The organism is Achromobacter veterisilvae, assembly GCF_900496975.1.
Lineage (GTDB): Bacteria > Pseudomonadota > Gammaproteobacteria > Burkholderiales > Burkholderiaceae_B > Achromobacter > Achromobacter veterisilvae.
The window spans coordinates 1-57,299 of the sequence record NZ_UFQC01000027.1 but is presented as its reverse complement, the minus strand read 5'-3'; the positions used below and the strand labels follow the sequence as shown (position 1 = coordinate 57,299).

50 protein-coding genes (1 of these 50 running past the window's edge) are annotated in these 57,299 nt (G+C 67.5%); 37 read left to right on the top strand and 13 right to left on the bottom strand.

Going from position 1 to position 57,299, the window contains the following annotated elements:
* The 5 genes from AVE30378_RS22285 to AVE30378_RS22265 all read left to right on the top strand — a co-directional run.
* A protein-coding gene (locus AVE30378_RS22285; RefSeq protein WP_244235118.1) for a TonB-dependent siderophore receptor crosses the window boundary here: on the top strand, positions 1 to 1,779 show its 3' portion. Its footprint begins 558 nt before the window's first position; only the last 1,779 of its 2,337 coding nucleotides appear in the window; its start codon lies beyond the left edge, outside the window; it ends in the stop codon at positions 1,777 to 1,779.
* 129 nt (positions 1,780 to 1,908) lie between these two features.
* On the top strand, positions 1,909 to 3,072 hold the full coding sequence (locus AVE30378_RS22280) for a PepSY-associated TM helix domain-containing protein (RefSeq protein ID WP_129243402.1): 1,164 nt from the start codon (positions 1,909 to 1,911) through the stop codon (positions 3,070 to 3,072).
* A 20-nt stretch (positions 3,073 to 3,092) separates the two neighbouring features.
* Positions 3,093 to 3,620: a thiamine pyrophosphate-binding protein gene (locus tag AVE30378_RS22275; protein ID WP_129243398.1), complete on the top strand. Its 528-nt coding sequence runs from the start codon at positions 3,093 to 3,095 to the stop codon at positions 3,618 to 3,620.
* On the top strand, positions 3,617 to 4,000 hold the full coding sequence (locus tag AVE30378_RS22270) for a hypothetical protein (protein ID WP_208742424.1): 384 nt from the start codon (positions 3,617 to 3,619) through the stop codon (positions 3,998 to 4,000). The genes AVE30378_RS22275 and AVE30378_RS22270 overlap by 4 nt, the downstream gene beginning before the upstream one ends.
* 321 nt (positions 4,001 to 4,321) lie before the next feature.
* Entirely contained in the window at positions 4,322 to 5,080 is a 759-nt protein-coding gene (locus tag AVE30378_RS22265) for an SDR family NAD(P)-dependent oxidoreductase (protein WP_129243395.1), read from the top strand.
* A gap of 112 nt (positions 5,081 to 5,192) precedes the next feature.
* Here AVE30378_RS22265 and AVE30378_RS22260 read toward each other — a convergent pair whose 3' ends face one another.
* Positions 5,193 to 6,191, bottom strand: a complete 999-nt coding sequence (locus tag AVE30378_RS22260) for a GlxA family transcriptional regulator (protein ID WP_129243392.1) — start codon at positions 6,189 to 6,191, stop codon at positions 5,193 to 5,195.
* A gap of 556 nt (positions 6,192 to 6,747) precedes the next feature.
* On the opposite strand from AVE30378_RS22260, the gene AVE30378_RS22255 reads away from it, so the two are divergent.
* The 4 genes from AVE30378_RS22255 to AVE30378_RS22240 all read left to right on the top strand — a co-directional run bounded on the left by AVE30378_RS22255 (position 6,748) and on the right by AVE30378_RS22240 (position 13,628).
* Positions 6,748 to 7,986, top strand: a complete 1,239-nt coding sequence (locus tag AVE30378_RS22255; RefSeq protein WP_129243389.1) for an efflux RND transporter periplasmic adaptor subunit — start codon at positions 6,748 to 6,750, stop codon at positions 7,984 to 7,986.
* Positions 7,987 to 8,022: 36 nt separating this feature from the next.
* On the top strand, positions 8,023 to 11,190 hold the full coding sequence (locus AVE30378_RS22250) for an efflux RND transporter permease subunit (protein ID WP_129243386.1): 3,168 nt from the start codon (positions 8,023 to 8,025) through the stop codon (positions 11,188 to 11,190).
* A complete protein-coding gene (locus AVE30378_RS22245; protein ID WP_208742423.1) occupies positions 11,187 to 12,623 on the top strand; it encodes an efflux transporter outer membrane subunit in 1,437 nt (478 codons plus the stop codon). The genes AVE30378_RS22250 and AVE30378_RS22245 overlap by 4 nt, the downstream gene beginning before the upstream one ends.
* A 90-nt stretch (positions 12,624 to 12,713) precedes the next feature.
* Complete coding sequence (locus AVE30378_RS22240; protein WP_244235120.1) at positions 12,714 to 13,628, top strand: LysR family transcriptional regulator; 915 nt, start codon at positions 12,714 to 12,716, stop codon at positions 13,626 to 13,628.
* A gap of 5 nt (positions 13,629 to 13,633) precedes the next feature.
* Here the strand turns inward: AVE30378_RS22240 and cyoE are convergent, their stop codons facing one another.
* Both cyoE and AVE30378_RS22230 read right to left on the bottom strand, forming a co-directional pair.
* Complete coding sequence (gene cyoE, locus AVE30378_RS22235) at positions 13,634 to 14,488, bottom strand: heme o synthase (protein ID WP_129243380.1); 855 nt, start codon at positions 14,486 to 14,488, stop codon at positions 13,634 to 13,636.
* Between the two features lie 146 nt (positions 14,489 to 14,634).
* A complete protein-coding gene (locus AVE30378_RS22230; protein WP_129243377.1) occupies positions 14,635 to 15,861 on the bottom strand; it encodes an MFS transporter in 1,227 nt (408 codons plus the stop codon).
* Positions 15,862 to 16,362: 501 nt separating this feature from the next.
* On the opposite strand from AVE30378_RS22230, the gene groES reads away from it, so the two are divergent.
* From groES to AVE30378_RS22215, 3 genes are all read left to right on the top strand, one after another.
* Positions 16,363 to 16,650: a co-chaperone GroES gene (gene groES / locus AVE30378_RS22225; protein WP_057283173.1), complete on the top strand. Its 288-nt coding sequence runs from the start codon at positions 16,363 to 16,365 to the stop codon at positions 16,648 to 16,650.
* 37 nt (positions 16,651 to 16,687) lie between these two features.
* Entirely contained in the window at positions 16,688 to 18,328 is a 1,641-nt protein-coding gene (groL, locus tag AVE30378_RS22220; protein WP_129243374.1) for a chaperonin GroEL, read from the top strand.
* A gap of 215 nt (positions 18,329 to 18,543) precedes the next feature.
* Positions 18,544 to 19,455 (top strand): YihY/virulence factor BrkB family protein, encoded by a 912-nt coding sequence (locus tag AVE30378_RS22215; RefSeq protein ID WP_129243371.1) that lies wholly within the window; start codon positions 18,544 to 18,546, stop codon positions 19,453 to 19,455.
* 14 nt (positions 19,456 to 19,469) lie between these two features.
* Here AVE30378_RS22215 and AVE30378_RS22210 read toward each other — a convergent pair whose 3' ends face one another.
* On the bottom strand, positions 19,470 to 19,955 hold the full coding sequence (locus tag AVE30378_RS22210) for a MarR family winged helix-turn-helix transcriptional regulator (RefSeq protein ID WP_129243368.1): 486 nt from the start codon (positions 19,953 to 19,955) through the stop codon (positions 19,470 to 19,472).
* Between the two features lie 122 nt (positions 19,956 to 20,077).
* Between AVE30378_RS22210 and AVE30378_RS22205 the strand changes: the two genes are divergently transcribed.
* The 13 genes from AVE30378_RS22205 to AVE30378_RS22145 all read left to right on the top strand — a co-directional run bounded on the left by AVE30378_RS22205 (position 20,078) and on the right by AVE30378_RS22145 (position 33,593).
* Positions 20,078 to 20,608: a sigma-70 family RNA polymerase sigma factor gene (locus AVE30378_RS22205; RefSeq protein ID WP_129243365.1), complete on the top strand. Its 531-nt coding sequence runs from the start codon at positions 20,078 to 20,080 to the stop codon at positions 20,606 to 20,608.
* On the top strand, positions 20,601 to 21,593 hold the full coding sequence (locus AVE30378_RS22200; protein ID WP_129243362.1) for a FecR family protein: 993 nt from the start codon (positions 20,601 to 20,603) through the stop codon (positions 21,591 to 21,593). Before AVE30378_RS22205 ends, AVE30378_RS22200 begins: the two co-directional genes overlap by 8 nt.
* 79 nt (positions 21,594 to 21,672) lie before the next feature.
* Complete coding sequence (locus AVE30378_RS22195) at positions 21,673 to 24,066, top strand: TonB-dependent siderophore receptor (protein WP_165360267.1); 2,394 nt, start codon at positions 21,673 to 21,675, stop codon at positions 24,064 to 24,066.
* Positions 24,067 to 24,210: 144 nt separating this feature from the next.
* On the top strand, positions 24,211 to 25,668 hold the full coding sequence (locus tag AVE30378_RS22190; protein ID WP_129243356.1) for a 2-hydroxymuconic semialdehyde dehydrogenase: 1,458 nt from the start codon (positions 24,211 to 24,213) through the stop codon (positions 25,666 to 25,668).
* Positions 25,669 to 25,695: 27 nt separating this feature from the next.
* Positions 25,696 to 26,127 (top strand): RidA family protein, encoded by a 432-nt coding sequence (locus AVE30378_RS22185; protein WP_129243353.1) that lies wholly within the window; start codon positions 25,696 to 25,698, stop codon positions 26,125 to 26,127.
* A 16-nt stretch (positions 26,128 to 26,143) separates the two neighbouring features.
* Positions 26,144 to 27,121 (top strand): LysR substrate-binding domain-containing protein, encoded by a 978-nt coding sequence (locus tag AVE30378_RS22180; RefSeq protein ID WP_129243350.1) that lies wholly within the window; start codon positions 26,144 to 26,146, stop codon positions 27,119 to 27,121.
* 131 nt (positions 27,122 to 27,252) lie between these two features.
* Positions 27,253 to 27,804: a 3-hydroxyanthranilate 3,4-dioxygenase gene (locus AVE30378_RS22175; RefSeq protein ID WP_129243347.1), complete on the top strand. Its 552-nt coding sequence runs from the start codon at positions 27,253 to 27,255 to the stop codon at positions 27,802 to 27,804.
* Positions 27,805 to 27,846: 42 nt separating this feature from the next.
* Positions 27,847 to 28,848: an amidohydrolase family protein gene (locus tag AVE30378_RS22170; protein ID WP_129243344.1), complete on the top strand. Its 1,002-nt coding sequence runs from the start codon at positions 27,847 to 27,849 to the stop codon at positions 28,846 to 28,848.
* 56 nt (positions 28,849 to 28,904) lie between these two features.
* Positions 28,905 to 30,080: an ABC transporter substrate-binding protein gene (locus tag AVE30378_RS22165; protein ID WP_129243341.1), complete on the top strand. Its 1,176-nt coding sequence runs from the start codon at positions 28,905 to 28,907 to the stop codon at positions 30,078 to 30,080.
* Between the two features lie 32 nt (positions 30,081 to 30,112).
* Positions 30,113 to 31,060, top strand: a complete 948-nt coding sequence (locus tag AVE30378_RS22160; RefSeq protein ID WP_129243338.1) for a branched-chain amino acid ABC transporter permease — start codon at positions 30,113 to 30,115, stop codon at positions 31,058 to 31,060.
* A gap of 9 nt (positions 31,061 to 31,069) precedes the next feature.
* Entirely contained in the window at positions 31,070 to 32,053 is a 984-nt protein-coding gene (locus AVE30378_RS22155; RefSeq protein WP_129243335.1) for a branched-chain amino acid ABC transporter permease, read from the top strand.
* The gene (locus tag AVE30378_RS22150) at positions 32,050 to 32,826 is read left to right on the top strand and encodes an ABC transporter ATP-binding protein (protein WP_129243332.1); all 777 of its coding nucleotides are present in this window, start codon (positions 32,050 to 32,052) and stop codon (positions 32,824 to 32,826) included. The genes AVE30378_RS22155 and AVE30378_RS22150 overlap by 4 nt, the downstream gene beginning before the upstream one ends.
* 56 nt (positions 32,827 to 32,882) lie before the next feature.
* Positions 32,883 to 33,593, top strand: a complete 711-nt coding sequence (locus AVE30378_RS22145; protein ID WP_129243477.1) for an ABC transporter ATP-binding protein — start codon at positions 32,883 to 32,885, stop codon at positions 33,591 to 33,593.
* Between the two features lie 8 nt (positions 33,594 to 33,601).
* Here AVE30378_RS22145 and AVE30378_RS22140 read toward each other — a convergent pair whose 3' ends face one another.
* Positions 33,602 to 35,131 (bottom strand): mannitol dehydrogenase family protein, encoded by a 1,530-nt coding sequence (locus AVE30378_RS22140; protein WP_129243329.1) that lies wholly within the window; start codon positions 35,129 to 35,131, stop codon positions 33,602 to 33,604.
* A gap of 221 nt (positions 35,132 to 35,352) precedes the next feature.
* On the opposite strand from AVE30378_RS22140, the gene AVE30378_RS22135 reads away from it, so the two are divergent.
* From AVE30378_RS22135 to AVE30378_RS22115, 5 genes are all read left to right on the top strand, one after another.
* Positions 35,353 to 35,751 (top strand): diacylglycerol kinase, encoded by a 399-nt coding sequence (locus tag AVE30378_RS22135; protein ID WP_129243324.1) that lies wholly within the window; start codon positions 35,353 to 35,355, stop codon positions 35,749 to 35,751.
* A 49-nt stretch (positions 35,752 to 35,800) separates the two neighbouring features.
* Entirely contained in the window at positions 35,801 to 37,120 is a 1,320-nt protein-coding gene (locus AVE30378_RS22130; RefSeq protein ID WP_129243321.1) for an NAD(P)/FAD-dependent oxidoreductase, read from the top strand.
* Between the two features lie 5 nt (positions 37,121 to 37,125).
* Positions 37,126 to 37,944, top strand: coding sequence for an orotidine-5'-phosphate decarboxylase (pyrF, locus tag AVE30378_RS22125; RefSeq protein ID WP_129243319.1), 819 nt, complete (start codon positions 37,126 to 37,128; stop codon positions 37,942 to 37,944).
* Positions 37,945 to 38,082: 138 nt separating this feature from the next.
* Complete coding sequence (locus AVE30378_RS22120; protein WP_129243316.1) at positions 38,083 to 38,562, top strand: RrF2 family transcriptional regulator; 480 nt, start codon at positions 38,083 to 38,085, stop codon at positions 38,560 to 38,562.
* 49 nt (positions 38,563 to 38,611) lie between these two features.
* Positions 38,612 to 39,853, top strand: a complete 1,242-nt coding sequence (locus AVE30378_RS22115; RefSeq protein WP_129243313.1) for an MFS transporter — start codon at positions 38,612 to 38,614, stop codon at positions 39,851 to 39,853.
* On the opposite strand, the gene AVE30378_RS22110 is transcribed toward AVE30378_RS22115, so the two are convergent.
* The 6 genes from AVE30378_RS22110 to ribBA form a co-directional block, all read right to left on the bottom strand.
* Positions 39,850 to 40,416 (bottom strand): CinA family protein, encoded by a 567-nt coding sequence (locus AVE30378_RS22110; RefSeq protein ID WP_129243310.1) that lies wholly within the window; start codon positions 40,414 to 40,416, stop codon positions 39,850 to 39,852. The two genes, AVE30378_RS22115 and AVE30378_RS22110, sit on opposite strands and share 4 nt — an antisense overlap.
* Positions 40,413 to 40,919: a phosphatidylglycerophosphatase A family protein gene (locus tag AVE30378_RS22105; RefSeq protein ID WP_129243307.1), complete on the bottom strand. Its 507-nt coding sequence runs from the start codon at positions 40,917 to 40,919 to the stop codon at positions 40,413 to 40,415. The genes AVE30378_RS22110 and AVE30378_RS22105 overlap by 4 nt, the downstream gene beginning before the upstream one ends.
* A gap of 61 nt (positions 40,920 to 40,980) precedes the next feature.
* Complete coding sequence (thiL, locus tag AVE30378_RS22100; RefSeq protein ID WP_129243305.1) at positions 40,981 to 41,946, bottom strand: thiamine-phosphate kinase; 966 nt, start codon at positions 41,944 to 41,946, stop codon at positions 40,981 to 40,983.
* Positions 41,947 to 42,167: 221 nt separating this feature from the next.
* On the bottom strand, positions 42,168 to 42,665 hold the full coding sequence (gene nusB, locus AVE30378_RS22095) for a transcription antitermination factor NusB (RefSeq protein ID WP_129243302.1): 498 nt from the start codon (positions 42,663 to 42,665) through the stop codon (positions 42,168 to 42,170).
* Positions 42,634 to 43,167 (bottom strand): 6,7-dimethyl-8-ribityllumazine synthase, encoded by a 534-nt coding sequence (gene ribH / locus AVE30378_RS22090; protein ID WP_129243300.1) that lies wholly within the window; start codon positions 43,165 to 43,167, stop codon positions 42,634 to 42,636. The genes nusB and ribH overlap by 32 nt, the downstream gene beginning before the upstream one ends.
* A 10-nt stretch (positions 43,168 to 43,177) precedes the next feature.
* Positions 43,178 to 44,353: a bifunctional 3,4-dihydroxy-2-butanone-4-phosphate synthase/GTP cyclohydrolase II gene (ribBA, locus tag AVE30378_RS22085; RefSeq protein WP_129243298.1), complete on the bottom strand. Its 1,176-nt coding sequence runs from the start codon at positions 44,351 to 44,353 to the stop codon at positions 43,178 to 43,180.
* 158 nt (positions 44,354 to 44,511) lie between these two features.
* On the opposite strand from ribBA, the gene AVE30378_RS22080 reads away from it, so the two are divergent.
* From AVE30378_RS22080 to phnE (AVE30378_RS22055), 6 genes are all read left to right on the top strand, one after another.
* On the top strand, positions 44,512 to 45,327 hold the full coding sequence (locus AVE30378_RS22080) for an HAD-IIB family hydrolase (protein WP_129243296.1): 816 nt from the start codon (positions 44,512 to 44,514) through the stop codon (positions 45,325 to 45,327).
* A gap of 12 nt (positions 45,328 to 45,339) precedes the next feature.
* A complete protein-coding gene (locus AVE30378_RS22075) occupies positions 45,340 to 46,158 on the top strand; it encodes an IclR family transcriptional regulator (protein ID WP_129243294.1) in 819 nt (272 codons plus the stop codon).
* A gap of 139 nt (positions 46,159 to 46,297) precedes the next feature.
* Entirely contained in the window at positions 46,298 to 47,296 is a 999-nt protein-coding gene (gene phnD, locus AVE30378_RS22070) for a phosphate/phosphite/phosphonate ABC transporter substrate-binding protein (RefSeq protein WP_129243292.1), read from the top strand.
* Between the two features lie 7 nt (positions 47,297 to 47,303).
* Positions 47,304 to 48,074, top strand: a complete 771-nt coding sequence (gene phnC, locus AVE30378_RS22065) for a phosphonate ABC transporter ATP-binding protein (protein WP_129243290.1) — start codon at positions 47,304 to 47,306, stop codon at positions 48,072 to 48,074.
* Positions 48,071 to 48,955: a phosphonate ABC transporter, permease protein PhnE gene (phnE, locus tag AVE30378_RS22060; protein ID WP_129243474.1), complete on the top strand. Its 885-nt coding sequence runs from the start codon at positions 48,071 to 48,073 to the stop codon at positions 48,953 to 48,955. The genes phnC and phnE (AVE30378_RS22060) overlap by 4 nt, the downstream gene beginning before the upstream one ends.
* Complete coding sequence (phnE, locus tag AVE30378_RS22055; protein WP_129243288.1) at positions 48,952 to 49,776, top strand: phosphonate ABC transporter, permease protein PhnE; 825 nt, start codon at positions 48,952 to 48,954, stop codon at positions 49,774 to 49,776. Before phnE (AVE30378_RS22060) ends, phnE (AVE30378_RS22055) begins: the two co-directional genes overlap by 4 nt.
* 54 nt (positions 49,777 to 49,830) lie before the next feature.
* Here the strand turns inward: phnE (AVE30378_RS22055) and AVE30378_RS22050 are convergent, their stop codons facing one another.
* Positions 49,831 to 54,087 (bottom strand): autotransporter domain-containing protein, encoded by a 4,257-nt coding sequence (locus tag AVE30378_RS22050; RefSeq protein WP_129243283.1) that lies wholly within the window; start codon positions 54,085 to 54,087, stop codon positions 49,831 to 49,833.
* Between the two features lie 308 nt (positions 54,088 to 54,395).
* On the opposite strand from AVE30378_RS22050, the gene AVE30378_RS22045 reads away from it, so the two are divergent.
* Positions 54,396 to 56,054, top strand: a complete 1,659-nt coding sequence (locus AVE30378_RS22045) for a CYTH and CHAD domain-containing protein (RefSeq protein WP_129243281.1) — start codon at positions 54,396 to 54,398, stop codon at positions 56,052 to 56,054.
* Between the two features lie 223 nt (positions 56,055 to 56,277).
* On the opposite strand, the gene ftsY is transcribed toward AVE30378_RS22045, so the two are convergent.
* Positions 56,278 to 57,299 (bottom strand): signal recognition particle-docking protein FtsY (gene ftsY, locus AVE30378_RS22040; RefSeq protein WP_129243280.1); only part of this gene is annotated, 1,022 nt, incomplete at its 5' end.

Below are 57,299 nucleotides of genomic sequence, written 5' to 3'. Positions count from 1 at the left end.
GTCGACACCTATTCGTACGATGGCGTGCCGATCGCCACGCAGAACGATTTTTTCGGCACCTCGAACTTCGATCCGATCCTGTACGACCGCGTGGAGGTCGTGCGCGGCGCGACCGGCCTGATGACCGGCACCGGCAACCCGGGGGCATCGGTGAACGTGGTGCGCAAGCGCGCCAGCAGCAAGGAACTGACGGGCGCGGCGACCCTGGGCCTGGGTTCCTGGGACCATCACCGCGCCACGGTGGACCTCTCCACGCCGGTGAACAGCGAGGGCACGGTGCGCGCGCGCGTGGCGGGCATGATGGAAGAACGCGACTCCTACCTCGACCGCTACCACTCGCGCAACCAGGCCTTCCTGGCCACGGTCGAGGCCGACATTACGCCCGACACCACGGTGCGCGTAGGCTTCGAGCACCAGGCCAAGCGTCCCACCGACGTGACCTGGGGCGGCCTGCCGATGCTGTACAGCGACGGCTCGGCGGCAAGCTGGCGGCGCAGTTTCAGCATCGGCGCCGACTGGACCCTCTGGGACACCACCAACAACACGGTCTACGCCTCGGTGGAGCATCAGTTCGACAACGGCTGGAACGTCACTGCCAATGTCAGCCGGCTCGACAGCAAATACGATTCGAGGCTGCTCTATCTGATGGGCCAGCCGGACCGCGACACCGGGCTGGGATTGAATGTCTGGCTCAATCGCTCGCACCAGGAGTTCGATCAGAACAGCGGATCGATCCAGGCATCGGGCCCGTTCGAGCTGTTCGGCCGCCAGCATGAGGCCGTGTTCGGCTTCGTCGGCAGCAAATCGACCCTGCGCTACGGCAACCACCCCGCGCTCAATACCAGCCCGGTGGGCAATATCTACGATTGGGATGGCTCCTATCCCGATCCGGGCTGGGGCGAGTACAGCGAGCTGGGCAAGCAGAAAACGCACCAGACCGCGGTGTACGGCGCCCTGCGCTTCGCGGTCACGGATTCGCTCAAGCTGATTCTCGGCGGGCGCCAGAACCGCTGGGTGCGCGACAGTGGCGACGACACGATGCGCAGCAACGAGTTCACGCCCTATGCCGGCCTGGTCTACGACTTCAACCAGACCTACAGCGGCTACGTCAGCTACACCGATATTTTCCAGCCCCAGTCATACCGGGACGCCAGTGGCAAGTATCTCGATCCCGTGCAGGGCAAGAGCTACGAAACGGGCCTGAAGGCAGACTATCTGTACGGCAGGCTCACCACCTCGGTGTCGGTGTTCCGCATCGAGCAGGACAACGTGGCCGAGCGCGATGGTTCCCGCTTCGTCGAAGGGACCTCGGAGTTCGCCTATCGCGGCGCGAAAGGGCTGACCAGCGAAGGATTCGAACTGCAGGCCTCGGGCGAAGTGAACCCGGGCTGGCAGATCTCGGCCGGCTTTTCGCGCGCGCTGGTGCGCAATGCCGACGGCAAGCGTTTCGATAGCTATCGCCCGCAGAATCTGGCCCATCTTTTCACTACCTGGCGGGTGCCGGGCACCGAAGGCAAACTGACGGTCGGCGGCGGTGTCCAGTGGCGCAGCGGCGTCTACATCGACCAGACCACGTCGGCGGGCGTCAAGGCCAGGCGCGACCAGGGTTCCGTACTGCTGACGAGCGTGATGGCGAACTACCGGTTCACGCCAAGCCTGTCGGCCCAGCTTAATATCAACAATCTGTTCGACAAGAAGTATTTCGACCTGACCGGCGACGGCCAGGGCTTCTATGGTTCACCGCAGAAGTTCATGCTGACCATGAAGTACGCATTCTAAGCGGTATGATCTGCGCGACATGAGGCGTTGCGAGCCCTGGATTGGGCTCGCAACGCTTTGTGCCCCTGGCCGTTTCCCGCGTGGGGCGGGAGCCGGCCACATAACAAAACAATTCTACGGAGACGACGGATGGCCAAGCCTTCCCGGTCAAAACTCTGGTTTCTGGTGCACAGTTGGCTCGCGATGCCGATCTGGGTGCTGGTGTTCTTTGTCTGTGCCACCGGCACGATCGCCGTCATCAGCCAGGAGATCGTCTGGCTGATCAACCCGGCCGTGCGGGCCGAGGCGCCCGGGCCCGACAGCATGCGCCTGGGCTATCAGGCGCTGGTGGATGCGATCGGCGCGCAGGATCCGCGCGCCGTGGTGCAGGGCCTGTCGTGGCCGGAGGAATCGCATTTCGCGCTCACGGCCAGCGTGTCGTATCCCGGCGCCACGACCACGCAACTCTATGTCAATCCCTACACCGGCGCGATCCAGGGGCCGGCGCTCGACTTCGATCTGCGCCAGTTCATGCGCGCGCTGCACGGCTGGCTGCTGATACCGTTCGGCCATGGATTCAGTTGGGGCTGGTATCTGGTCTCGGCGCTGGCCATTCCGATGCTGGCTTCGCTCATCACCGGGCTGGTCGTCTACAAGCGCTTCTGGCGCGCCTATTTCCAGAAGCCGCGCCTGCGCACCGGGCAGGGGCCGCGTATTTTCTGGGGCGATTTCCACCGGCTTTCCGGCCTGTGGTCGATCTGGTTCGTGCTATTGATCTCGGTGAGCGCGCTGTGGTTCCTGGTCCAGGCGATCCTGGCCGATACGCACACCACCGTCTCCACCGAAGGCGTGCCCACCATCATCGCGCGCGCCGATGTGCCGGCGGCGGTGAATGGCGTGGTGCCGCGCGTGCCGCTCAACCGGATCGTCGACAGCGCGCAGCAGGCGTTGCCAGGGCTGGATGCGCAGCACATCTTCCTTGGCGGCAATGCCTTCGATCCCGTCACCGTGATGGGCCGCGGCGCCTACCCGCTGATGTTCGAGTTCGCGCAGGTCAGCCCCTATGACGGCGCGGTGCTGCGCACCCGCACACTGGGCGATCGCAGCGCATTGGAGTTCTTCACCGAATCGATGCGGCCCTTGCACACCGGCGACTTCGGCGGGTTCTGGCTCAAGATGGTGTGGTTCGTCTTCGGCCTGCTCCTGACCATGATGTCGCTGTCCGGCATGCTGATCTGGTCCAGGCGCACCGCCCAGGAAACCGCCAAGGCCATCAAGCTGGCCATGGCCAAGAAGCCGGCCCCGGCGCAATGACCCCACCGGAGATCGACACCATGACGACATCGACTGCCGCCAAGCTGCCGCCCACCCGGCGCTGGAAGTTTCACCTGAGCGCGCTCGTGCTGCTCCTGCCGCTGTTCTACCTCCCGAGTTACTTCAAGGATATCGCCATGAACCGCGGCCTGAGCGGCCTCGGCCAGCGCGAGATCGGTCCGGTACAGGTGGGGTCCTGGACGCTGAAATTCGCCGAATGGGAAGACGAGGGCCCCGAGGCCGATCCGGCCGGGATGTTCAAGCTCTTCACGATGGCCCTGTGCGAGGGCTGCGAACGTGAGATCCGCGCCGTGTTCATCCGCACCGGCCAGCCGCGCAGCCTGCGCGCTGCCGGCGCGCTGTTCTCCGGCAGCCCGCACCGATCCTTCGCCGAAGTGCTGATTCCGCCCGGCACGCGGCCGGAAGACCGGTTCTGGATCACCGTGGAAGCCTGGGACGGCACCACCCATGAGGCGACGCTGCCCATCGCGCAAGCCTCGCCCGCCACCGCGCAGTGGCTCGCCAAGACCAACGGGAAGACGCAATGAACGCCATCAATACGCTACGCGCGGGCCTGTCCGGCCTGCTTCTCAGCCAATGCAGCCTGGTCTTGGCGCACCACCCCGTGGCGCAATGCAAGGCGCTGGCCGATGACCGGATTCAATGCACCGGCGGTTTCTCCGATGGCGGCAAGGCGCCGGGGGTGACGATGGATGTGATCGCCTATGGCGGACAGGTACTGGTGCCCGGCAAACTCGACGCCAACTCGACGCTGGTGTTCACGCGGCCGAAGGAAGACTTCTACGTGTTGCTGGAGGTGGGGCCGGGGCATACGGTGGAGATCGACCACACCGCGATCAAGGGTATCGGCGCGGCGCCCCGCGACTCAGTTCCGTATCGTGATACGGCGGCTGTCGAAGTCCATTGAATATGGAAACTGGACGCCATTTAGATCAAAAGCTTAGCAAGATTTGGTTCATTCACTTTGGTCGGCGTGGCTCATTGAACTTGGGCGGCGCATTATTTCCCACTGCACACGGGTCCTCAGTCTCAGCTCGTCGCTTACCTCCGGATGGCAATGCGCCAGCACGCGCTGGCGAGATTTGAGGGATCAACGTCTTTTACGCAGAGCTCCTGTAGGGCGAAACTTCAGCATTGCCTATGCAAACGCTGGCGCCTATATCAAAAGGGGAGGCGGAATAAACGCTTGTCGAGTTCAATCTTCATCTCTCATTCCGGGATAACGCACATGGCGTCCTGGCATTCTCAGCAAATTGCGCGGCCCACTCTCCTGCTAACCGGCGCGAGCCGTGGTATAGGGCATGCGACAGTGAAGTTGTTTCACCAAAGCGGGTGGCGTGTCTTGACGGTATCGCGGGCGAGCTTTTCAAGTGAATGCCCGTGGGCGGGCGGCGTGGACGATCACATTACCGCCGATCTGGCGGACCCGAACTCGTATGAGCGGATCGCGGCCGAAGTCCGCCGGCGCCTGGGCGGCGCGAAACTGGCTGCGATTATCAACAATGCCGCGATTTCACCGAAGCTGGCGAACGGCGGGCGCAAGGGCGTCAGCATGACGGCATATGAAGATTGGCTTTCGCTTTTCAACGTCAATCTTTTCTCCGCGGCGACGATCGTCCGTCTGCTTCTGCCGGAACTCCGCTTGGCTGGAGGCACGATCGTCAACGTGACGTCGATCGCGGGTGCTCGCGTTCATCCCTTCGCCGGGGCGGCTTATGCCTGCTCCAAGGCGGCCCTCGCAGCGCTCACGCGCGAACAAGCTTTCGAGTTCGGTCCGATGGGAATTCGGGCCAATGCGATCGCGCCTGGCGAGATCGACACCTCCATCTTGTCTCCAGGCACCGAGGCCCTGGTCAAGGCGAGCGTGCCGATGAGCCGGCTTGGCGACCCTACGGAAATCGCAGGAGTCATGTTCTTCCTGTGTTCGAACCGAGCCTCGTATGTCAACGGCGCGGAAATCGACGTGAATGGAGGCCAGCACGTTTAATCGGCTGGATGACCGGCCGCCCGCGGCAGCAATCACTGGAAGCCTGCGGGGAATGCCCGTCCAGAAGGCCGCCGAATGAAAAGACTGGCCCATGGCCGAGCCGGAACCAGAATCAGGCAAGCAATGACGTTTCCCGCGATGCCATGCGCCGGATGCTTTGCGGCGGGTGACCAAGCACGCGAATGAATGCCCGGCGCATTCTTTCGGGATCGGTGAAGCCGATTTTGTGGGCGATGATTTCGATTGGCTCCGCCCCGCGCTCGACGCGTTGCCTTGCCACCTCGACTCTCAGGCGCTCGACGGCCTTGGCCGGCGTCTCCCCCGTTTCGGCAAGGAATGCCCGTCCGAACTGCCGGGGACTCAAGCAGGCGACGGAAGCCAGAAGCTCGGTCGACAATGATTCGTGCAAGTGTTCGCGTATATAAGTCAGCACATTGCGAATTCTGTCCGACTCGGGCTCCATATCGGCGATGGCCGAAAATTGGGATTGCCCGCCGGGCCGGCGATGGTAGACGACCAGCATCTGGGCGACCGCGTGAGACAAGTCGGCGCCGTGATCCTCTTCGATCATTGCCAACGCCATGTCGATGCCGGTTGTGACGCCGGCCGACGTCCAGATGCCGCCTTCTCGGGTGAAGATCCGATCGCCATCCACCTTCACCCGGGGGTACTCCCGTTGCAAACGGGCGGCGTATTTCCAATGCGTCGTCGCGCACCGGCCGTCCAAAAGGCCGCTCGCAGCCAGGATGAAAGCGCCGGTGCACACGCTTGCAATGCGGCGAGCGCCTTTGCCGACGACGTGGTTCAGGTAGTCGCAGGTTTCCGACAATGCGTCATCGGGGTAGGCGCCGAGACCGGCGCCCGCCACGATCACGGTGTCGTAGGCGGAAAATCCGGCTTTCTGCGTGGTGATTTCCAGACCAGCCGAACTTTGAACGGGCCCTCCGGCCAGCGATATGACCTGGCATCGGTAAGAGTCGTCGCCCAGGAGCCTGCCGGCCACCTCGAACGCCGCCAAGGGCCCCGTCAAGTCCTGGATCTGGAAGTCGCGGAATACGAGGAAAGCCACGTCCCGCGGAGCGCGACTCGCGCTTGATGATGTTGGGTTCATAACACTCTTGCACAACACTCGAAAGCAGGCCCCACGCATCCTGGCCCTCGGCCGGCGCGTGGCCTGGAGCTGATGTTACACAGCCTGCACTGTGGCCACCAAGACATATATACCTCAAAAACGGACAACCGATTTGGCAGCGCATGGCTTGGCCGAGGCAAGGCCGGATTAGGAGCTCCTCCCTGAGCACAGGGCAGGATTCCCGCCCTTGCGGCCTGCCTTGAATGGCCCGAATCCTTCGGCTTCGCATCGACACTGCCCAGTTTCTTTACCGATATGGAATGGCGGCAAAGGAGGGAACTAAGTCCTTTTGCCGTCGGCTTGCAAGCCGGAGAATCTCCGCACGTTGAAGGCCCGGGAAAACCGGGTGCCCACGCCCGGCGCGGCACCACCCCCGCTCGCCGAGCGGACAGTCCCGGGCCTACGACAAGGCCTATGCCAGTGCCGGCCGCGTGACGGCGGCCGGCGCAAGCACGCATGGCGCATTCGAGTCCTCTTACAAAGCGATATCCAACATGAACCATAGAGAGTCCAACCCTGCGCGGAGAGCGGCCGCATGACCCATCCACGCCCTCCCTCCCGCCCGGGAACAAAACCGGTCTTCCTGCGCGCGGCTCTGCTGGCCGCGGGGCTCGCCACGGCAACGGCATGCGCCTTGTTTCTGCTGCCCGGCAAGAAGTCGTTGGCGGTCAGCGCCGCGGCGCTTCCCATGGTATCCGTCGCATTGCCGGTGCAGCGCACCGTCATCGAGTGGGACGACTATGTCGGCCGTTTCGAGGCGAGCCGCCGGGTCGAAGTCCGGCCCAGGGTGTCCGGCCAAATCGTAGGAGTGCATTTCAAGGACGGCGAAATCGTCCAGCAGGGCCAACTGCTTTTCTCCATCGACCCGCGCCCCTACCAGGCCGCCTACGCGGAGGCGCAGGCCGGCCTCGCGAGCGCGACCAGCGAACTCGCGCTGGCACGCGCCGACCTCGCGCGAGCGCAACGGCTGGTGGGCGACAGCGCGATTTCAAAGAGCGACATCGATCAACTGCAGGCGCGTGTGCGGACGGGAACGGCAAACGTCGCCGGCGCGCAAGCCCGCGTCGCGCTGAAGTCGCTTGAGCTGGAATTCACGGAGGTACGCTCGCCCATCACGGGCAGGGTCTCCGACCGGCGCGTCGACCCGGGGAACCTGGTCATGAGCGGAGAGGCCGGCAACGGCACCCGCCTGACCACCATCAATGCGCTGGATCCGATCTACTTCACATTCGACGCATCCGAAGCCTTGTACCTGAAAGCCATCCGCGCCCAGGAGCCGAACGCGGCGCAAACCCAGGTCGAAGTACGGCTTCAGGATGAGCCTGACTACTCCTGGCGCGGAAAGCTCGACTTCACGGATAACGGGATCGATCCCCGTTCGGGGACCATACGGATGCGTGCCGTGATCGAGAACCCGAAACTGTTCCTGACACCGGGATTGTTCGGAAACATGCGGCTGGCGAGCGGAGCCGGGGCGCCGGCCTTGCTGATCCCCGATTCCGCGGTCCAGATCGACCAGACGCGCAAGACGGTTCTCACCGTTTCCGCCGAAGGCACCGTACTCGTCAGGGCCATCGAACTCGGCCCGCTGGTCGATGGGCTCCGGATCGTGCGTGCCGGGCTGGCCGCCGACGACCGAGTGATCGTCGGCGGCCAACAACACGCCATTGCGGGCACGAAAGTGCAAACGAAGCCGGAACCTGCGGCCTCCCAAAGCGGGATGGGGAACTCGAACCCTCTAATTTCCGGCGGCAAGCCCGCGTTCGCGTCGTAGCGATGCGCCGGCGGCTGCCCTAAAGGAAAAAATCTCATGCGCCTGTCGCGCTTCTTCATTACGCGCCCGATATTCGCCGCGGTGCTGGCGATCGCCATCACGATTGTGGGTGCGATCTCCTACTTCGCACTTCCCGTTGCCCAATACCCGGACATCATTCCTCCCACCGTCGTGGTTTCCGCGACCTACCCCGGCGCGTCGGCGGAAACCGTCGCGGAAACCGTGGCCGCTCCCATCGAGCAGGAAATCAATGGCGTGGAGAACATGCTTTACCAGTCCAGCCAGTCCACGGCGGACGGAAAGGTGTCCATATCGATTACGTTCAAGGTCGGGACCGATCTCGATGCGGCCCAGATGCTGGTACAGAACCGGGTGGCGGCGGCCGTGCCTCGCCTGCCGCAAGAGGTGCAGCGGCTGGGCGTCACCACCCGCAAGACGTCGCCCAGCGCCCTGATGGCGATCAACCTGGTTTCTCCGGATGGCTCGCTGGATCAGGCCTATCTTTCGAACTATGCCCTCACCCAGGTGCGCGACAAGCTGAGCCGTATCGACGGTGTCGGGGAGGCCCGGATTTTCGGCAGCCGCGAAGTGGCCATGCGCATCTGGATCGATCCCCGGCGCGCCGCCGCGCTTGAGCTGACGGCCGGGGAGATCGTCGCCGCCATGCGCGCCCAGAACGTGCAGGTTGCCTCCGGGGCGCTGGGCCAGCCGCCCAACCCGAGCGCCGACGCCTTCCAACTGAATGTCCGGACGCAGGGGCGGTTGAGCGAGCCGGAGCAGTTCGCCGACATCGTCATCCGCACGGATTCCGACGGCCGCCAGACTCGCGTTCGCGACGTCGCTCGCGTCGAGCTGGGCGCCGACGACTACGGAACGAATGCCTATCTGTCGGGCAAGCCCTCGATCATGATCGCCATTTTCCAGCGGCCCGGCACCAACGCGCTCGAAACGGGCATCACCCTCGAACGCGAGATGCAGGCGGCGGCAAAGGCGTTTCCGCCCGGGCTTGAATACCGGATCATGTGGAACTCGACGCGCTTCATCGCGCAGTCCACCGAAGCGGTCCGGGATACGCTTTTCGAAGCCGCGGCGCTCGTCGTGCTCGTCATCTTCATCTTCCTGCAGAATTGGCGCGCCGCCGTCATCCCCGTCGTGGCGATTCCCATCTCGCTGGTGGGCACCTTCGCCTTGCTGGCCATGTTTGGCTACAGCCTGAACAGCCTGTCGCTGTTCGGACTGGTCCTCGCCATCGGCATCGTGGTGGACGACGCCATCGTCGTGGTTGAAAACGTGGAAAGAAACCTCGCGCGGGGCCTGGGCCCGCTGGAAGCGGCTCGCGTCTCGATGGACGAGGTTTCGGCGGCCCTGGTGGCCATCGTGCTCGTGCTTTGCGCGGTGTTCATTCCCACGTTCTTTCTGACCGGCCTTTCCGGGGCGTTCTACAAGCAGTTTGCGCTCACCATTTCCGGCGCCACTGTCATTTCGCTCGTCTTGTCGTTGACGCTCTCGCCGGCCTTGGCCGCGGTGCTGCTGCGGACGCACACGAAGGAGAAGAGCCGGCATCGGATCATCCGGCGCATGCAGCTTGCCGGCGACGGGTTCAACGAACGATTCGACCGGTTCAGCGCCCGCTATGGCCGATTGACGCAGTGGCTCGTGGCGCGCCCGAAGCGTGTCTTGATCAGCTACGGCGGGCTTGTGCTGGCGACCATAGGCATTTTCTGGGTCACGCCCACCGGCTTCATTCCCTCGCAAGACCAGAGCTATCTGATATCGATCACTCAACTTCCGCCTGGGGCCTCGCTGGCGCGTACCGATGCAGTGGTGCAAGAGGTGTCCAAGCGCTTGCTGAAGATCGATGGGGTCCGTGGCACGATCATGCTGCCCGGCTACGACGCCGCGTCGAACACGAATTCGCCGAACACCGCCACCGCCTTCATCCCGCTCAAGCCATTTGAAGAGCGGTCCCGCCCCGCCAGCGACATCCTCGATGAAGCACGCAAAGCCGTCGCGGACATCGATCAAGCGCGGGTTCTCATCATTCCCCCTCCGCTGATCGACGGCATCGGCTCGGCGGGCGGCTACCGGATGATGGTGCAGGACCGCGGCGGCCACGGGTACAAGCCGCTGGGGACGATTTCCGATCAGCTCATGGCCAAGGCGAACGGCACCGATGGGTTATCGCAGGTCTACTCCTTCTTCAACACCTCCACCCCTCGCATCTTCGCCGACATCGACCGGCGCAAAGCCGAAATGCTGGGGGTTCCGCCGGATCGCGTCTTCGAAGCGCTGCAGGTCTATCTGGGCTCGGCCTATGTGAACGACTTCAATCTTCTGGGACGCACGTTCCGGGTGATCGCGCAGGCCGAACAAGGCCAGCGCAACAGCGAATCCGACATCGCCAATCTGAAGACGCGGTCCGACAGCGGCGCGATGGTTCCCATCGGCTCGGTCGCCACGTTCAAGAACGAAACCGGCCCGTTCCGGGTCGTGCGCTACAACCTGTTCCCTGCGGTCGAGGTGGATGGAGACACGGCGCCGGGCTCTTCCACGGGCAGGTCCCTGGCCACGATGGAGAGGCTCGCCGACCAGATGTTGCCCTCGGGATACGGCTACGAATGGACCGGCATCGCGTTCCAGCAAAAGATCGCGGGCAACACTGCCGGCCTCGTCTTCGCGCTTGCTGTGGTGTTCGTTTTCCTGGTGTTGGCGGCGCAATATGAAAGCCTCACCTTGCCCCTGGCAATCATCCTCATCGTCCCCATGTGCCTGCTCGCGGCAATGGTCGGCGTCAATCTCCGCGGGATGGACAACAACGTCCTGACACAGATCGGGCTCGTGGTGCTGATCGCCCTTGCCGCCAAGAACGCGATCCTGGTGGTCGAGTTCGCGAAACAGGCGGAAGAGGAAGACGGCCTGAGCCCGGCCGCCGCGGCGGTGCGCGCCGCCCAGACCCGCCTGCGCCCGATCCTGATGACGAGTTTCGCCTTCATTCTTGGCGCCGTGCCGATGCTTCTGGCCTCGGGCGCGGGCGCCGAGCTGAGGCAGGCCTTGGGCACCTCCGTTTTCTTCGGCATGGTCGGCGTCACCGTCTTCGGCCTGCTCTATACCCCCACGTTCTACGTCGTTTGCCGCAAGCTCGGAGATCGGCTGTCCGCCCGCTCGCTGCAACCGCGGCACGAACAACCAGGAAGCATCAAGTGATTCGATTTCAGACCCTATCGATGTGGGTTGCGCCTCTGCTCTTGAGCGCCTGCGCGGTCGGCCCGGACTACAAGGCGCCGCCGGTCCCGGTTTCCGCGGCAGGGCCGTTCCTGTCCCGAAGCGATGCGACCGCGCCCGACGCCGTTCCCATTTCCGCCGACTGGTGGAAGCTCTACCAGGACCCGGTGCTGGACAGGCTGGTCCAAGAGGCGCTCGCTTCGAACACCGACGTGCGCGTGGCGATCTCCCGGCTCGCCCGCGCGCGCGCCCAACTTCGTCTAACGTCCGCCGATTGGCTGCCCGGTACCGAGATCGGCGCAAGCGTGAACCGCCAGCGGCAATCCTCCATCCAGTCCTCGCCCGGCGTCGATCGCGAGAATACCGTTGTCGATGCGGGCCTGTCCGTGGCGTACGAGGTCGACCTCTTCGGCCGCGTGCGGCGGAACATCGAAGCCTCGCGGGGCGACTACCAGGCGGCGCAGGCCGAGCTGGACGCCGTGCGGGTATCGACCGTGGCGGCGACGACCCGCGCCTATCTGGGCGCCGCCAGCGCCGCGCATCGGCTGGCCGTGGCGCGACAGATCGTCGATTTGCTGAATCGCTCAGTCAGCGTGACGCGCAGCAGGCAGGACGCGGGCCTGACGACTTCCCTGGACACTGCGCGTATCGCGGCACTCCGGGATCAGCGGCAATCGGACATTCCCAGGATCGTCGCCGAACGCCAGGCCGAGCTGTTCCGACTCTCCCTGCTCACCGGCCGTGCGCCCAAAGACCTTCCGCCCGAAGCCGGCGCCCTCACGACGCCGCCCAGGATCCTGCAGCCCATCCCTGTCGGAGACGGGATGGCCCTCCTCGCCCGACGTCCGGATGTGCGCGCCGCGCAGCAAAGGCTGGCGGCGGAAACGGCCCGGATTGGCGTGGCGACAGCGGAACTGTATCCGCGTGTCTCGATTGGCGCGTCGGTCGGCTCTACCGGGTTCGGCCTTGACGACTTCTTCGGCAGCGGACCGCTACGCTGGCTGGCCGGGTCGCTCCTCTCCTGGTCGTTCCCGAATCAGGAATCGATCCGCGCCCGTATCGATGGCGCTACGGCCGACGCCCAGGCCGCTTTGGCAGCGTTTGACGGGACGGTGATACAGGCCCTGAGCGAAACCGAAACCGCGCTCTCAAACTACGCCCAGAGCCTGGACCGGCGCGGGGCCCTGGCCGCGGCCAGGACCCAGGCCGAGAACGTGGCGCGCATCGTCCGGGCGCAAGCGCGAGAGGGGCGCGCCGACAGTCTGGCCTTGCTCGACGCCGAGCGCACCTATGCCGACGCGCAGGCGCAGCTTGCCGAGAGCGAAGCGGGGGTCGTGAATGCTCAGGTGGACCTGTTCAAGGCGCTCGGCGGAGGCTGGGAGTCGGCCCACGCCGACCGCGTGGTTGCCAAGTAGTTCCCCGTCTTCCGGATGGGTTCGAGGCGGATCATTTCTGGATGGAGGGCGTGACGCATGAAGGCAGATATCCCGGCGGCAGTTCCCGGCATGGCTCGCCCGTCATCCAGCGCGCCCCGCGCGAACATACAGCTCAACGACATTGCCATGTTTGTCGAGGTCGCGAGGCGGGGCAACTTCGGCCTGTCCGCTGCCGCGCTGGGTGTTCCTCCGTCGACGCTCTCGCGGCGGGTGCGCGGACTGGAACGCGACCTGGGAATGCAGTTGCTCAAGCGCAGCACTCGGAAAATCGGCTTGACCGAGGCAGGCGCGCTCTACTTCGAGCGCTGCCGGGACCTCATCGATGAGGCGCGCGTCGCGCACGAGCAGTTGCAGACGAGCATCGCCTGCGCCGGAGGGCGGTTGAGCGTATCGCTGCCCGCCTCGCTGGCCCAAGTCTTCGTGCCTACGGTGATCGACGCCTTCCACCGCCAGTATCCGGACATTCATTGCCATTTCGAACTAAGCAATCAGCGGGTCGACCCGATCAGCAACACCTGCGACGTCGCCCTGCGCTTCGGCCAGCAACCCAGCTCCAGCCTGATTGCCCACGTCATCAGCGCGATGACGCCGCGCCTGTACGCATCCGCGGACTATCTCAATAAGCACGGAGTGCCCTGTTCACCGGCCGACTTGGCCAGGCATCAATGCCTGATCGGCACGCCCAGAGGAGAGTTCGAATGGGTGTTGCGGTCCGGGGCTCGGGTGGAACGGATCCGGGTATCGGGCAAAGTGGCGGCCAATGATTCCGGCATGATTCGGTCCTTGGTCCGCGCGGGAATCGGAATCGGGCCACTCATGAAGTTCGAGGCCGCGAAAGCCGGCGGCGGCGACAAGATCGCCCAGGTCCTGGGGCAATGGTCATTGCCGCCGGTTCCCCTGGTCGCCCTGCTACCCACGCGCAAGGTGCCGGCGAGAGTCAGGGCGTTCCTGGATTTCATTCATCCCAATCTGCAGGACTGCTGAAATCCTCAAGCCGCATCTATGGCCATCGCAACGCTGATCAGCACCACCGCGGCGATGGAAACCGCGAACACCCGCCGCGCCCAGCGCGCATCGTCGCCAGCCGAAAACCCGTCCACGGCTGTTTTCAGCCAGTAGATTCCGCTTAACAAAACCATTGAGATGTAGAGATTTCCCACATATCCCAGCGCCGCGAGGGAAAGCGCGGCCACGAAAAATGCGGCAATGTACAAAACGATGCGCTTCTTCGCTTGATGCCGCCCCTTCACCAGGGGCAGGACGGGGATACACGCCGCTTCATAGTCCTTCCATCTGAACATGGCGATGGCGTACGAGTGAGGCATTTGCCATATCCCGAAGATCACGAAGAGCGCGACAGCGGCCGTGTCGATGGTTCCGCGCACCGAGCAATAGCCCACGACAGGCGGGATCGCGCCCGATATGCTGCCGACCAACGTGGCGTGGACCGATCTGCGTTTCAGGAAAAGCGAGTACACCCCTACATAGACAACGTATCCGATGAACATCAGGACCAGCGGCTCAATTCGACGCGTCGCGGCATACAAAAGCAAGAATCCGGCGAAAGCCAGAATACAGGCAAAGGTCAGAGCCGACGTTATCGAAATGCTCCCGGCCGCCATCGGACGCGCGGAGGTGCGTTCCATGAGCCGGTCGATGTCACGGTCAATCACGTTGTTGGCGGCGCATCCGGATCCGATCACGAGCGCGGCGCCAGATATCACCAGTGCGCTATGACCTACATCCACGACGCCTCGCGATGCGAGCAGGTAGCCGCCGGCGAGAGATATGAGATTACCGGCCACAATGCCTGGCTTGACCAACTCGAGATAGGTTCGATACATAAAATATCGCCGGGTCGAACTGACCGCGGACAAGAAACAGCCGAACAGGCTTGATGACAGGAATAACCGTGATCGCGTCGTTGGTGGGCCAACGCCTGGGCCTGCCGGATCTACCGGCGGCCGCTGCGATCGTGCGGCGCGCAGGGTCAACCCGGCCCGGCCACAGCGCCCCTCTGGACCGGCCCACGCACCCACAACCATGTCATCAGGCCGGCCGCCAGCACCACCGGCAGCATGGCCGCGTTCAGCGCTTCCCATCCGAAGGCGTCCAGCGCCGGTCCGGCCGCCAGCGTGGCCAGCGCAGTAGCGGCATAACGCAGCATCTCGGCCGCGCCTTGCGCGCGGGCGCGCTCCGACGGGCGGTAGGACTGCGCCAGCAGCGTGGTGCCGCCGACGAACATGAAATTCCATCCCACCCCCAAGCAGAACAGCGCCGCATAGAACGCGGGCAGTGACGGCGAGGCCATCGCGATCAGCGAGCAGGCGACGTTCAGCAGCATGCCGGCGCCCAGCACCCGCGGCAGGCCGAAGCGCTGGATCAGCGTGCCGGCAAAGAAAGCCGGCGCGTACATGCCGACCAGGTGCCATTGCATGATGTTGGCGCCGTCCCCGATGCTGTGGCTGCATGCCACCGCGGCCAGCGGCGCCGCGGTCATGATGAACATCATCGAAACCGACCCGACCACGTTGTTGGCAAGCGCGGCGACGAACACCGGCTGGCGCGCCACCTCCCGCAGCGGCCGCGCGGGCAGGCCGGGCTGGATCTCGCCGGCCGCGGCGGGCGCTTCGGCGTCGCGGTAGCCGCCCCACAGCAGCGCGGCCGACAGCAGTGCCAGCAAGGTCACCATCAGATAGGCGCCGGCGAAAGTGACCGGCGCGAACAGATCCCGACTCCAGGCGGCCAGTGCGGGGCCGGCAATCGCGGCGATGACGCCGCCGGCCATCACCACCGAGATCGCGCGGCTCTTGGCGGCGGGCTCGACTGCGTCCGCCGCCGCTAGCCGGTAATACTGGGCAAAGGCCTGGAACACGCCGACCAGCGCGGTGCCGGCGCAGAACGCCCAGAAATCGGCATGAAACACGGCCCATACCGATAGGCCGCCGCCCGCCGCGCCGGCCAGTGCGCCCAGTGCGAATCCCCTGCGCCGGCCGATGCGCTGCATCAGCAACGAGGCGAACCAGGTGACCAGTGCGCCCGCTACCGTTATCAACGCGAATGGCAGGGTCGACAACGCCCTGTTGGGCGCGAGCATGTGGCCGGTCAGCGCCGTCAGCGTCAGGTCGATGGAAATGGCTGCGACGAATAGGCCCTGACAGACGGCCAGGATACGGGCGTTGCGACGGCCGTTAGTGGAGGAGACGGAGAGGGGCATAGCGGGATCGATGGGAATGAACCGAATGGGGAGGGCGGTGCGGTAAGCGCGGCCGGGTGGGGCTGACGGGTTTGACAGGCCTCACTTTATCGGCGCACGCCTTGGCGTAAATGACATAATTCCCTCAAAAAAAGCCATTCCCCACGCCGTCATATCCATGCGGGTGCCGGGCTTCCAATTGCTGGACATTTCCGGCCCCTGCTGCGGTGTTCCAGACCGCCGGCAAGCAGGCTCGGACCGCCGCCGGTCCGGCTATGCGGTTCACGTCGTGTCCGAGCACCCAGCCGGCTTCGATAGTCGATTTCCGTCAAAACTGGGGGCAGTTCCAAACTCCGCGAGCTTCGACGCCCGCGACACCCCCAATATGTAACAACCCTCCTTCCCCCCTTGAAGCCTAGAACATCATCCCTATAATTAGCACTCGACACCGGTGAGTGCTAACAACGTTCCCGGGCTCAACTGATCATCCTTTCTTCTTCTTTTTTGTAACAGGAGTTCCTCATGGCCTTGCGTCCCCTGGGCGATCGCGTGATCGTCAAACGCCTCGAAAACGAGCGCAAGACTGCCTCGGGCATCGTCATTCCCGACAGCGCCGCCGAAAAGCCTGACCAAGGTGAAGTCGTGGCCGTCGGCCCCGGCAAGAAGACCGAAGACGGCAAGATCCTGCCCGTCGACCTGAAGGCTGGCGACAAGGTTCTGTTCGGCAAGTACGCCGGCCAGTCCGTGAAGGTCGATGGCGAAGAACTGCTCGTCATCCGCGAGGACGAAATCCTCGCCGTGGTCCTGTAATCCCTGCCTCAAACGAATTTTCGAAGGAAGCTAAGAAATGGCTGCCAAGCAAGTATTGTTCGGTGACGACGCCCGCGTGCGCATCGTCCGCGGCGTGAATGTCCTCGCCAACGCTGTCAAAACCACCCTCGGCCCCAAGGGTCGCAACGTCGTGCTGGAGCGCTCGTTCGGCGCCCCGACCGTGACCAAGGACGGCGTGTCCGTCGCCAAGGAAATCGAACTGAAGGACAAGTTCGAGAACATCGGCGCCCAGTTGGTCAAGGACGTCGCCTCGAAGACCTCCGACAACGCCGGTGACGGCACCACCACCGCCACCGTGCTGGCTCAGGCCATCGTCATGGAAGGCCTGAAGTACGTTGCCGCCGGTTTCAACCCGATCGACCTGAAGCGCGGCATCGACAAGGCCGTCGCCGCCGCCGTCGCCGAACTGAAGAAGCAATCCAAGCCGGTCACGACCAGCAAGGAAATCGCCCAGGTCGGCTCGATCTCGGCCAACAGCGACAGCTCCATCGGCCAGATCATCGCTGACGCGATGGACAAGGTCGGCAAGGAAGGCGTCATCACCGTCGAAGACGGCAAGTCGCTGGAAAACGAGCTGGACGTCGTCGAAGGCATGCAATTCGACCGCGGCTACCTGTCGCCCTACTTCATCAACAACCCGGACAAGCAAGTCGCCGCCCTGGAAGATCCGTATGTCCTGATTTTCGACAAGAAGATCAGCAACATCCGCGACCTGCTGCCCGTGCTGGAACAAGTCGCCAAGTCGAGCCGTCCGCTGCTGATCATCGCTGAAGACGTCGAAGGCGAAGCGCTGGCCACCCTGGTTGTGAACAACATCCGCGGCATCCTGAAGACCACCGCCGTCAAGGCTCCTGGCTTCGGCGACCGCCGCAAGGCCATGCTGGAAGACATCGCCATCCTGACGGGCGGCACGGTGATCTCCGAAGAAACCGGCATGTCCCTGGAAAAGGCCTCGCTGGCCGAACTGGGCCAAGCCAAGCGCATCGAAGTGGGCAAGGAAAACACGACGATCATCGACGGCGCTGGCGACAGCAAGTCGATCGAAGCCCGCGTGAAGCAAATCCGCGTCCAGATCGAAGAAGCCACGTCCGACTACGACCGTGAAAAGCTGCAGGAACGCGTGGCCAAGCTGGCCGGCGGCGTTGCCGTGATTCGCGTTGGCGCTGCCACCGAAGTCGAAATGAAGGAAAAGAAGGCTCGCGTCGAAGACGCCCTGCACGCTACCCGCGCTGCTGTGGAAGAAGGCGTTGTGGCCGGCGGCGGCGTTGCTCTGCTGCGCGCCAAGCAATCCATCTCCGACCTGAAGGGCGACACCCCTGACCAGAACGCCGGCATCAAGCTGATCCTGCGCGCTGTCGAAGAGCCGCTGCGCACCATCGTCACCAACGCCGGCGAAGAAGCCAGCGTGGTGGTGAACAACGTGCTGAACGGCAAGGGCAACTACGGCTACAACGCCGCGACCGGCGAGTACACCGACCTGGTCGAGCAAGGCGTGCTGGATCCCACCAAGGTGACCCGCACCGCCCTGCAGAACGCTGCCTCCGTCGCCAGCCTGCTGCTGACCGCCGAAGCTGCCGTGGTCGAACTGGCCGAAGACAAGCCCGCTGCTCCGGCCATGCCCGGCGGCATGGGCGGCATGGGCGGCATGGACTTCTAAGTCCCGCTTCCCTTGCAAGGCCTCCCCGGCTCCGGCCGGGGAATGCAGTATCCTGAAAAACCCCCGGTCCTTCGCCCCGGGGGTTTTTCTTTGCCCGCCGTCCGCGCGGGCGCGGCCGCCTTCGCCCAGGGCCGGAACGTTTGCGCACAATCTGAAGGTTTCGCCGGGACGCATGCGTCCCTACAATGAAGGCTTCATGGACTGAACCCAGAACTATGCGCCTCCCCCAGAGCCTCCGCGTCCTGCGCCCGTCCGAGATCGGCGGGCTGCTGATGGATTCCGCCAATCAATGGTCCGCCCACCGCGCCTCCAGCAAGGGAGCGGCCCTGGCCCTGTACATGGTTTTCTCGCTGGCGCCCATGCTGATCCTCGTCATCGCGGTGGCGGGGGCCTTCTTCGGCGAGGACGCGGTGCGCTCCGAACTGTTCTCGTCCCTGCGGGAACTGACCGGCGAACGCGGGGCCGAGGTGATCCAGACGGTACTGGCCAGCGCGCACGAGTCCGGCGGGGGCTGGATCGCGGCGCTGATTTCCATTTTCGTGCTGATCTTCAGCGCCACCACGGCGTTCGCCGAGCTCAAGGCCAGCCTGGACGACCTCTGGGAAGTGTCCGGCAACCAGAAAGGCGGGCTGCACGGCATGGTGCGCAGCCGGATGCTGTCGTTCGGCCTGGTGCTGGTGCTGGCGCTGTTCCTGCTGGTTTCCCTGACCGTAAACGCCGGGCTGGGCGCCGCGCGCAAGTACTACGGAGACCTGTGGATGGCCTCCACGGTCGCGACGGTGGCCGAATGGATCTCCAGCCTGTTTTCCTTCTCGGTGGTGGTGGCGCTGTTCGCGGTGATCTTCAAGCTGCTGCCCAGCGCGAAGATCTCCTGGCGCGACGTGATTCCCGGCGCCATCGTGACGGCGGCGCTGTTCCTGATCGGCAAGTGGGGCATCGGCCTGTACCTGAGCCGGGGCGCGGCGGTGTCGGCCTACGGCGCCGCCGGATCGCTGATCGCGCTGCTGCTGTGGATCTACTATTCGGCCCAGATCTTCTTTTTCGGCGCGGTGTTCACGCGGCAATTCGCGCTGCGCTTCGGCACGGCGGAACGGCAGGCATCCGGGCCGCAAGCGCCGCCGGCCTGAACACGGCGCGAGCGTCAGCCTTTCGCGCCGTCCTCCAGGCCGGCCATCAGCCTCAGGCACCGCAGGAACACGGGCCGCAATTCGGGCGGCAGCGGCGCCAGCACCTCGGTCTCGACCTCGGCGTCGCGCGGCAGCACGCGGGCCAGCAGGGCCGCGCCCTCTTCGGTGATTTCCAGCGCATAGGCGCGGCCGTCCTCGGCGGACCGCGTGCGGCGCACGTACCCCTTCTTGGTCATGCGGGCAATCATTTCGGCGAAGGAATTGCGGTCCAGCGCGATCAGTTCGGCGATGCGGTTCTGGGTGGCGCCGGGGTTCTGGTAGACGGTGACCAGCAGGGCTTTCTGGCGGGGAGTCAGGTCTACTTCGGCGAACGCCTGGGCGAACAGCGCTTCGGCGCGGAAGTGGGCGCGGCGCAGCAAATGGGATGCCACCTGGGTCAGATCGAATTCCTTCAGGACCCGGGCGGCGGCCGGGCGGGCGGTTCGGGAAGGGCTGGTCATCGGGCGTCCATGGAATATGCCCGACGATTGTAGGCGTTCACACGCAGGGGCTGGCGCCGCGGCCGAAGGCGCGTAAAATCCGCCGAATCGGTAACGATTCTCAATTCTAGCGTTCCACCCCTATGTCCGGACCGAACACTCTGCCGGCCTTCCAGAGCCTGTACGCGCAGCATCACGGCTGGCTGCGCGCATGGCTGCTGCGCAGGCTGAAATGCCGCTTCCGCGCCGAGGACATCGCGCACGACGCGTTCCTGCGCCTGCTGCGCCGCGGCGGCCTGGAGACGGCGGACCAGCCCCGCGCCCTGCTGGCCACCACCGCCAGCAGGCTGGTGATCGACGAACACCGCCGCCAGGAGATCGAGCAGGCCTATCTGTCGCTGCAGGCGGAATGCTGCGCCGCGCATACCGCGCCTTCGGCCGAACAGGTCGCCATGGCGGTCGAGGCGCTGGCCGCGGTGACGGGCGCGATCGAACGCCTGCCCGCCAAGGCGGGCCAGGCTTTTCTCATGAGCCTGTACGACGGGATGTCTCACCGCGACATCGGGCTGGCGCTGCGGGTGTCGGAACGCTCGGTCAAGCTGTACCTCGCGCAGGCCTTGCTCGCCTGCCACGACGTGCTGGCCGACCTGGCGCCGGCGCACGGCGATGCGTGAGGCCCAGGGCAATCCGGCGGGCGGTCCGCCGCTGCCGCGCGCCGCGCTGGAGGAAGCCGCCCATTGGCACAGCGTCATGGACGGCCATCCCAGCACCGAGGAAACCCGGGATTTCGAGCGATGGCGCACCGCCAGTCCGGACCACGAGCGCGCCTGGCAGCGCATGCGGGAACTGTGGAGCCTGTTGTCCGCGCCCGCGGCGCAGGCGCCCCCGGACCGGCTGGGCGGGCTGGTCCGCGACACCGCCGCCAGGCGGCGCAAGCGCCGGCGGAGAACGGCCTCGGGACTGGCGCTGGGCGTCGCGCTCCTGGTGTCGGCCTGGTGGGCCAGCCAGGCCCAGATGCCCTGGCTGGCCGCCGATCTGCGCAGCGGCGTGGGCGAGCGCCGCACGGTCGAATTGAGCGACGGCAGCCGCGTCACGCTGAATACCGACAGCGCCATCGATATCCTCTATACGCCGACGGAACGCCGTATCGTGCTGCGCCAGGGCGAGATCCTGGCCGAAGTCGCCCACGGCGCCCCCGGACGGCCGTTCGTGGTGGATACCCGCGACGGCACCGCCACGGCGCTGGGCACCCGCTACGTGGTCCGCCTGATGCCGGACGCCACGCGCGTGACGGTGACGGAGTCGCGGGTGCGAGGCTGCCCCGCTGCTCCCGGCGCCGCCTGCCGCGACGCGTCCGCCGGACAGGCGCTCGAGATCCGCGCCGCGTCGGTCGAGCCCGTCCAGCCCGCCAACCGCGATGCGGAAGCCTGGACCCAGGGCCGCTACGCGGTGATAGACACGCCGCTGCCCGAGGTGCTGGCCGAGCTGGCGCGCTACCGGCGCGGGCTGCTGATCTACGACGCGCGGGCGCTGGCGGACCTGCGCGTTTCCGCGGTGCTGCCGCTGCAGGGCGATGAAGCGTACGCCTCGCTCCAGGAAAGCCTGCCCATCCGGGTGCGCAGCTACGGCCCGTGGATATTGCGGGTGGAACGGCGCTAGCGAATTTGTAACAGGCCTTTCCCTTTTGCGCGTCCGGCGCGTCATCCCTTCCATGCACAACCCAGCATGGAGCATTGCGGTGTACCCGAAACCCTTCAGCAAATCCCTCGCCGGCCTGGCGCTCGTCCTGCAGGCGCTGGCCACCTCGGCGCTTGCCGCCGAGGGTCCGCCGATACCGCCCGGTCCGCTGGACGAGGCGTTGAACGCCTACGCCCAGCGGCGCGGCCTGGTGATTTCCTATGACGCCTCGCTCACGCGGGGCCTGCGCAGCCCCGGCCTGCGCGCGCCCACCGGAACGGACGAAGACCTGTCCGCCCTGCTCGCCGGCACGGGCCTGTCGGCCCGGCGCAATGCCGAAGGCCGCATCCAGTTGCGGAAAGCGCCCTCTTCTCCCGCCGTGGAACTCGCGCCGATCACCGTGAGCGGCGTCCAGGAATCGGCTTTCGGTCCGGTGGACGGCGTCGTGGCGACACGCAGCGCCTCGGGGTCCAAGACCGATGCCGCCCTTCTGGAAACGCCGCAGACCATCAACGTGATCAGCCGCTCGGAGATGGACCGCCGGCCGGTGCGCAGCACGGCGGAAGCGCTGGCCTACACGCCGGGGGTCAATGCCGCCTGGGCGGGTTACGACGTGCGCTTCGATGTGATTCAGTTGCGCGGTTTCAACGCCAACTACGCCACCTACCAGGACGGGCTGCGCAGCGCCACGGGCGAATACGTGATTCCGCGGCTGAACCCTTATGGCGCCGAACGCATCGAGGTGCTGAAGGGGCCGGCCTCGGTGCTCTACGGCCAGAACACGCCGGGCGGCCTGGTGAACTTCGTCACCAAGGCGCCTACGGAAACGCGCCAGGGCGAGATCCAGCTCGAAGGCGGCAGCAACGACCACAAGCAGGGCGCGTTCGACCTGGGCGGCCCGCTGAACGAAGGCGCCACGCTGCGCTACCGCCTGACCGGGCTGTACCGCGACGCGGGCGCTTCGCTGGACCGCGTGGACGAAACCAACCGGTATTTCGCGCCGGCCTTTACCTGGGCGCCGAACGCGGACACCAGTTTCACGCTGCGCGTGCAGTACCAACGCGACCTCGTCGACGGCTGGACGGGTTACTTCTGGCCCGCCGAAGGCACGCTCTACGGCAATCCGAACGGCCGCCTGAAGCGCTCGCGCTTTCCCGGCGAGCCGGGCGTGGACCGCTGGGACGTGGAGCAGCGTTCGGTCGGCTACCGCCTGGACCACCGCCTGAATTCCACCTGGAAGGTCAGCCAGAACCTGCGTTATGCCGAAATCGACTTCGACGCGCGGAACAGCTTCCTGAACGGTTTCCTCGACGACGAAAAGCGGCTCATCGACCGCAGCTATGTCGGGTGGAAGGAGCAGGTATATGCCTTCACGGTGGACAATCAGGTGCAGGCCGAATTCGACACCGGCCCCCTGTCGCACACCGTGCTGGCCGGCCTGGACCTGCGCCGCGTGAACAATAGCTACCGCTTCTACATGGGCACGCTGGGGCCGCTCGACCTGTACCGCCCGGTCTATGGCCAGCGGCCGCAGGACATCGCCGAATACACCGATACCCGCACGCACACGACGCAGATCGGCTATTACCTGCAGGACCAGATCCGCGCGGGCCAATGGGTCTTCACCGGCGGCGCGCGCTATGACCGCGCCTGGGCCGACAAGCAGGGAGTGAACTTCGGCTCGGACGCCGCGGGCAGCCAGAGCGACACCGCGTGGACCGGACGCGCCGGCATCGTCTACCTGGCGCGCAACGGCCTGGCTCCCTATGTCAGCTACTCGACGTCGTTCGACCCCGCCACGGGCGCCACCCGGTCCGGTTCACCGTTCAAGCCCACCGAAGGCGAGCAGTACGAGGCCGGCATCAAGTACGAGCCGCCCGGCCAGAAGGCCTTCGTCACGCTGTCGGCGTTCCAGCTTACGCAAAAGAATGTGATCGCCGCGGATCCATCCGACCCCGCGTTCAACGTGCAGACCGGCGAAGTGCGCGTGCGCGGCGTCGAACTGGAAGGCAAGGCGGAACTGGGCCTGGGGTGGACGCTGATCGCTTCCTATGCCTACAGCCACGGCGAAGTGACCCGCAACACGCCCGATTACACCGGCGTCAATACCGAAGGCAAGGCCGTGCCCAACCTGCCTCGCCACCAGGCCGCCCTCTGGGCCGACCACAGCTTCGGCGGCGCGGCGCGCGGCCTGACCGCCGGCATGGGCGTGCGCTACCGGAGCAGCACCTATGGCGACGCCTACAACGAACTGGGCATGAAGCCGGTCACGCTGGTCGACGCGCGCGTCTCCTACGATCTGGGCGCCCTGGATCCCTCGCTCAAGGGACTCGCCTTCGCGCTGTCGGCGACCAACCTGTTCGACCGCCGCTACGTGGCTAGCTGCGGCAGCACGACATCGTGCTACTGGGGGCAGGAGCGCCAGGTGTACGGTACGCTCAGCTACCGCTGGTAGGCGGCAAACGCTTCCCCCGTCCGCGCCGCGCGGGCGGGGAAGGCGCGCCGCCCTGGAATTCCATCATTGACTTGCCGGCCCGCGCTGCCTATTATTTGCCGATATAGTACGTATACGTACTTAATATCCATTGGAAGCCGGGCCATGACGCCACGCCAGCTACGCAACTACATCGATGGCCGCTTCGAAGACGGCGCGTCCACCTTCGACAAGCACAGCCCGGTGGATGGACGCCTCATCGCCCAGGTCCACGAAGCCGATCGCGGCCAGGTGAACCGCGCCGTGGAAGCCGCGCGCCGCGCCCTGCCCGCCTGGGCCGCGCTGCCGGTCGCCGCGCGCACCGACTATCTGCTGGCGCTGGCCGACGGCATCGGCCGGCGGTTCGACGACTTCCTGCAGGCCGAAATCGGCGACACCGGCAAGCCCGTCGGCTGGGCCGGCAAGATCGACATCCCCCGGGGCGCGGCCAATTTCCGGGCCTTCGCCGAACTGGCCCGCACGCTGGACATGGAAAGCTACATGACCGACACGCCGGACGGCCGGCAGGCGCTGAACTACGCCTACCGCAAGCCGCTGGGCGTGGTGGGCGTGATCTCGCCCTGGAACCTGCCGCTCCTGCTGCTGACCTGGAAGGTGGCGCCGGCGCTGGCGTTCGGCAACACGGTGATCATGAAGCCGTCCGAGGTCACGCCCTCGACGGCCACCCTGCTGGCCGAAGTCGCCGATGAAGCGGGGCTGCCGCCCGGCGTGCTGAATCTGACGCATGGGTTCGGCCCGAACTCGGCGGGCGAATTCATGACCGCGCACCCCGACATCGACGGGATCACCTTTACCGGCGAATCCGCCACGGGCGCCGCCATCATGCGCGCGGTCGCGCCCGGCGTGAAGCCGGTGTCGTTCGAGCTGGGCGGCAAGAACGCGGCCCTGGTGTTCGCCGACGCGGACTTCGACGCGGCGGTGGACGGCGTCACGCGCTCGGCCTTCGCCAACTGCGGGCAGGTCTGCCTGTGCACCGAACGGGTGTACGTCGAGCGCCCCATCTACGAGCGCTTCGTCGAGGCGCTGGCGGCTCGGGCCAGGGCCATGCGCATCGGCTGGCCGATGGAGCCCGATACCGAGATGGGGCCGCTGGTGTCGCGCGAACACCGCGAAAAAGTGCTGTCGTACTTCGCCTTGGCGCGCCAGGAAGGCGCGGCCGTGGCGGCGGGCGGCGGCATCCCGGAATTCGGCGACGCCCGCGACGCGGGCGCGTACGTGCAGCCCACGGTCTGGACCGGCCTGTCCGAACAGGCCCGCTGCATCAAGGAGGAAGTCTTCGGCCCCGTGTGCCACGTGGCGCCCTTCGATACCGAGGACGAGGCCATCCGCCTGGCCAACGACACCCGCTACGGCCTGGCCGCGGCGGTCTGGACGCAGAACCTCAGCCGCGGACACCGCGTGGCGCAGGCCATGAAGGTCGGCCTGGCCTGGGTCAACTGCTGGTTCCTGCGCGATCTGCGCACGCCCTTCGGCGGCAGCGGCCTGTCGGGCATCGGCCGCGAAGGTGGACGCCATTCGCTGCATTTCTATACTGAGCCCACCAACGTCTGCATCAAGCTCTGACGTCCCCCCGTCCCAAAGGAAAGCGGAATGAACCCAGCCACCACCAGCGCCACCGTCGTCGCCGGAAAAGCCACGCCCCGGGGCAAGTACCCGCACATCAAGCGCGCCGGCGACTTCCTGTTCGTCTCCGGCACCAGCTCGCGCCTGCCCGACAACCGCATCGCGGGCGCCGAAGTGGACGCCATGGGCACGGCGACCCTAGATATCCGGGCGCAGACGCGCGCCGTCATCGAGAACATCCGCGACATCCTGGGCACCGCCGGCGCCACCCTGGCCGACGTGGTGGAAATCAGCACGTACCTGGTCAACATGAACGATTTCGGTGGATACAATCAGGTCTACGGCGAGTATTTCGACGCCGATGGCCCAGCACGCACCACCGTCGCGGTGCACCAGTTGCCGCATCCGCAGTTGCTGATCGAAATCAAGGCGATCGCCTACAAGCCGCTTGCACGCTAGCGGCGCGCCAGCACGCATGTCGAACTTCCGGATTACGCCCAACGCCCTCAGCCACAAACTGAAGCTGCACCAGTTGCAGATCTTCGAACGCGTGCTGGCGCGCCGCTCGCTGTCGCGCGCCGCCAGTGAACTGCACCTGACCCAGCCCACCGTCACCAAGGCCATCCACGACCTGGAATCCTTCTTCGGCGCCACGCTGTTCGAACGTTCCAACCGCGGCGTCACGCCGACCGAACTGGCCCTGGTGCTGGGCCGCCGGGTCCACGCCATGATGGCCGAGATCCGCTACATGGCCGACGACATCGACGCCGTGCTGGGCGGAGCCAGCGGCCACGTGGTGGTGGGCACCCTGATCGCCGCGTCCGCCAAGCTGTTGCCCGAGGCCATCGCGCGCTTGATGACGGACCACCCCGGCATCCAGGTCACGGTGCGCGAAGGGCCCACCGCGCAATTGCTGCCGGCCCTGGCCACGGGCGATCTGGACATCGTCGTGGGCCGCTTGCCGGGCGCCGACATGGCGTCGATCTCCGGCGTCGCCGTGGACCACCACAAGCTGTACCGGGAAGATCTGTGCCTGGTGGCCGGCGCGCGCCATCCCCTGGCCGGCGCGCGGGAAGTGGCGCTGGCCGACCTGGCCGACTGCATCTGGATCCTGCCCGCGCCCACCTCGCCGCTGCGCGCCTCGATCGAACGCACCTTCTTCGACGCCGGCCTGCGCCTGCCCGCCAGGCACGTCGAATCGCTTTCGCTGCTGACCAACATCGGCGTGCTCATGCACAGCGACGCGCTCGCTCTCATCCCCTACGACGCGGCGGCGCAGTTCCTGTCCATGGGCATCCTGGCCAGGCTGCCCACCGATGTCTTCGGCGCCTTCGGCGACGTGGGCTATTCGGTCCGCGCGGACCGCCCCCTGACCCCGGCCTGCCAGCGGCTGGTGGACTACCTGAAGCAGATCGCCGCGCAGCGCGCGCCGCAGCCCGGGACCGGCGGCTGAAGCCGGCCTCTCAGGGTTACCCCGCGATAGACGGACAGCATAGCCACCCGCGCAATTTCTATTGTGCAGTCCCTCGCTGCGCCGCCTAGACTCCAAGGGAGAGCGCAGTTCCCCCATCCCTGGAGTTCCCCATGCTCGCCTACGGTTCCCCGTTCAATTTCCAGCGCTGGATCGACGACAACGCGCATCTGCTCAAGCCTCCGGTCGGCAACAAGCAGATCTGGCGGGACGCCGACTTCATCGTCACCGTGGTCGGCGGCCCGAACCTGCGCACCGACTACCACGACGATCCGCTGGAAGAGTTCTTCCACCAACTGCGCGGCAATGCCTGGCTGTCGCTCTGGATAGACGGCAGGCCGGAACGCGTGGACCTGAAGGAAGGCGACATTTTCCTGTTGCCGCCGCACGTGCGCCATTCGCCGCAGCGGCCCGAAGCCGGCAGCGTCTGCCTGGTCATCGAACGCCAGCGCCCCGCGGGCCTGCTGGACGGCTTCGAATGGTATTGCCCCGAATGCCATCACCTGGTTCACCGCGCGGAGGTGCAGCTCCAGAGCATCGTGACCGACCTGCCGCCGCTGTTCCAGGCTTTCTACTCCAGCACCGAAAAACGCACCTGTCCCGGCTGCGGCGCGATCCACCCGGGCAAGGGGGAAGCTCCCCCGTCTCCGTCCACGCCCCGCTAGCGCCACGCCGCAAGCCTTCCCCCCACGCCAACCCGTCCACCGATGATCCAGAAAATCGACATGCACGCGCACTTTTTCCCGCCGATCACGCGGGAAGAAGCGGCCGCGCTCGACCCCGTCAACGCGCCCTGGCTGCGCCCGGAAGGCGACGGCGCCGCCGGCCAGATCATGGCGGGCGACCGGCCGTTCCGCCCCGTGGACGCCACGCTCTGGGACCCGGCCTTGCGGGTGCGGCAAATGGACCTCCACGGCGTCGACGTGCAGATCCTGTGCGCCACGCCCATCATGTTCGGCTATACCTACCCGGCGCAGGCCGCGGCCGACTGGGCGGCGCGCATGAATGACCTGGCGCTCGAACACTGCGCCCATGCGCCGTCGCGCCTGAAGGCGCTGGCGCAGGTGCCGCTGCAGGACCTGGACCTGGCATGCCGCGAAGCCTCGCGTTCGCGCGCCGCCGGCCACCTGGGCGTGCAGATCGGCAACCACGTCGGCCCGCGCGACCTGGACGACGAGACCCTGGTCCAGTTCCTGATCCATTGCGCCGGCAACGACATTCCCGTTCTGGTGCATCCCTGGGACATGATGACCGACGGCCGCATGAAGAAATGGATGCTGCCCTGGCTGGTGGCCATGCCGGCCGAAACCCAGCTCGGCATCCTGTCGCTGATCCTGTCCGGCGCCTTCGAGCGCATACCGCGCAGCCTGAAGCTGTGCTTCGCGCATGGCGGCGGCAGCTTCGCCTTCCTGCTGGGACGCGTGGACAACGCCTGGCGGCATCGCGACATCATCCGCCAGGACTGTCCGCAACTGCCTTCGTCCTATACCGACCGCTTCTATACCGACAGCGCGGTCTTCGATCCGCGCTCGCTGCGGCTGCTGATCGACGTAATGGGCGAAGACCGCGTACTGCTCGGCTCCGACTATCCGTATCCGCTGGGCGAGCAGGAGGTGGGCCGACTGGTGGCCCACGCCGGCCTGCTTCCCGAGGTGCAGCACAAGATCCTGTTCCGCAACACGATGGCGTTTTTCGGCCTGGACCATTGAAGCGCCCACGCCTGGCCCACATGACCGTGACACACGGCAAGACAAGGGGAATCACGATGCGATGCACTTACAAGCAGGCCGCCGCCGCGGCCCTGGGGCTGGCGCTGTCGGCCACCGCGACGGCCGACGTGAAGATCGGCCTCTTGACGACCTTGACCGGCCCCGGCTCGGTGCTGGGCCAGGACCAACTGGACGGCTTCATGCTCGCCGTGGAACAGGGCGGCGGCAAGCTGGGCGGCGTTCCCGTGCAGATCATCAAGGAAGACGACCAGTTCAAGCCCGAGGTCGGCGTGCAGGCCGCCCGCAAGCTCGTGCAGAGCGACAAGGTGCCCATCATCACCGGCGTGGTCTATTCCAACGTCATGCTTGCCGTGGTGCGGCCGGTGACGAGCGCCGGCGTGTTCCTGGTGGGTTCGAACGCCGGCCCGACCAACCTGGCGGGCAAGGACTGTACGCCCTACTTCTTCTCCACGTCCTGGAACAACACGCAGCGCCACGAGGGCAGCGGCGAAATGGCCAACCAGATGGGGTTCGGGAAGGTCTACCTGCTCGCCCCCAACTACCAGGCGGGCAAGGACGCCATGGCCGGCTTCAAGCGCTTCTTCAAGGGCGAGGTGGTCAACGAAGTCTTCACGCAGGTGAACCAGCCCGACTACTCGGTGGAGCTGGCCGCGCTGGCGGAAGCCAGGCCCGACGCCGCCTACGTTTTCTTCCCCGGCGGCATGGGGGTGAACTTCATCAAGCAATACCGCCAGGCGGGCCTGTTCGGCAAGATCCCGCTGCTGTCGGTGGACACCATCGACGGCGCCACCCTGCCCGCCCTGCAAAAGGATGCCCTGGGCGCGGTGACCAACGTGCCCTATTCGCCCGATCTCGACAATGCGGCCAACCGGGCGTTCGCCGCGGCGTTCCGGCAGAAGTACGGACGCGAACCCTCCAGCTACGCCGCGCAGTCGTGGGACGCCGCCCAGTTGATCGGCTCGGCGCTGAAGAAGACCGGCGGCAAGGTCGACGACAAGGACGCCCTGCGCCGCGCGCTCGAAGCGGCCGATTTCCAATCCGTGCGCGGCGAATTCCGCTACCAGCCCAATCACTTCCCGGTCGCCGGATTCTTCCGCGCGGACGTGGAGGCCGGCGCGGACGGCAAGGTGGCCTTCGTGAACAAGGGCCCCATCTTTCCGGACCTGTCCAAGGTGGCGGACCAGTACGCCGCCCAGTGCGCCATGAAGTAATCCCCGGCCCGCCCGGCCAGGAGGCGAACGCTATGTCCACGACGCTGCTGCTGGTGCAGGCCTTGAACGGCCTGCAACTTGGAATCCTGCTGTTCCTGCTGGCCGCCGGCCTGACGCTGGTGTTCGGCATCATGAACTTCATCAACCTGGCGCACGGGTCGCTCTACATGATGGGCGCCTTTATCGCCGCCACCGTATTCCGCCACACGGGATCGTTCCTGCTGGCCGCGGGCGCCGTGGTCGCCGGCATGGCCGCGCTGGGGCTGCTGCTGGACCGCATCGCGCTGGGGCTGCTGCTGGACCGCATCGCGCTGGCGCGGCTGTACCCGCGGGAACACCTGGACCAGGTGCTGGCCACGTTCGGCTTCATCCTGTTCTTCAACGAACTCACGCGCATCCTATGGGGCCCGGCGCCGATCAGCATGGGGCTGCCGTCCTGGCTGTCCGGCACCATAGCCGTCCTGGGCGTCACGTATCCGCTGTACCGGTTCCTCATCATCGTCGTCGGCCTGGCGGTGGCGGCGGGCTGCTACGTGCTGATCCACCGCACGCGGCTCGGCATGCTGATACGGGCGGGCTCGACCGACCGCATGATGGTGGGCGCGCTGGGCGTGAACATCGCGCGGCTCAATACCCTGCTGTTCGTCCTGGGCGCCGTGCTGGCGGGCGTGGCGGGCCTGATGGCCGGGCCCATCCTGTCGGCGCAGACGGGCATGGGCGAACCCATTCTGATCCTGACGCTGGTGGTCATCGTGATCGGCGGCATCGGCTCGGTGCGCGGCGCCTTCCTGGCCGCGCTGATGGTGGGCCTGGTCGACACGCTGGGCCGCGCGCTCCTGCCCACCCTGCTGCGCGCCGCGCTGCCGCCGTCCGCGGCCAACGCGGCCGGGCCGGCCATCGCATCGATGCTGATCTACATCGTCATGGCGCTGGTGCTGGCCTTGCGTCCGCAGGGCCTGTTCCCGGTCAGGCACGGATAGGGGCGGGCCATGTTCAGACTCTCTCCCCGCAGCCTGGCCGCCGGCGCCCTGCTGTTGCTGCTTGCCCTGGTGCCCGCGTATGCGCAATGGCAGGGCGAGCCCTTCCTCCTGGCGCTGTTCGGACGCGTGCTGGTGTACGGCGTGGCCGCCACGGCCTTGAACCTGCTGCTGGGCTATGGCGGCATGGTCAGCTTCGGGCATGCCCTGTACCTGGGACTGGGCGCCTATACCGTGGGCGTGCTGTCGCACTACGGCATCGAGAACGGGTGGCTGCACCTGGGCGCGGCCATCGGCGCGTGCGCGGCGGTCGGCCTGGTCAGCGGCTGCGTGGCGATGCGCACCTCGGGCATCGCCTTCATCATGATCACGCTGGCGTTCGCGCAGATGTTCTATTTCCTGGCCACGGGGCTGGAAGGCTTCGGCGGCGACGACGGCATGTCCCTGTTCGCCGGCAGCGACTTCGGCGCGTTCCGGCTGGATACGCCGCTGGCCCTGTACTGGGCCGCGTTCGGCGTCCTGCTGCTGGCGCTGTGGCTGATGCACCGCCTGGTGCACGCGCCCTTCGGCATGGCGCTGCGCGGCTGCCAGTCCAACGAACGCCGCATGCGGGCCCTGGGCTTTCCCACGCTGCGCTATCGCCTGGCGGCCTATGCGATCTCCGCGGTGGTCTGCGGCGTGGCCGGCGTGCTGCTGGCCAACCTCACGATGTACGTATCGCCCTCCTATCTGGCCTGGACCGCGTCCGGCGAGCTGATCGTGATGGTGGTGCTGGGCGGCATCGGCACGCTGTTCGGCCCGCTGGCCGGCGCCCTCGCGTTCCTGCTGCTGGAGGAAGGATTGAAGCTCCTGACCGAACACTGGATGCTGGCCATGGGGCTCTTGATCGTCGGCGTGGTACTGGCGTCCCGGCGCGGCCTGTATGGCAGCCTGTCCGACGCGCCCCTGCGCGCGCCGCCGCGCCCGGCCCGCCGCCCCTCGGGAGAACCGCAATGAGCGCGCTGCGCGTCGAACACCTCGAGAAGAAGTACGGCGGGCTGACGGTCACCGACGACCTGTCGCTGGACGTCCGGCGCGGCGAACTGCATGCGGTGATCGGCCCGAACGGCGGGGGCAAGACCACGCTGATCGGCCAGTTGAGCGGCGAGCTTCGGCCCGACGGCGGCCGCGTGCTGCTCGACGGCCGCGACGTCACCCGGATGCCCGTGGAAAAGCGGGTGCGCCACGGCCTGGCCCGTTCCTACCAGATCACCTCCGTCTTCAAACCGTTTACCGCCCTGGAGAACGTGGCGATGGCCGTGCAGGCGCGGCGCGGCCACAGCTTCCGCTTCTGGCGCCCCGTGCGTTCGACCCCGGCGCTGACGGAACCGGCCCGCGACGCCCTGGAAATGGCGGGGCTGTCGGCTCGCGCCGACCGGCCCGCGGGCGAGCTGGCGCACGGCGAACTCCGGCAACTGGAACTGGCCATGGTGCTGGCGTGCCAGCCGTCGCTGCTGCTGCTGGACGAACCCATGGCCGGCATGAGCCAGCACGAATCCGAGGCCATGACGCGCCTGCTGCTGGACTTGCGCGGCCGCTACACGATCCTGCTGGTGGAGCACGACATGCAGGCCGTCTTCGCGCTGTCCGACCGCATCACGGTGCTGGTCTACGGCCGCGCGCTGGCCTGCGGCACGGCCGACGAAATCCGCGGCGATCCCCGGGTGCGCGAATGCTACCTGGGCAGCGAACGCGCCAGCGCCCGCCGTCCCAGGGAGGCCCGCGCATGAGCGCGCCTAGCCGTCCCCAGGGCGAATACCGGCGTGCGCAGCACGAAGGCGGTCCAGTGAGCGCCCTGCTTTCCTTGCGCGGCGTCACCGCGCACTACGGCGCCAGCCAGGCGCTGTTCGGCATCGATCTGGAGATCGGGCCGGGGGAATTCGTGACCCTGCTGGGGCGCAACGGGATGGGCAAGTCCACCACCGTGAAAACGGTGATGGGCCTGACCCGCGCGAGCCAGGGCGCCATCGTTTTCGACGGCCGCGACATCGGCGGGCTGCCCGCCTACAAGGTGGCGCAGCGCGGCATCGGGCTGGTGCCCGAAGGCCGGCACATCTTTCCCAATCTGTCGGTGCGGGAGAACCTGGTCGCCACCGCGCACAACCGGCAGGGCGCCGCGCGGCCGTGGACGCTGGAACGCGTGTACGCCCTGTTCCCGCGGCTGTCGGAGCGCGCCCGGCACCTGGGCAGCCACCTGTCGGGCGGCGAACAGCAAATGCTGGCGATCGGCCGGGCGCTGCTGACCAACCCGCGCCTGCTGATCCTGGACGAAGCCACGGAAGGGCTGGCGCCGGTCGTGCGCGAAGAGATCTGGACGGCGCTGGAAGCCCTGAAGCGGACCGGGCTGGCGGTGCTGTGCATCGACAAGAACCTGGAACCGCTGCTGGCCACCGCCGACCGCCACGCTATCGTCGAGAAAGGCCGCGTGGCCTGGACCGGAACGTCACGGGACTTCCTGGACGACGAACCCCGGCTGCTGCGCTACCTGGGCGTCTAGGGCGCGTCCTATGCGCCCCGCGCCAGGGCCTGCGCCGCGTGCGCCGCGCCGTGCCGGCGCAGGGCTTCCAGATGCGCAGCCAGGTGGGAGACGAATTCGGCCGCTTCGCCCAGTTCGCCGAACACCGGCTTGAAACCGGCCAGTACCATCGCGCGCCGCTGCGCCGCCTGCGACGGCGCGGCCGCCTGGGCCGCGACCTCGGCGCGCGCCGTCAGCCTGGCCAGCGCCGCCGCCATCGGATCCTGTATGGGATAGCGCCCGCCCAGTTCGTCCTCGCCGCGCAGGTAATGCAGCCACGCCGCCACGGCCAGGCACAGGCGGCCGACGTCGTCGCCGCCGCGCATGCGGTCGCGGATCGTGTCCAGCAGCCGCTGCGGCAGCTTCTGCGAACCGTCCATGGCGACCTGCTGCGCGCGCAGCCGCAGCGCGGGATTGGCCGCCCGGGCCAGAAAGCGCAGGCGGTATTCCTCCAGGCCGGCGCCTGGAATGCCCTTGAGGGTGGGCGCGATCTCCAGGCGCATCATGTCTTCCACGAAACGGCGCAAGGCCGGCACATCCAGCGCCTCGGCGACGGTGGCCTTGCCCATCGACACGCCCAGGTAGGCCAAGGCCGAATGCGGCCCGTCGGCCATGCGCAGCTTCAGGCGTTCGTAGGGCGCCGCGCTGCGCACGAAGGTCGCCCCGCCGGGGCTCTCCCACGCGGGACGGCCCGCCGCGAACTTGTCTTCGATGACCCAGTTCAGATAGGGTTCGCCGACCACCGGCCAGGCGTCCTCCATGCCCAGGCGGCGGGCGATCCGCTCGCGGTCGTGGTCCTCGGTGCGCGGCACGATCCGGTCCACCATGGAATTCGGAAAGGTGCAGTTCGCGTCGATCCACTGCGTCAGCGCCACGTCCACCCGCAGGGCGAACGCCAGCACCAGGTTGCGCAGGATGTCGCCGTTGCCCCGGAAGTTGTCGCAGGACATCAGCGTCACCGGCGGCAAGCCGCGCTCGCGGCGCAGCGCCAGGCCGTAGACCAGCATGCCGATGGCGCTGCGCGGGCGCTGCGGATTGTCCAGGTCGTGCTCGATGTCCGGATGGTCCCAGCGCAGGTAACCGGTGGCCGGCTCGCGGCAGTAGCCTTTCTCCGTGACCGTCAGGCTGACGATGCGCGTTTGCGGATAGGCGATGCGTTCGAGGACGGCGTTGGGGTCCTCTTCGGCCACCATCACGCGCAGCACCGATCCGGCCACGCGCAGTTGTTCCCTCGGCTGGCCGTCGGGGCCGACGTCCCGCAGGGCCACCGCGTACAGGCCGTGCTGCGGCGTCAGCGCGTCGCGCGTGGCGGGGCTGCGCAGGGACACGCCCAGGATGCCCCAGCTCAGGTCGCCGCTGGCCTGCATCGCCAGGTCCGTGACCACCGCCTGGTGCGCGCGGTGAAACGCGCCCAGCCCCAGGTGCACGATGCCGGGCGTGAGGCGGCTGCGATCGTAGGCGGGCTTCTCAACGTCTGCCGGCAGACGCGGCAAGGACTCCGTATTCAAACGTTCAAGCATGGATGAGCGGTGCCATAGTGCGCCAGCGGCTCGCCTGTCGGCCGGGCCCGCGGGCGCGTGGAGGGAAATCTCGGGCGGCGAGCGTTCCGTCGGCATCGACACCCTGGCCCGGCGCAACGCCAGGGTATAGCATGCCTCGGACGGTATCGCCACATCGCCATGTCAACCGCGGACCGGGGGGATAGGTAGAATATTCGGTCCCCGGCTTTCTTTCCCGATCCATGTCCTCGAATCCGCACCATTCGCCCTACAAGAGCACAGGCGGCCTGCGCCGCATCCTGAATGCGCTGCGCTATTCCCTGCAGGGCCTGAAAGCCGCGATCAAGTACGAGGCCGCCTTCCGCCAGGAACTGGCGCTGGCCGTCCTGATGATCCCGGCCGCGTTCTTCCTGGGCCGGACCACGGTCGAGGTATTCTTCCTGATAGGCACGGTGATCATGGTGCTGGCGGCGGAACTCCTGAATTCCGCCATCGAAGCGCTGGCCGACGCCCTGTCCGTGGAATCGCATCCGCTCCTGGGGCGGGCCAAGGATCTCGGCAGCGCCGCCGTGATGCTGCTCCTGATCTTCGCCGGGACGGTCTGGGTGGGCGTCGCCATCAGCCGTTTCGTCATGCATTGACACGGCTTGGTATCCCCCGGGGGCCGCGCCGCTATTTATACTGAGAGCCATGATGCCTAGATCGACGTCGGACACCTCGGAACGCATTGTCATCGCGGGCGGAGGCGCGGGCGGCCTGGAACTGGCTTCCAAGCTGGGCCGCGCCCACGGACGGCAACACGTCACGCTGGTCGACAGCCGCCCCTTCCACATCTGGAAACCCTCGCTGCATGAAGCTGCGGCCGGCACGCTGGACATCCACCAAGAGGGCCTGTCGTACCTGATGCTGGCGCACATGAACGGGTTTTCGTTCGCCCAGGGCCGCCTCGAGCACGTGGACCGCGACCGCCGCCTGATCACGCTGGACGCCGTGGACGACGCGCACGGCCAGGAGGTCCTGCCCCGCCGCGAACTGGCCTACGATACGCTGGTGCTGGCGCTGGGCAGCACGTCCAATTTCTTCAATACGCCCGGCGCGGCCGAACACGCCGTCACGCTGGACACCACGGAAAACGCCGAACAGTTCCGCCTGACCATGCTCAAGGCGATGGCGCAGGTGGACCTGGCGAAGGTGCGCAACCCCTCGGCCCGGCTGGACCTGGTGATCGTGGGCGGCGGCGCCACCGGCGTCGAACTCGCCGTGGAACTGGTAGAGGCCAGCCACGTGGTCAGCGCCTACGGCCTGCCCAATTTCCGCGCCGAACGCGACCTGGCCATCACCCTGGTCGAAGGGGCGCCGCGCATTCTGTCTGCGCTGCCCGAGAAGATTTCGGTGGCCGCCACCAACCGGCTCACCGAACTGGGCATCCGCGTGGAGACCTCCTGCCGGGTATCGGAAGTCACCGCCAGCACCGTCCGGACCGCCGACGGCCGCGAGATCCCCGCCCAGCTCTGCATGTGGGCGGCCGGCATCCAGGGCCCGGCGCTGCTGGCCGACCTGGGGCTGCCGCTGAACAAGCTGGGCCAGCTTGAGGTCAACGAGCGGCTGGAAACCCCCGACCCGCACGTGCTGGCGCTGGGCGACTGCTGCGCCGCGCCGTGGCGCGAAGGCCGCACCGTGCCCGCCCGCGCCCAGGCGGCGCACCAGGAGGCCGACTACCTGGCGAAGAAACTCACCGCCCGCCTGCGCCATACCGCCGAACCCGCCGGGCCTTATGTCTACCAGGACCACGGCTCGCTGGTCTCGCTGGGGCAGGACGCGGGCGTGGGCAGCCTGATGGGCAAGCTGGCCGGACGGGGACTGTTCGTAAGCGGTACACTGGCGCGCCTGATGTACATGAGCCTGCACCTGATGCACCACAAAGCCGTGCTGGGCATCTCGCGCACCGCCTCCCTGGCCCTCGCCCGCCTGCTCATGCGGCGCACGCGCCCCCGGGTCAAACTGCACTGAATCCCATGAACTTCATCCAAAAACTCGAACACGCCTGGTCCGCCAGCAACTCGCTCCTGCAAGTCGGGCTGGACCCGGACCCGCAGCGCTTCCCGCGCGAGCTGCAAGGCAAGCCGGACGCCATCTTCCAGTTCTGCCGAGACATCGTCGACGCCACCGCGCCGTACGCGTGCAGCTTCAAGCCGCAGATCGCCTACTTCGCCGCCCACCGCGCCGAAGACCAACTGGAAGCGCTGTGCCAGCACATCCGCGACCGGCACCCCGACCTGCCCATCGTGCTCGACGCCAAGCGCGGCGACATCGGCTCCACCGCCGAGAACTACGCCCGCGAAGCCTACGAGCGCTACCAGGCGCATGCGCTGACCGTCAGCCCCTACATGGGCCTGGATTCGGTCGAGCCCTACCTGGCCTGGCGCGACCGCGGCGTGATCGTGCTGTGCCGCACGTCCAACCCCGGCGGCTCCGACCTGCAATTCCTGAAGATGGATAACGGCGAGCCGCTGTACCTGCACGTCGCGGGCCTGGTGGCCGACAAGTGGAACGCCAACGGCCAATGCGGCCTGGTGGTGGGCGCCACGTTCCCGAACGAGCTGGCCTCCGTGCGCCAGCGCATCGGCGACACCCTGCCCCTGCTGGTCCCGGGCATCGGCGCCCAGGGCGGCGACATCACGGCGACCGTGAACGCGGGCGCCAACGCCGCCCGCAACGGCATGATGATCAACTCCTCGCGCGCCATCATCTACGCCAGCGGCGGCGACGATTGGCGCGAGGCCGCCGGCAACGCGGCCAAGGGCCTGCGCGACGCGATCAACGCGGTGCGCTGACAGGGAAACGGGTTGCGGCGGCGCAACCCGTTTTTGCTCCGGGGCGGAAAACCGTTCCGGACGCGGTTTCCAGGCGCTTGATCCGGCCGCTAATCTAGATATAATTTATCCAGATTAACGAAAGCAGGAAGGCGCGCCATGAAAATGAGCGAAGGCGTTGAATGGGCACTGCACTGCTGCCTGACGTTGGCGTGGCTCGAAGGCGAAGGGCCGGTGCCGACATCGAAGCTCGCCGCCGCCTTCGATCTGCCCGCGCATTATCTGAACAAGTTTCTTCAAAACCTGGCGCGCGCCGGGATCCTGTCGTCCACCGCCGGTTCCCGGGGCGGATTCCGCCTGGCGAAAAGGCCCGAATCCATCACGCTGCTGGAGATCGTGAACGCGGTCGAAGGAGATGAATGGGGGTTCAGGTGCACTGAAATCAGGCAGCGGGGCGCGGGCTGCCATGCCGCCAAAAGCGATTTTTCCCGGCCTTGCGGCATCGCCGCCGCGATGCGGCGCGCGGAGGACGCATGGCGGCGCGAACTGGCCGCGCAGACGGTCGCGGATCTGGTGAGAACGGCGCCGCCGTCCGGCACGCAGCGGATGCGCCGCTGGTACGCGGACCAGGCGCGCTGACCGCCGCGGCACGAGGGCCCCGCCCTCTTTTCTTGAAGGTTTAATCTAGATGAAAAATATCCAGATAAAAGAACCGGCGGCGGCGGAGATCCCCGCGCCGCGCGGCGAAGGCGCCCGCGCGGCATGGATCCTGGCGATGGGCACGTTCGCGGTCGGCACCGACGCATTCATCGTGTCCGCCTTCCTTCCCCGGATGGCCGAGGGACTGTCGGTGACGGAAGCGATGGCGGGGCAGTCGGTCAGCGCGTTCGCCCTGGCCTATGCGCTGCTTGCGCCCGTCATCGCGACCGCCACGTCCACCGTCGCCCGCAGAAAGCTGCTGGTCTGGTCGCTGGCGCTGCTGGGCGCGTTCAACCTCGCCTCGGCCCTGTGCACCAGCCTTTCCGCGCTGATCCTGACCCGGATCGCGGCGGCCGCGGCCGCGGCGGCATACACGCCCAACGCCGGGGCCGTGGCCGCCGCCCTGGCGCACCCGGCCAGGCGCGCCCGCGCGCTGTCGATAGTGATCGGCGGGCTGACCGTGGCCACCGCGCTTGGCGTACCGCTCGGCCACGTCGTCAGCGCCGTCATGGACTGGCGCGCCTCCCTGGCGCTCGTGGGCATCATTTCGCTGGCCGCGGCGGCGGCCGTGTTCGCCGTGATGCCTGCCATGCCGGGAGGCGCGCGCATCGGCTTGCGGCAAAGGCTGTCGGTGCTGAAGCGGCCTGGCGTCATGCGCATCCTGCCCCTCACGGTGCTGGGCATGGTCGCCTGCTATGCGCCCTACGCGTTCACGATCCGGATCCTGGAAACGCTGCGAATACCCGCCGCGTCCTTGACCGTCATGCTGTTCGTGTACGGCCTGGGCGCCTTCGCCGGCAATTACGCCTCGGGGCGGGCCACGGACCGGCGCGGGCCGGGCCCGGTCCTGGTGTGCGCGTATGGCGCGATGGCCATCGCGCTGGGCGGCCTGGCCGGCCTTGCGGCCGCCGGGGAAGGCTCGGGGTTCTATTTCGCGGCCGCGCTGATTGCGTGCTGGGGCGCCAGCAGTTGGGCGCAGACGCCGGCCCAGCAGCACCGGCTGATCGCCGCCGCCCCGCAGGAAGCGCCCCTCGTCATCGCGCTGAATGCTTCCGGAATCTACCTGGGGATCTCCGCCGGCACCGGAATCGGCAGCCTGGCGGTCGGCCAGGGCGTTCCGGCGCTGCTCGGGACAGGATCCGCCCTGGCCCTGGCGTCGCTGGGCTATATCGCGATGACGGGCGCGGCGCGGCGCAAGGCGGCCGCCAGCGGCGCGCCCCGGCCGGGCTAGCGCCGGTTCGCCGGCGCGCCGACGAATTCCAGCAGCCCGCGCAGCGCGTATTCCACCGCCGACTGGCGCACCTGCGTCCGGTCGCCGGGGAAGACGTGCGTGACCGCCCGGCTGCTGATGCCGTCGCCGGCCCGCAAGGCGAAGCCGAAGCACACCATCCCGACCGGCTTGCCGGGCGTGGCGCCGCCCGGCCCCGCGATGCCGGTCGTGGACACCGCCACATGCGCGGCGGGGGACGCCAGCAGGACGCCGTTGGCCATTTCCAGGGCGACCGGCTCGCTGACCGCGCCGAAGTGATGCAGGGCGTCGGGGGAAACGTCCAGCTCGGACACCTTGGCCTCGTTGCTGTAGGTGACGAAGCCGCGCTCGAACCATTCGCTGGACCCCGCCACCGCCGTGACGGCTCCGGCCAGCAGGCCGCCGGTGCAGGATTCGGCCGTGCCCAGCATCCAGCCCTTGCGCCGCAGGGCATCGCCCAGCAGCTCGGCCAGTCCCAGCGCGGTCGCCTGCGCCAGTTCCGCGGGGGATCGGTTGGGCGGGGTGCCCTGTTGTCGTTCGCTCATCCCAAGACTCCTGTGCGCGCGACCAGCGCCATGACCAGCAAGGCGTATCCGGCCGCCACGATATCGTCCCACATTACGCCGAAACCGCCCTTGATGTGGGCGTCGAAGAACTTGATGGGAGGCGGCTTGACGATGTCGAACGTGCGGAACAGCACGAACGCCAGCGCCTGCGGCAACCAGCCCGCCGGCGTCAGCCAGAGCACCAGCCAGAACGCCACCATCTCGTCCCAGACCATTCCGACATGATCCGGCTGCTGGAGTTCACGGCCGACGCGATGGCAGGCCCAGCAACCGTAGAGAAACGCCAGGGCCAGGAATACGCCGATCGCCAGGTCGGACGCCGCCGGCGCGGCGGCGGCCCAGATCGCCCAGGCCAGCAGCGTGCCCCAGGTGCCCGACGCCGGCCGGATCAGGCCGCTGCCCAGCCCGAAGGCGATGAGACGGCCGGGATCGCGGCAGACCCAGCCCAGCGAGGGATAGGCGGCGCGGGCGCGATCGCGCATCGAGGGGGATCGGGTATCGGAGGACGGCATGTCTGAAGGTCGGAAAAAGTCTGCGCGGGAATCAGGCCGCGGGAAAGTGATCGAAACCGCGCGGCAGCTCGGCCATCGGCCTCCCCCCGGCATCCAGCACCGCGAGCCCGGGCTCGGCGCGGATTTCGCCCACCCGGGTCACGCGCGCACTGGCCGCGCGCGCCGCCGCCAGGACGGCCTCGCGGCGTTCGGCCGGCGCGGTGAAGCACAACTGATACACGTCGCCGCCGCCCAGCACGGCGCGGCGCAGCGGCGCCTCCGCCAGGCCGGCCAGCGCTGCGGCGACGGGCATGTCCGCGTAACGCAGCGTGGCGCCCGCCGAGCTGGCCGCCAGCACGTGGCCCAGGTCTTGCAGCAGGCCGTCCGAAATATCGATCGCCGCGCGGGCAATGCCTCGCAGCGCCAGGCCCAGCGCGACTTGTGGCTCGGGACGTTCCAGCGCGCCCCGGGTGGCGGCGAGCCGCTGGGGATCGGCGGGATACTGGCCATCGAGCAGGCGGTACGCCACGTCCGCGGCGCCCAGTTCGCCCGACACCCAGATATCGTCACCCGTCCGCGCGGCGCTGCGCAAGAAGGCCTGGTCCGCCTTCACCGCGCCGAAAACCGTCACGCTGATGGCGAGGTCATGGGCGCTGCGGGTGGTGTCGCCGCCGATAAGAGGGCAGCCGTGGGCGTCCGCCAGGGCATGGAAACCCTGCGCGAACGCGGCCAGCCAGGGTTCGTCCACGCGAGGCAGCGCCAGGCCCAGCACGCAGCCCAGCGGACGCGCGCCCATGGCGGCAAGGTCGGACAGATTCACGGCCAGGGCCTTGTGCCCCAGCGCCTTCGGATCCACGTCGGAAAAGAAATGGCGTCCTTCCAACAGCAGGTCCGTGCTGGTGGCCACCCGTTCGCCGGGCGGCACAGAAAACAAGGCGCAGTCATCCCCCACGCCCAGGAGCCCGGCAGGCGCGGCGCGGGTGAAATAGCGCGCGATCAGATCAAATTCGGACGCCAAGGCAACTCCGCAGTCCGGCGCGGCTGGCCGGCATTGAATCCCACACGGGACGACAGCCCTAACAAAAATAATGCATCGCCTCCCGCACTAGCGGGAAGGAGGCCCACCCAAGCCGCTCATCGCAAGAAACAGGTGCCCCCCGATCCGGGCCGCGCGGAGCCGGCTCCGCCGGTCCGCAGCGGCGCCCCCCTGGGGGGGAAGCGCGCAGCGCTTCGGGGGGGTTACTTCTTGTTCTGGACCTCGTGCGCGCGTACGTCGGCAGCCAGCTTGTCGAGCACGCCGTTGACGAACTTGAACCCGTCGGTGCCGCCGAAAGACTTGGCGAGTTCGACGGCTTCATTGATGGCGACCTTGTACGGCACTTCGACGTGATGGATCAGTTCGAAGCTGCCGATCAGCAGGATGCCATGCTCGACGGGCGACAACTCGGCCAGCGGGCGGTCGACGTAGGGCGTGAAACGCTCGCGCAGCGTGGGCGCCTCGCGCAGGACGCCATGCAGCAAGGTCTTGAACCACTGCGCGTCGGCCTCGGAGAAATCCTCGGTGTCACGCAGATGGGCGTCGATCTCGCCGGCGTCCTGCGTGCCTTCGCCGCCGCGCAGCAGCCACGCGTACACGCCCTGCAACGCGAATTCGCGTGCACGGCGCCGGGCGCTGCGCGCGTTGGCGCGGGCTTGCGCCGCGCTATCAGCGCTGGTCGTCGTCTTCTTCGTCGTCAAAATCTTCGTCCTCGTCTTCGTCGTCTTCGTCGTCTTCTTCCTCGGGTTCCAGGGCCGCCACCAGGTTGGCCATTTCAACGGCCACCTGGGCGCAATCGCGGCCCTTGCCGGCGGCGCGCGCCTGCGCCTGCTCGTCGGTGTCGACGGTCAGCACGCCATTCGCGACGGGAATGCCGGTTTCCAGGGAAATACGGGTGATTGCCGTGGCCATTTCGTTGCTGACCACTTCAAAGTGATAGGTTTCGCCGCGGATGACGGCGCCCAGCGCGATCAAGGCGTCGAATTCGAACGTTTCGGCCATGTGGGACAGGGCCACGCCCAGTTCCAGGGCGCCAGGAACGGTGGCGACCATCACGTCGCGTTCGTCCACGCCCAACTCAGCCAGTTCCTTCAGGCACGCTTCGAGTTCGGCCTGGCCGATTTCTTCGTTGAAGCGGGCGCGTACGATGCCGATGTGCAGCCCTTCGCCGTTCAGGTCGGGGGTAAGGATGTAAGGGTTCATGTGTCGGCCTTCAGTGTGTTGCGGGAGTGTTCGGAGGGTCGCAATCGTAACCTGTAATGGTGAGCGAGAAGCCCGTCATGCTGGGCATCTTGCGCGGACGGGCCAGCAGCTTCATCTGGCCCACGTTCAGGTCGCGCAGGATCTGGGCGCCAATCCCGTAGGTGCGCAGGCCGAAGCGATCGGCGTTGGCGGGATTGGCCGTGGCTTTCGGGTCGTTCCAGCCGGCGATCTGGCCAAACAGGTGCTCGGTGGAGGACTGGCAGTTCATCAGCACCAGCACGCCCGCCGGCGCCGCGGCGATGGCGGCGAGCGCCTGCGCCACGCCCCAACTGTGCGGGCTGGCGCCGGTGTCGAGCACGTCCAGCACGGACGCCGGTTCATGCACGCGCACCAGCGTCTCGACGTCGGGAGTCACATTACCATGCACCAGCGCCAAATGGGCGGAGCCGGTGGCGGCGTCTTCGTAGGCCACGGCCTCGAAAGTGCCCCAGGCCGTCTGCATGGACCGCTTGCCGACGCGCTTGACGATGGATTCGTGTTCGCTGCGGTACTGGATCAGGTCCGCGATGGTGCCGATCTTCAGGCTGTGCTGGCGGGCGAATTCCACCAGGTCGGGCAGGCGCGCCATGGTGCCGTCGGGCTTCAGGATCTCGCAGATGACCGCGGCGGGCGTCAGCCCGGCCATGGCGGTCAGGTCGCAGCCGGCCTCGGTGTGGCCCGCGCGCACCAGCACGCCGCCGGGAACGGCCCGGACCGGGAAGATGTGGCCCGGCTGGACCAGGTCGGACGGCTTGGCGTCGCGCGCCACCGCCACCTGGATGGTGCGGGCGCGGTCCGCGGCGGAAATGCCGGTTTCGACGCCTTCCGCGGCCTCGATGGACTGCGTGAAGTTGGTGCCGTAGCGCGTGCCGTTGCGGGCCGCCATCAGGGGCAGGTCCAGTTGGCGGCAGCGGTCTTCGGTCAGGGTCAGGCAGACCAGGCCGCGGCCATGCGTCACCATGAAGTTGATGGCTTCGGGCGTGACGAATTCGGCGGCCATGACGAGGTCGCCTTCATTTTCGCGGTCTTCTTCGTCGACCAGGATGACGATGCGGCCGGCGCGCAGCTCGGCGATGATCTCGGCGACCGAAGCGATACCGAAGGATTCCGGCTCGGAGCCGGGCAAAGAGGACAACTGGACGGACATGGCGGGCACGCAAACCAGGCGGGAAAGCCCGGATTTTACCGCCCCTGGCGGCAGAACCCCTATCCGGGCCTCCCGGCCCCGTCCGCGGGGAGGCATCCGGTTAAACTTCCGGCCGGAGACCCCCCTTGGAAAACTACGCTCCCACGAGGAAAAAACCCATGCAAGCCCTTGCGGCCATGCCCTTGACCGTCGCGGCGGCCGTCCGCGTCGTGCTGACCGACATCGACGACACGCTGACGACCGAAGGCCGCCTGCCGGCGGACGCCTACGCGGCGCTGGAACGCCTGGAACAGGCCGGCATCCAGGTGGTGCCCATCACGGGCCGCCCGGCCGGCTGGTGCGACCACATCGCGCGCATGTGGCCGGTGCGCGCCGTGGTCGGGGAGAACGGCGCGTTCTACTACGCCTATGACCGCCAGGCCCGCCGCATGACGACGCACTACTGGACCGACGCGGCCTCGCGCCAGGCCAGCCGCCGCAAGCTGGACGCGATCCGCGACCGCGTCCTGGCCGAAGTCCCCGGCGCCGCGGTGGCCAGCGACCAGGACTACCGCGTGGCCGACCTGGCCATCGACTTCTGCGAGGACGTGCCCGCCCTGCCCGACTCGGCCGTGAGCCGGATCGTCGAGATCTTCCAGGAGGCCGGCGCCCAGGCCAAGGTCAGCTCCATCCACGTCAACGGCTGGTTCGGCGACTACGACAAGCTCACCATGACCCGCACGATGTTCCAGCGGGAATTCGGCGCCGACGTGGCCGGCGCCCTGGACAGCACGCTGTTCATCGGCGATTCTCCCAACGACGAGCCGATGTTCGCCTACTTCCCGGTTTCGGTCGGCGTGGCCAATATCCAGGCCCAGTTGCACCGCCTGACGCACCGCCCGGCCTACGTCGCCGCCTTCCACGGCGGCGCGGGCTTCGTGGAAATGGCCGACCGGCTGCTGGCCGCGCGCGCCTCCCAAGCACAGCCGGCCTGAGGTCCGCAAAACGTGGCGACATCCAAGACCCCCGCTTCCCCCGCCTCGAACGACGGCCGCCGCAGCATCCAGTCCATCGAGGTGGGCGTGCCGCTGCTGGCCGCGCTGGTCGACGCCGGCAAGCCCCTGACCCTGCGCGACCTGGCCGCCGGCGCCGGCATGACGTCCGCCAAGGCGCACCCCTACCTGGTCAGCTTCATCCGCGTCGGGCTGGTGCAGCAGGACGCCATCACCGGCCAATACGAACTCGGCCCCTTCGCCCTGCAGATGGGGCTGGTCAGCCTGCAGCGCCTGGATCCCGTGCGCATCGCCATGCCCGAGATCGCCAAGCTGCAGTCGGAAATCGGCCACACGCTGGGCATCGCCGTGCTCGGGTCCCACGGCCCCACCATGATCCACATGACCGAAGCCAGCTACCCGGTGCACGTGAACATGAGGAAGGGCACGGTGATGTCCATGCTGCACACGGCCACCGGCCTGGTGTTCGCCGCCTGGCTGCCGCCCAAGGTCAGCGAGCACTACATCGCGCGCGAAGAGGGCGACACGGCCGTCATCGCCAGCATGCCGCCGCCCCGCAAGGCATCCCGGGCCAACATCGAAGCCCAGTTGGCGGACATCCGCGTGCACGGCATGGCGCGGGCGCTGGGCAATCCGCTGCCCGGGGTCGACGCCCTGTCGGTGCCGGTGTTCGACAACACGGGCAACATCGTGCTGGCCCTGACCAGCCTGGGGCCCACCGGCCTGTTCGACGTGTCCTGGGACGGCGCGATCGCGCGTCCGCTGCAGGACTGCGCCCAGGAGATCTCCCGCAAGCTGGGATACCGCGCCTGAGCGCACTTCGCGCAAAAACGAACATAAACCGAACATTTCGAACAAAAGACGAAAAGAAAGGCAGGGACTTTCCCAGGTGTGCCGTCCCCGCTTGTGTGATTGAATTCAGAAAATATTCATCTACAAGAGGAGACACACCATGCACGCCTTGCGTCTACTGCAAGCGGCCGCCGTTGCCGCGCTCGCGTTCGGGGCCCCCGCCGCCCACGCCGCCGACACCTGCTCCAACCGCGGCGACCTGGACCAGATGTACTGCGACGCCAACAAGGACCTGGTGGCGGACACGCCCGCCGACGCGTCCAAGCTGAAGACGCCGTCCACGCTGGTGTTCACCTATACCCCGGTGGAAGATCCGGCGGTCTACGAAGACATCTTCAAGCCCTTCACCAAGCACCTGTCCGAATGCACGGGCAAGCGCGTCGTGTTCTATCAGGTGCAAAGCAACGCGGCCGAAATCGAGGCGATGCGCTCGGGCCGCCTGCACGTGGGCGGCTTCTCGACGGGCCCCACCGCCTTCGCGGTGAACATCGCCGGCGCCGTGCCGTTCGCGGTCAAGGGCTACGCCGACGGCTTCCAGGGCTACAACCTGATCGTCATCGTCAAGAAAGACAGCCCGTACCAGAAGCTGACCGACCTGAAGGGCAAGAAGCTGGCGCACACCGCGCCGTCGTCCAACTCCGGCCACATGGCGCCCGTGGCGCTGTTCCCGAAGGAAGGCCTGACGCCCGACAAGGACTACAAGGTGATCTTCTCGGGCAAGCACGACCAGTCCGTGATGGGCGTGAACTCCGGCGACTACGACGCCGCGGCCGTGGCCTCGGACGTCTTCAAGCGCATGGTCGAACGCGGCCAGGTCAAGGAAGCCGACTTCCGCGTGATCTACCGCAGCGAGAAATTCCCGACCTCCTCGTTCGCCTACGCGCATGACCTGGAGCCGAAGTTCCGCGACCAGATGCTCAAGTGCTTCTACGACTACCGCTTCCCCGCGGAAATGTCGAAGGCCTTCGACGGCGCCGACCGCTTCTATCCGGTGACCTACCAGAAAGACTGGGCCATCGTCCGCCAGGTCGCCGAATCCGGCGGCGAGAGCTTCAACCGCGCCGCCTACGACCGCGAAACCGCCAAGAGCAAGAAGTAATTCCAGTATGACGACGTCGCTACGCATTTCCGGCCTGGTGAAGGAATACCGGGCCGGCCAGCCGGTACTCAACGGCATCGACCTGCAAATCGCGGGACAAGGGCTGACCGCCATCATCGGCCCCTCGGGCACCGGCAAGAGCACGCTCCTGCGCTGCATCAACCGGCTGATCGAGCCCACCCGCGGCGAGATCGTGCTCCAGTCCCGCGATGGCACGGTGGACCTGGCCCGGGTGCGCGGCGCGTCGCTGCGGCGCGCGCGCCGGCGCATCGGCATGGTGTTCCAGGAGTACAACCTGGTCGAACGCCTGACGGTCATGGAAAACCTCCTGACCGGGCGGCTGGGCTACACCTCCGCCGTCAAGGCCTGGATGCGGCGCTTCGAGGCCGAGGACATCGAGCACGCCTACCGGCTGCTGGACACCGTCGGCCTGGCGGGATTCGCCGACCAGCGGGCGGACGCGCTGTCGGGCGGCCAGCGCCAGCGCGTGGGCATCGCCCGCGCGCTGATGCAGCGCCCCCAACTGCTGCTGGCCGACGAGCCGACCTCGTCGCTGGACCCGAAGACCTCCGTCGAGATCATGGAACTGCTGTCCGAGCAGGGCGACGCCACCGGCATCCCCGTCATCGTCAACATCCATGACGTCGAACTGGCCCGCCGCTACGCCACCCGCATCGTCGGCATGTCCGGCGGGCACGTGGTCTACGACGGCGACGGCCAGGGCCTGGACGCGGCCATGCTCAAGACGATCTACGGAGGCGAGTCTTGGCTGGAATGATCCCTCCCGGGGGCGCCCGCCCCTTCGCCATGTCCGGCCGCGCCAAGGCGGGCCTGCTGTTGCTGCTGGCCTACACGGTGTATGCCGGCGCGCAACTGGACTTCAGTTGGGCGCGCTTCGAAACCGGCATGGGCCATGCGTCCACGTTTCTTGCGCGCATGTTCCCGCCCAATTTCGAAAAGCCGGCCACCTTGTGGAAAGGCATCGCGGAAAGCCTGGAGATCGCGGTGCTGGCCTCGGTGCTGGGCATCCTCATCGCCCTGCCCATCGGCCTGCTGGGCGCGCGCAACATGATGCCCGCCTGGGTGTCGTGGCCCGCGCGCGCCATCGTGGCGCTGTGCCGCGCGCTGCACCCGGTCATCGTCGCCATCCTATTCGTCAAGGCCGTGGGCTTCGGCGCGCTGGCCGGCATCCTGGCGCTGACGGTCGCGTCCGTCGGCTTCATCGGCAAACTCTTCACCGAAGCCATCGAGGAAATCTCGCTCAAGCAGGTCGAGGCCGTGCGGGCCACGGGCGCCTCGTTCGCCAACGTGATCATCTTCGGCGTGCTGCCGCAGGTGTTCGCCCGCTTCATCGGCTTCGCCACCTACCAGTTCGACTCCAACCTGCGCAATTCCACCATGGTCGGGATCGTGGGCGCGGGCGGCGTGGGCGGCACCCTGTTCTCGGCCTTCCAGCGGTTCGACTACGACTTCGTCAGCGCCATCCTGCTGACCCTGATCGCCATCATCATGCTGGGTGAAATCCTGGCGGGCTTCGTGCGGGCGGTCTTCCTGGACAACCTGGGCTTCGACCGCATCCTGCAAAGCCGCTTCACCGGGGCGCGCGGCATCGGCGCCGGCAAGACGCCCGTGGCGCGCAAGGCGGAGGTGGAAGAATGAACGCTCCCGCCTCCACCCTGAACCCCGCGGGCTCGCCTCGCGTCTGGCAGCGCTACAGCATGGGCCAGCGCCTGCTGCGCTTCGCGCTCTACCTGCTGGTCGTCGCGGCCATCGTGCAGGCGATCCGCGGCGTCGAGGTCATACCGGAATTCCTGTATGACGCTCCCGAACAGATGGCCGACCTGTTCCAGCGCATGTGGCCGATCGACTGGGCCTACTACCCGGAGGGCGTGCACGGCGCGCTGATCGAAACGCTGCACATCGCCACGCTGGGCACCATCCTGTCGGTGATCATGGCCGTGCCGGTGGGCCTGCTGGCGGCCAACAACCTCACGCCCAGCAGGACCGTCAACATGCTGGCCCGGCTGATCCTGGTGTCCAGCCGCTCGGTCAACTCGCTGGTGTGGGCGCTGCTGTTCATCGCCATCTTCGGGCCGGGCGCCCTGGCCGGCACGCTGGCCATCGCGTTCCGCTCCATCGGCTTCGTCGGCAAGCTGGTGGGCGAAGCCATCGAGGAAGCGCAGCGCGGCCCCATCGAAGCCGTGACCGCGACCGGCGCCAGCAAGGCCTCGGTAATCTGGTACGCCTACTGGCCGCAGATCCGCCCCGCGTTCTGGTCCATCGTGCTGCTGCGCTGGGACATCAACGTGCGCGAATCGGCCGTGCTGGGCCTGGTCGGCGCCGGCGGCATCGGCATGGCGCTGGACACGGCGCTGAACCTGTTCCAGTGGGACCGGGTGGCCCTGGTCCTGGCCGCCATCTTCGGGGTCGTCGTGCTGGCCGAAATCATCATCACCCAGGCGCGCAAACGCATCCTCTGACGTGCCTGCCTGGCACCGCGTTCCTTTGCTCCGCCCGGAAACGGGCGGTTTTTTTTAGAAGTAGACGTTGAGGCTGGCCCTGACACCGTGATCCCGGGCCGAACTGGCCAACTGCCCCTGGTACGACAACCCGAACGCGGCCCGGGGAGTGATCTGGACGTCCAGGCCCGCCTCGATCACGGCGCTGTCCTTCGCGATGGGCACGCCCGCCACCGTAAAGCTCTCGCCCGCCGAAAAAGCCTGGGTGGCCAGCGGCAGCACGTCGCCGAAGGCGTGGCGCCAGCCCAGCGATCCCCAGGCCGAGGCCTGCGCGCGGCCCAGCTCGAAGCTGGACATGGCCCTCGACCCCAGCGTGGCGAACGCGGTCTCGGTGGTCTGGCCCTTTGCGTGCAGCGCGGCCGCGCCGCCGCTCTCGGTGTAGCCGTCCGTCCTGAGGTTGACATAGGCGAGGTTGGCGAAGGGCTCGAAGGCGGCCGTGGGCGTGTCGATGCGATAGCTCAGGTCCGCGAAGGCCTGTGCCGTGCGGCCATCGTAGTTGGCCTTGAGGCGGTCGGAGAAGCCGGGCATGGCGGCCGATCGCCGCGTCGCGATGCCGTGCCAGCTATAGGCCACGCCGCCGCGCAGGCCCAGCCCGCCCCACTGGCCGCCGCCGTAGGCGCCCAGGTGATAGTTGTCGCTGTCGCCCGAGGACGCGCGGTCCCGCACGTCGAAGTCCGTCCGGCTGTAGCCCGCCATCAGGCCGAGCCGCCAGGCATCGGACACCGGCGCATCGGCCCCCATCAGGAAGCCCCCGCTGGAACTCTTGAGCCGCGCCGCGTTGCCGTCGCCGCCGGTACGACTCCATGCGCCTATGCCCTGGACCCAGGTGGAAGGCCCGCGGGCATTCGCCGGGGCCAGCCGGACGCCGTTCCCGGCCGAAGCAAGCACCGGCGCGGCCGCGGCGCCCACGCCTCCCACGGCCGAACGCAGGCGCTCGCCCATGGCATCGCGCACGTAGCGGCTGTCCTGCAGCAGCACGGTCTTGGCGGAAGCGTGGATCTCGCCGGAAAGCTGGTCGAAGCTGGAACGGAGCAAATCCTTGTCGTCCGGCAGCCTGACCACGGCGTCATAGACGCCGTGCCCGCCGGCCATGCCGATGCTGTCGATGGCGCCGGCGGCGGCGCGCTGATTGCGTGTTTTTCCCGCCAGCGCCATGACGGTTTCGTTGCGGGCCAGACTCAAGGTGACACGGCCCGCGCCGTAGTCGTAGCCGAGGCTGGGCGTGAGAAAGGCGAAATCGGACGAGACGGCATCGAAACGGCCGGACAGGGTGCCGCCCACCTCCATGATCGTGTAGCTGCTGCGCAGCCCGTAGTTGCCGTTGGCGCCGACATGCATCACGGAGCCGCCATTGAGGGTGGCGTTGCCGGTGACGCGCACCCGATCGGCGTCGGCGCCTGCGGGATTGCTTTCGACCACGAAGCGGGCGCCGTTCTGAATCACCAGATTGCCATCGATGGTCAGCGTGCCGATGGAATTGCCGGGCGACAGCGTGCCGCCGGAGGCGACCGTCACGGTCGAGCCGGCGCCCGCGCCGATCGTCCCGGAGCCGCCGAGCATGCCGCCCGCGCCGACACTGAACGAGCCGCCCAGCCTGCCGTCCACCGCCAGCCTGCCGCCATTGACGACGGTACGTCCGGTGAAGCCGGAACTGTCGCCCGCCAGGCGCAGGACGCCCGCCCCGGCCTTGATCAGTTCTCCACTGCCCGACAGCGTGCCGGCCAGCCCCAGCGTGGTTCCGGCGGCCACGTCGATGCCGCCGGAATGCGTCACCGTGACGGGGCGCGACATATCGAAGGACGCCGTGGTCGCCAGCGTGCCGCCGTCGAGCGCCAGCCCGCCCGCCGCCGCCCCCAGATTCGCGTCGCGATCGACCTGCAGCGTGCCGCCCGCGATCGTGGTGCCCCCGGTGTACGTGTTGTCGCCGCCCAGCACCAGTGTCCCCGCGCCGGCCTTGACCAGCGTCCTGCCGTCCCAGCCCGTCGCGGCATTGGCGGCCTGGTCGGCCAGCGCGACGCCGACCTCGAAGCGGTCGGTGGGATTCGTCAGCGTGAAGGTGCCGTGCGCCAGGCTGTTGCCCGCCATCCAGCCCAGGCCGTAGCTGGCGAGGTACTGCCGGTTGTCCGCCGATTTGCGCGTGTGGAGGGTCAGGTAATCCACCGCGCCGGCGAAGCCGCCGATGCTTACGCTGGCGAAGTCGCCATGGATGGCGGTGCCGGCGTCGATCAGCACGGTGTCGGACGGGCTGGTGGCGTAGATGCCGCCCAGCCGGAAACTCACGTCGGCGCCCAGCGTGACGGTATCGGCGCGCAGGACCGGGCCGCTCGCGCCGGCCGTGATGTCCAGGACTGTGTGGTCGGCCATGCCGACATCGCCCGCCACCGTCAGCGTCGCCGGCCCGTGCACCGCCAGCGTGCCGCCGGCTCCCGAGACCTTCAGGTCGCCGGCCAGGCTGTGCGCCAAGCCCGACGCGCCATCGCCATACTGCAAGGTCCCGCCCATGACTTCGGCCGAGCCGCCCAGCGCGCCCATTACCACCAGCCTGCCGCCCGACACCGTGGTCTTGCCCGCGAACGCGCCGTTGGCGCCGGTCAGAAACGTCGTGCCGGCGACCTGGTTCAAGCGGTGCTCGAAACCCGAGCCGGCGGCGCTCATCAATGCGGTCGAGAATGCGTAGTTCGTGTCGGTATGGTTGAAGTTCAGCGTGGCGACGCCCTTGCCGAATTCGATCGCCGCCGCGTTGAGCGTGCCGGCCCCGGCGGCCGCCCCGGACGCGTCCGCGCCGATATTGATCGTGCCGGTGGTGCCTATCGCCGCCAGCATGCCGCCCAGGCCGTCGGGCGCCAGCGAAACGACTCCCGCACCGAGGGTGCCGACATTGACGACGCCCCCTTCCGCTATCGTCAGCGCCGCCTTTCCGAAACCGCTGGGCCCCAGGCCGAAGCCGAGATTGAGCGCGCCCGCATTGTTCCAGGTGGCGCCGGCTCCGCTGACGACGACAGTGCCGCTGCCGCCTATCCTGCCCACATAGCTGTCGCGGTTCGATACGGCGCCCCCTGGCTCGATATTCAACGCTCCCTGTCCCGAGAGCTGGCCCACCATGAGGTCGCCGGAATTGGCCCAGGTCGATCCCTGTCCGCTCACCGTGACGATCCCGTTGCCGTTCGGCTGGCCGCCGACGTAGCCATCCTTGCTGGTCACGTAGCCCCCCGACAGGATCGACACGATGCCCAGCCCGCCTACCGAGCCGACCGACAGCGCCTCGGTATTGACCCAGAGCGACCCGAGATGGGAAACCGTCACTTTCGCCACGCCGTTCTGCTGCGCGTCGACCGTGCCGAACTGGTTCGAGACCGTGCCGCTACTGAAGATGCTCAGTTCGCCGGGCCCGTCGCGGCCGACGAACAGGTTGCCCGTCTGGTGCCAGGTCGCACCGGACGTGAACACGTTGACCCGGGCGGTGGCGCCGGCGGCCGGTCCGGCATCGATCAGGCCATTCGCGGTCCCCAGCGAGTTGAGGATCTGCAGGGTCCCGCCCGTGACCGTGGTATCGCCACGGAACTGCGAACTGTCGCCCTCCAATTGCGTGATGCCGGCGTAGTGATTGAGCTGGTGCGGGCCCGGCCCGCTGCTGACCAGGGCGGGCGCGAAGACCGCGGCACCGGTCGAGTTGAAGTTCAGGGTGCCGGCGCCTGCGCCAAAGTGGACCGCCGACGCATCCAGGACGCCGACGGTGGGGGCGGCCAAGGTGCCGGGCGCGGACCCGATGTTGAGGACGCCGGCGGCGCCGGAATTGCGGCCCAGCTCGACAATCCCGGCGCCGCCCGGGCCCACCGAGATCACGCCGTGATTGGCAAGGGTCAGCGTGCCGCTGCCGCTGGCGCCGATCGTCAGGCCGCCCCCCAGCGTCCAGGAGGCGCCCAGGCCCGAGACCTCCACCGTCCCGCTCGCGCCCGCCGTCAACCCCACCCAGCCGCTGACGCTGCGCAGGCCCGCCACCCCCAAGGGATCGATGAACAGCCCACCGGAGGCTGTATTGCCGACGATCAGGTCATGGGGAGCGTTCCAGTCCGCCGACGAGGAAGGGCTCACATCGCCAGTCGCCAGGATCCCGGCCTGCGCCAGCGAGACAGGCGCCCCACCGGCGGCCGCCAAGACGGCCGCCAGCACCGCGGCCCGCGACCGGCTCTTGCCCCGCCCTCTGGCGTGCTCGCTGGCGACCTGCCAGAGGCCGGTGCGGCGATTGAAGACGATGCGGTACGTATGGTTCATTGCGCTCTTCTGTAGTCCAAGACCCGCTGAAGGAATTCAGGCGGACGTGAGTGGGATCGGGCGGGGCATGAACTGCGCCGCCCGCCACTTACAATTAGAAAAGCGCGCCGTAACGTTGCATATCACTGAAACTGGGTAATCGAGCTGGACTCGGTCCGATCCTCGACTGACTCGCGGACCGGCGAGCCGGCGGTTGTTGATGCGCCGCAAACCCGTCTATGCTCCATGTGAATCAAATATGACCGGTCATCAAATCCTCTCCCCTATTTGATTAAGATCTCGGCTTTTGCCGTGGGATGCCCGCCGCCATGTCGGAACAGGAATTGAAACTGCACGTGCCCGCGGCCTCACGCCCGGCCGTGCTGCGAGAGATCAGGCAACGCGAGGCCACGCGCATCCGCCTGCACGCCATGTACTTCGATACGCCCGAACGCGAACTCGCCCGGGCGCGCATCGCCATCCGGCTGCGCCAGGAAGGCCGCGACTGGGTGCAGACCCTGAAGATGCCCGGCATCAACGCCATCACCCGCATCGAACTCAACCATCCGCGGCCCGGCCCGGTGCTGGACCTGTCGGTCTATGCGGGCACGGAGGTCGAAGCCGCGCTGTCCGCCATCAAGGGCGAACTCGGCCTGCGCTACGAAACCGACGTGCAGCGGCTGCTGCGCAAGGTCCGCACGCGCTACGGCACGGTGGAATTGGCCTACGACACCGGCATCCTGCGCGCCGGGGCGCTGGAACTGCCGATCTCCGAACTGGAATTCGAACTGGTATCGGGGCGCCCGGCGGCCATCTTCGCGGCCGCGCGCGGCTGGCAGCAGCGCCACGCCCTGGTGCTGGACCCGCGCAGCAAGTCCGAGCGCGGCGACGCGCTGGCCCAATTGGCGCAGCGGCTGGCCGATGCGGACGCCATTCCGGGCGAAGACCTGGAAGCCCGGCGCGCGCAGGCCATCGCACAGTTCTGGGCGCCGCGCGGCGCCGCCGCGGTCAAGCTGCGCGAAGACATGACGCCGTCACAGGCCATGGCACGCATCGCCGCGGAATGCCTGGACCAGATCGCCCGCAACGCCTCGGTCCTGGCCGAAGTGGACACCGAGGACGCCTATCGCGCCGGCAACTCCGAACACGTGCACCAGTTGCGCGTGGGCGTGCGCCGCCTGCGCTCGGCCTGGAAGCTCTTCGAAGGCTGGATCGCGCCGCTCCCCGATTCCTTGCTGCAAGGCGTGCGCACGCACTTCGCGGCGTTCGGCGCCAACCGCGACCAGGACGTGCTGAACGAGACCGTGGCGCCCGCGCTGATGCGCGCGGGCATGCCGGTGATTCCCATGGAGGCCGCGCCGCCTGAACAGGACGCCCGCGCCATCGCCGGCGGCAAGGCTTTCCAGGCCTGGCTGCTCGACCTGCTGGAATGGAGCCTGGACGTGCCGCCGGCCCTGCCCTCGTCGGACGGCCAGGGCATCGCCAACGGCACGCCCAGCGACGCCGCGCCCGAACCCGCCATCCGGCTGGAGGGCGGCGTGGCGGGCCCCAGCGTGCGCCCCACGATCATTCCCATGCTGGCGCCCGAACCCGATCCGCAGCGCCTGCGCAAGCAACTGGCCCGGCGCCTGCATCGCTGGCACAGCAAGGTGGCCGACCAGGGCACGCAGTTCGCGACGCTGGACATCCCCTCGCGGCACGAACTGCGCAAGCGCGGCAAGCGCCTGCGCTACAGCCTGGCCTTCGCCGAATCGCTGCTGCCCGCGGGCAAGCTGCGCGGCTACCGCAAGCTGCTGTCGCGCGTGCAGGACATACTGGGGGAAATCAACGATCTGGCGGTGGCCAAGGACTACTACGAGTCGTGTACCGTCACGCACCCGCAGGCCTGGTTCGCGCTGGGATGGATCAGCGCGCGCCTGGAAGAACTGGCCGACGACGCGCAACGGGCGTTCGACGACCTGGCGGCGAGCAAGCCGTTCTGGAAGTAATCTCTTTCCTTCCGCGTGTCTGACACCCGTACGAGATAGTCGTGCGCGCCACGCTGCGTTCCCCGGGTGTCTGACACCGGCTAACTTTGAACAGCCGTCCAGATATGGCCGGTGTCAGACACCCGGGAAGACTATCTCTTCTTCGTAACAGCTTCTCGTATGGGTGTCAGACACGCGGGAGGATCATCTCATACGGGTGTCTGACACGCGGAAGGTTCGGGATTTACTCCGCCAACAACGCCCCGGCGAACTCATCCGCCACGAACGGCTGCAGGTCTTCCAGGCTTTCGCCCACGCCGATCCAATACACCGGGATCGGACGCACGCCCTGGCTGCCCGCGGCCACCGCGGCCAGCGTGCCGCCCTTGGCGGTGCCGTCCAGCTTGGTCACGACCAGGCCGGTCAGGGTGATGGCCGCGTCGAAGGCGCGGATCTGCGCCAGGGCGTTCTGCCCGGTATTGCCGTCGACCACCAGCAGCACCTCGTGAGGCGCCGCGGCATCCGCCTTGCCGATGACGCGGCGGATTTTCTTCAGTTCTTCCATCAGGTGCAACTGCGTCGGCAGGCGGCCGGCGGTATCCACCATCACCACGCCCACGCCGCGCGCGCGGCCCGCATTGACGGCGTCGAACGCCACCGCCGCCGGATCGCCGCCATCCTGCGAGATGACCGTGACGTTGTTGCGGCTGCCCCATTCGATGAGCTGCTCGCGGGCGGCGGCGCGGAAGGTATCGCCCGCCGCCAGCAGCACGCTGGCCCCCTGGCGCTGGAACGTGTGCGCCAGCTTGCCGATGGAGGTGGTCTTGCCCGCGCCGTTGACGCCGGCGATCATGACGACCAGCGGCTGCTTGCGCTGGAGGTCGAACGCGCGCTCCAGCGGACGCAGGTGGTCGGCCAGCAATTGGCGCAGGGCCGTCTTCACCTGGGCCGGGTCCTCGATGCGTTCCTTCTTCACCCTCGCGCGCAGCGCGGTCAGGAGCTTCTCGGTGGCCTCCAGGCCCGCATCGGCCATAATGAGCGCCGATTCGAGCTCCTCGAACAGGTTTTCGTCGACCTTGACGCCGACGAAGATGCCGCCAATGCTTTGTCCAGTGCGCGACAGGCCCTGTTTCAGCCGTGCCAGCCAGGACGCCTTCCTGGGCGCCTCGGCGGGCTCGGGCTCGGGAGCCGGCGGCGCCGCGGGAACGGCGGCCGGCGCGGGAGCCGGAACGGGCGCCGCGGCGACAGCCGGCGCGGGTTCCGGCT

Coding starts and splice junctions, on each gene's coding strand:
- AVE30378_RS22080 (WP_129243296.1), top strand. CDS start 44,512: ATGCAAGCCCTTGCGGCCATGCCCTTGACCGTCGCGGCGGCCGTCCGC.
- AVE30378_RS22230 (WP_129243377.1), bottom strand. CDS start 15,861: ATGCCCCTCTCCGTCTCCTCCACTAACGGCCGTCGCAACGCCCGTATC.
- AVE30378_RS22175 (WP_129243347.1), top strand. CDS start 27,253: ATGCTCGCCTACGGTTCCCCGTTCAATTTCCAGCGCTGGATCGACGAC.
- phnD (WP_129243292.1), top strand. CDS start 46,298: ATGCACGCCTTGCGTCTACTGCAAGCGGCCGCCGTTGCCGCGCTCGCG.
- AVE30378_RS22140 (WP_129243329.1), bottom strand. CDS start 35,131: ATGCTTGAACGTTTGAATACGGAGTCCTTGCCGCGTCTGCCGGCAGAC.
- AVE30378_RS22115 (WP_129243313.1), top strand. CDS start 38,612: ATGAAAAATATCCAGATAAAAGAACCGGCGGCGGCGGAGATCCCCGCG.
- AVE30378_RS22155 (WP_129243335.1), top strand. CDS start 31,070: ATGTTCAGACTCTCTCCCCGCAGCCTGGCCGCCGGCGCCCTGCTGTTG.
- AVE30378_RS22265 (WP_129243395.1), top strand. CDS start 4,322: ATGGCGTCCTGGCATTCTCAGCAAATTGCGCGGCCCACTCTCCTGCTA.
- AVE30378_RS22180 (WP_129243350.1), top strand. CDS start 26,144: ATGTCGAACTTCCGGATTACGCCCAACGCCCTCAGCCACAAACTGAAG.
- ribH (WP_129243300.1), bottom strand. CDS start 43,167: ATGAACCCTTACATCCTTACCCCCGACCTGAACGGCGAAGGGCTGCAC.
- AVE30378_RS22255 (WP_129243389.1), top strand. CDS start 6,748: ATGACCCATCCACGCCCTCCCTCCCGCCCGGGAACAAAACCGGTCTTC.
- phnE (WP_129243288.1), top strand. CDS start 48,952: ATGAACGCTCCCGCCTCCACCCTGAACCCCGCGGGCTCGCCTCGCGTC.
- AVE30378_RS22275 (WP_129243398.1), top strand. CDS start 3,093: ATGACGACATCGACTGCCGCCAAGCTGCCGCCCACCCGGCGCTGGAAG.
- AVE30378_RS22120 (WP_129243316.1), top strand. CDS start 38,083: ATGAAAATGAGCGAAGGCGTTGAATGGGCACTGCACTGCTGCCTGACG.
- AVE30378_RS22280 (WP_129243402.1), top strand. CDS start 1,909: ATGGCCAAGCCTTCCCGGTCAAAACTCTGGTTTCTGGTGCACAGTTGG.
- AVE30378_RS22240 (WP_244235120.1), top strand. CDS start 12,714: ATGGCTCGCCCGTCATCCAGCGCGCCCCGCGCGAACATACAGCTCAAC.
- AVE30378_RS22185 (WP_129243353.1), top strand. CDS start 25,696: ATGAACCCAGCCACCACCAGCGCCACCGTCGTCGCCGGAAAAGCCACG.
- AVE30378_RS22170 (WP_129243344.1), top strand. CDS start 27,847: ATGATCCAGAAAATCGACATGCACGCGCACTTTTTCCCGCCGATCACG.
- AVE30378_RS22205 (WP_129243365.1), top strand. CDS start 20,078: ATGTCCGGACCGAACACTCTGCCGGCCTTCCAGAGCCTGTACGCGCAG.
- ribBA (WP_129243298.1), bottom strand. CDS start 44,353: ATGTCCGTCCAGTTGTCCTCTTTGCCCGGCTCCGAGCCGGAATCCTTC.
- AVE30378_RS22050 (WP_129243283.1), bottom strand. CDS start 54,087: ATGAACCATACGTACCGCATCGTCTTCAATCGCCGCACCGGCCTCTGG.
- groES (WP_057283173.1), top strand. CDS start 16,363: ATGGCCTTGCGTCCCCTGGGCGATCGCGTGATCGTCAAACGCCTCGAA.
- phnE (WP_129243474.1), top strand. CDS start 48,071: ATGATCCCTCCCGGGGGCGCCCGCCCCTTCGCCATGTCCGGCCGCGCC.
- pyrF (WP_129243319.1), top strand. CDS start 37,126: ATGAACTTCATCCAAAAACTCGAACACGCCTGGTCCGCCAGCAACTCG.
- AVE30378_RS22160 (WP_129243338.1), top strand. CDS start 30,113: ATGTCCACGACGCTGCTGCTGGTGCAGGCCTTGAACGGCCTGCAACTT.
- AVE30378_RS22260 (WP_129243392.1), bottom strand. CDS start 6,191: ATGAACCCAACATCATCAAGCGCGAGTCGCGCTCCGCGGGACGTGGCT.
- cyoE (WP_129243380.1), bottom strand. CDS start 14,488: ATGTATCGAACCTATCTCGAGTTGGTCAAGCCAGGCATTGTGGCCGGT.
- AVE30378_RS22130 (WP_129243321.1), top strand. CDS start 35,801: ATGATGCCTAGATCGACGTCGGACACCTCGGAACGCATTGTCATCGCG.
- AVE30378_RS22250 (WP_129243386.1), top strand. CDS start 8,023: ATGCGCCTGTCGCGCTTCTTCATTACGCGCCCGATATTCGCCGCGGTG.
- AVE30378_RS22210 (WP_129243368.1), bottom strand. CDS start 19,955: ATGACCAGCCCTTCCCGAACCGCCCGCCCGGCCGCCGCCCGGGTCCTG.
- AVE30378_RS22045 (WP_129243281.1), top strand. CDS start 54,396: ATGTCGGAACAGGAATTGAAACTGCACGTGCCCGCGGCCTCACGCCCG.
- AVE30378_RS22110 (WP_129243310.1), bottom strand. CDS start 40,416: ATGAGCGAACGACAACAGGGCACCCCGCCCAACCGATCCCCCGCGGAA.
- AVE30378_RS22135 (WP_129243324.1), top strand. CDS start 35,353: ATGTCCTCGAATCCGCACCATTCGCCCTACAAGAGCACAGGCGGCCTG.
- AVE30378_RS22165 (WP_129243341.1), top strand. CDS start 28,905: ATGCGATGCACTTACAAGCAGGCCGCCGCCGCGGCCCTGGGGCTGGCG.
- AVE30378_RS22215 (WP_129243371.1), top strand. CDS start 18,544: ATGCGCCTCCCCCAGAGCCTCCGCGTCCTGCGCCCGTCCGAGATCGGC.
- AVE30378_RS22150 (WP_129243332.1), top strand. CDS start 32,050: ATGAGCGCGCTGCGCGTCGAACACCTCGAGAAGAAGTACGGCGGGCTG.
- phnC (WP_129243290.1), top strand. CDS start 47,304: ATGACGACGTCGCTACGCATTTCCGGCCTGGTGAAGGAATACCGGGCC.
- groL (WP_129243374.1), top strand. CDS start 16,688: ATGGCTGCCAAGCAAGTATTGTTCGGTGACGACGCCCGCGTGCGCATC.
- AVE30378_RS22200 (WP_129243362.1), top strand. CDS start 20,601: ATGCGTGAGGCCCAGGGCAATCCGGCGGGCGGTCCGCCGCTGCCGCGC.
- AVE30378_RS22105 (WP_129243307.1), bottom strand. CDS start 40,919: ATGCGCGATCGCGCCCGCGCCGCCTATCCCTCGCTGGGCTGGGTCTGC.
- AVE30378_RS22190 (WP_129243356.1), top strand. CDS start 24,211: ATGACGCCACGCCAGCTACGCAACTACATCGATGGCCGCTTCGAAGAC.
- AVE30378_RS22270 (WP_208742424.1), top strand. CDS start 3,617: ATGAACGCCATCAATACGCTACGCGCGGGCCTGTCCGGCCTGCTTCTC.